70 protein-coding genes (2 of these 70 running past the window's edge) are annotated in these 53,131 nt (G+C 58.1%); 9 read left to right on the forward strand and 61 right to left on the reverse strand.

The window, feature by feature from the left end; genetic code table 11:
• Positions 1-100 carry the final stretch of a large-conductance mechanosensitive channel protein MscL gene (gene mscL, locus L1P05_RS15380; RefSeq protein ID WP_012850014.1) on the forward strand. The gene continues 308 nt to the left of window position 1, outside the view, so the window shows 100 of its 408 coding nt (coding positions 309-408); the start codon falls outside the window, past its left edge; it ends in the stop codon at positions 98-100.
• A gap of 53 nt (positions 101-153) precedes the next feature.
• On the opposite strand, the gene zntR is transcribed toward mscL, so the two are convergent.
• The 39 genes from zntR to fkpA all read right to left on the reverse strand — a co-directional run bounded on the left by zntR (position 154) and on the right by fkpA (position 22,445).
• Positions 154-615: a Zn(2+)-responsive transcriptional regulator gene (gene zntR, locus L1P05_RS15385; protein WP_012850015.1), complete on the reverse strand. Its 462-nt coding sequence runs from the start codon at positions 613-615 to the stop codon at positions 154-156.
• A 2-nt stretch (positions 616-617) separates the two neighbouring features.
• On the reverse strand, positions 618-983 hold the full coding sequence (locus tag L1P05_RS15390; protein WP_012850016.1) for a DnaJ family domain-containing protein: 366 nt from the start codon (positions 981-983) through the stop codon (positions 618-620).
• A 120-nt stretch (positions 984-1,103) separates the two neighbouring features.
• Positions 1,104-1,490: a 50S ribosomal protein L17 gene (rplQ, locus tag L1P05_RS15395; protein WP_005297556.1), complete on the reverse strand. Its 387-nt coding sequence runs from the start codon at positions 1,488-1,490 to the stop codon at positions 1,104-1,106.
• Between the two features lie 40 nt (positions 1,491-1,530).
• Positions 1,531-2,520 (reverse strand): DNA-directed RNA polymerase subunit alpha, encoded by a 990-nt coding sequence (locus L1P05_RS15400; RefSeq protein WP_005290354.1) that lies wholly within the window; start codon positions 2,518-2,520, stop codon positions 1,531-1,533.
• A 25-nt stretch (positions 2,521-2,545) separates the two neighbouring features.
• On the reverse strand, positions 2,546-3,166 hold the full coding sequence (gene rpsD / locus L1P05_RS15405; protein WP_005290355.1) for a 30S ribosomal protein S4: 621 nt from the start codon (positions 3,164-3,166) through the stop codon (positions 2,546-2,548).
• Between the two features lie 30 nt (positions 3,167-3,196).
• Positions 3,197-3,586, reverse strand: coding sequence for a 30S ribosomal protein S11 (gene rpsK / locus L1P05_RS15410; RefSeq protein WP_002919257.1), 390 nt, complete (start codon positions 3,584-3,586; stop codon positions 3,197-3,199).
• 16 nt (positions 3,587-3,602) lie between these two features.
• Complete coding sequence (gene rpsM, locus L1P05_RS15415; RefSeq protein ID WP_012850017.1) at positions 3,603-3,959, reverse strand: 30S ribosomal protein S13; 357 nt, start codon at positions 3,957-3,959, stop codon at positions 3,603-3,605.
• Between the two features lie 146 nt (positions 3,960-4,105).
• Positions 4,106-4,222: a 50S ribosomal protein L36 gene (gene rpmJ, locus L1P05_RS15420; RefSeq protein WP_008815462.1), complete on the reverse strand. Its 117-nt coding sequence runs from the start codon at positions 4,220-4,222 to the stop codon at positions 4,106-4,108.
• A gap of 33 nt (positions 4,223-4,255) precedes the next feature.
• A complete protein-coding gene (secY, locus tag L1P05_RS15425) occupies positions 4,256-5,587 on the reverse strand; it encodes a preprotein translocase subunit SecY (RefSeq protein ID WP_005290357.1) in 1,332 nt (443 codons plus the stop codon).
• Between the two features lie 7 nt (positions 5,588-5,594).
• On the reverse strand, positions 5,595-6,029 hold the full coding sequence (gene rplO, locus L1P05_RS15430; protein WP_005290360.1) for a 50S ribosomal protein L15: 435 nt from the start codon (positions 6,027-6,029) through the stop codon (positions 5,595-5,597).
• Between the two features lie 3 nt (positions 6,030-6,032).
• Positions 6,033-6,212, reverse strand: coding sequence for a 50S ribosomal protein L30 (gene rpmD / locus L1P05_RS15435; RefSeq protein WP_005290362.1), 180 nt, complete (start codon positions 6,210-6,212; stop codon positions 6,033-6,035).
• Between the two features lie 6 nt (positions 6,213-6,218).
• Positions 6,219-6,719 carry a 30S ribosomal protein S5 gene (gene rpsE / locus L1P05_RS15440; protein WP_012850346.1) on the reverse strand — a complete coding sequence of 167 codons (501 nt, stop codon included), beginning with the start codon at positions 6,717-6,719 and terminating at the stop codon, positions 6,219-6,221.
• A gap of 14 nt (positions 6,720-6,733) precedes the next feature.
• Complete coding sequence (gene rplR / locus L1P05_RS15445; protein WP_012850020.1) at positions 6,734-7,087, reverse strand: 50S ribosomal protein L18; 354 nt, start codon at positions 7,085-7,087, stop codon at positions 6,734-6,736.
• Positions 7,088-7,096: 9 nt separating this feature from the next.
• Positions 7,097-7,630, reverse strand: a complete 534-nt coding sequence (gene rplF, locus L1P05_RS15450; protein ID WP_012850021.1) for a 50S ribosomal protein L6 — start codon at positions 7,628-7,630, stop codon at positions 7,097-7,099.
• Positions 7,631-7,642: 12 nt separating this feature from the next.
• Entirely contained in the window at positions 7,643-8,035 is a 393-nt protein-coding gene (rpsH, locus tag L1P05_RS15455; protein ID WP_012850022.1) for a 30S ribosomal protein S8, read from the reverse strand.
• A 33-nt stretch (positions 8,036-8,068) separates the two neighbouring features.
• Positions 8,069-8,374, reverse strand: coding sequence for a 30S ribosomal protein S14 (gene rpsN, locus L1P05_RS15460; protein WP_012850023.1), 306 nt, complete (start codon positions 8,372-8,374; stop codon positions 8,069-8,071).
• A gap of 13 nt (positions 8,375-8,387) precedes the next feature.
• Entirely contained in the window at positions 8,388-8,927 is a 540-nt protein-coding gene (gene rplE / locus L1P05_RS15465; protein ID WP_012850024.1) for a 50S ribosomal protein L5, read from the reverse strand.
• Between the two features lie 14 nt (positions 8,928-8,941).
• Positions 8,942-9,256 carry a 50S ribosomal protein L24 gene (rplX, locus tag L1P05_RS15470; RefSeq protein WP_012850025.1) on the reverse strand — a complete coding sequence of 105 codons (315 nt, stop codon included), beginning with the start codon at positions 9,254-9,256 and terminating at the stop codon, positions 8,942-8,944.
• Between the two features lie 11 nt (positions 9,257-9,267).
• Positions 9,268-9,639 (reverse strand): 50S ribosomal protein L14, encoded by a 372-nt coding sequence (gene rplN / locus L1P05_RS15475; RefSeq protein WP_005290380.1) that lies wholly within the window; start codon positions 9,637-9,639, stop codon positions 9,268-9,270.
• 166 nt (positions 9,640-9,805) lie between these two features.
• Positions 9,806-10,060, reverse strand: coding sequence for a 30S ribosomal protein S17 (gene rpsQ / locus L1P05_RS15480; RefSeq protein WP_012850026.1), 255 nt, complete (start codon positions 10,058-10,060; stop codon positions 9,806-9,808).
• Positions 10,060-10,251 (reverse strand): 50S ribosomal protein L29, encoded by a 192-nt coding sequence (gene rpmC, locus L1P05_RS15485; RefSeq protein ID WP_005290385.1) that lies wholly within the window; start codon positions 10,249-10,251, stop codon positions 10,060-10,062. Before rpmC ends, rpsQ begins: the two co-directional genes overlap by 1 nt.
• Positions 10,251-10,661: a 50S ribosomal protein L16 gene (gene rplP, locus L1P05_RS15490; RefSeq protein WP_005290387.1), complete on the reverse strand. Its 411-nt coding sequence runs from the start codon at positions 10,659-10,661 to the stop codon at positions 10,251-10,253. Before rplP ends, rpmC begins: the two co-directional genes overlap by 1 nt.
• A 12-nt stretch (positions 10,662-10,673) precedes the next feature.
• Complete coding sequence (gene rpsC, locus L1P05_RS15495) at positions 10,674-11,375, reverse strand: 30S ribosomal protein S3 (RefSeq protein WP_012850027.1); 702 nt, start codon at positions 11,373-11,375, stop codon at positions 10,674-10,676.
• A 17-nt stretch (positions 11,376-11,392) separates the two neighbouring features.
• Complete coding sequence (gene rplV, locus L1P05_RS15500) at positions 11,393-11,725, reverse strand: 50S ribosomal protein L22 (protein WP_012850028.1); 333 nt, start codon at positions 11,723-11,725, stop codon at positions 11,393-11,395.
• 14 nt (positions 11,726-11,739) lie between these two features.
• The gene (gene rpsS, locus L1P05_RS15505) at positions 11,740-12,018 is read right to left on the reverse strand and encodes a 30S ribosomal protein S19 (RefSeq protein WP_005290393.1); all 279 of its coding nucleotides are present in this window, start codon (positions 12,016-12,018) and stop codon (positions 11,740-11,742) included.
• Between the two features lie 14 nt (positions 12,019-12,032).
• On the reverse strand, positions 12,033-12,857 hold the full coding sequence (gene rplB / locus L1P05_RS15510; RefSeq protein WP_012850029.1) for a 50S ribosomal protein L2: 825 nt from the start codon (positions 12,855-12,857) through the stop codon (positions 12,033-12,035).
• A gap of 19 nt (positions 12,858-12,876) precedes the next feature.
• Complete coding sequence (gene rplW, locus L1P05_RS15515; protein WP_005290397.1) at positions 12,877-13,179, reverse strand: 50S ribosomal protein L23; 303 nt, start codon at positions 13,177-13,179, stop codon at positions 12,877-12,879.
• Positions 13,176-13,781 (reverse strand): 50S ribosomal protein L4, encoded by a 606-nt coding sequence (gene rplD, locus L1P05_RS15520; protein ID WP_012850030.1) that lies wholly within the window; start codon positions 13,779-13,781, stop codon positions 13,176-13,178. Before rplD ends, rplW begins: the two co-directional genes overlap by 4 nt.
• Before the next feature lie 10 nt (positions 13,782-13,791).
• Positions 13,792-14,421 (reverse strand): 50S ribosomal protein L3, encoded by a 630-nt coding sequence (gene rplC / locus L1P05_RS15525; RefSeq protein WP_034168690.1) that lies wholly within the window; start codon positions 14,419-14,421, stop codon positions 13,792-13,794.
• Between the two features lie 32 nt (positions 14,422-14,453).
• Positions 14,454-14,765: a 30S ribosomal protein S10 gene (gene rpsJ / locus L1P05_RS15530; RefSeq protein ID WP_001181005.1), complete on the reverse strand. Its 312-nt coding sequence runs from the start codon at positions 14,763-14,765 to the stop codon at positions 14,454-14,456.
• Positions 14,766-15,055: 290 nt separating this feature from the next.
• Entirely contained in the window at positions 15,056-16,240 is a 1,185-nt protein-coding gene (gene tuf / locus L1P05_RS15535; RefSeq protein ID WP_012847048.1) for an elongation factor Tu, read from the reverse strand.
• Positions 16,241-16,308: 68 nt separating this feature from the next.
• The gene (gene fusA, locus L1P05_RS15540; RefSeq protein ID WP_012850032.1) at positions 16,309-18,417 is read right to left on the reverse strand and encodes an elongation factor G; all 2,109 of its coding nucleotides are present in this window, start codon (positions 18,415-18,417) and stop codon (positions 16,309-16,311) included.
• A gap of 95 nt (positions 18,418-18,512) precedes the next feature.
• Positions 18,513-18,983: a 30S ribosomal protein S7 gene (gene rpsG, locus L1P05_RS15545; RefSeq protein WP_012850033.1), complete on the reverse strand. Its 471-nt coding sequence runs from the start codon at positions 18,981-18,983 to the stop codon at positions 18,513-18,515.
• A 96-nt stretch (positions 18,984-19,079) separates the two neighbouring features.
• Positions 19,080-19,454: a 30S ribosomal protein S12 gene (rpsL, locus tag L1P05_RS15550; RefSeq protein ID WP_012850034.1), complete on the reverse strand. Its 375-nt coding sequence runs from the start codon at positions 19,452-19,454 to the stop codon at positions 19,080-19,082.
• Between the two features lie 170 nt (positions 19,455-19,624).
• A complete protein-coding gene (gene tusB, locus L1P05_RS15555; protein WP_012850035.1) occupies positions 19,625-19,915 on the reverse strand; it encodes a sulfurtransferase complex subunit TusB in 291 nt (96 codons plus the stop codon).
• A gap of 16 nt (positions 19,916-19,931) precedes the next feature.
• Entirely contained in the window at positions 19,932-20,291 is a 360-nt protein-coding gene (tusC, locus tag L1P05_RS15560) for a sulfurtransferase complex subunit TusC (protein ID WP_012850036.1), read from the reverse strand.
• An 8-nt stretch (positions 20,292-20,299) separates the two neighbouring features.
• On the reverse strand, positions 20,300-20,689 hold the full coding sequence (gene tusD / locus L1P05_RS15565) for a sulfurtransferase complex subunit TusD (RefSeq protein WP_012850037.1): 390 nt from the start codon (positions 20,687-20,689) through the stop codon (positions 20,300-20,302).
• Positions 20,690-20,692: 3 nt separating this feature from the next.
• Complete coding sequence (locus L1P05_RS15570) at positions 20,693-21,409, reverse strand: helix-turn-helix transcriptional regulator (RefSeq protein WP_012850038.1); 717 nt, start codon at positions 21,407-21,409, stop codon at positions 20,693-20,695.
• Positions 21,410-21,620: 211 nt separating this feature from the next.
• Positions 21,621-22,445: an FKBP-type peptidyl-prolyl cis-trans isomerase gene (gene fkpA, locus L1P05_RS15575; protein ID WP_012850040.1), complete on the reverse strand. Its 825-nt coding sequence runs from the start codon at positions 22,443-22,445 to the stop codon at positions 21,621-21,623.
• Between the two features lie 275 nt (positions 22,446-22,720).
• Between fkpA and L1P05_RS15580 the strand changes: the two genes are divergently transcribed.
• A complete protein-coding gene (locus tag L1P05_RS15580; RefSeq protein ID WP_012850041.1) occupies positions 22,721-22,954 on the forward strand; it encodes a protein SlyX in 234 nt (77 codons plus the stop codon).
• Positions 22,955-23,019: 65 nt separating this feature from the next.
• On the opposite strand, the gene slyD is transcribed toward L1P05_RS15580, so the two are convergent.
• The 4 genes from slyD to kefG all read right to left on the reverse strand — a co-directional run bounded on the left by slyD (position 23,020) and on the right by kefG (position 26,352).
• On the reverse strand, positions 23,020-23,682 hold the full coding sequence (gene slyD, locus L1P05_RS15585) for a peptidylprolyl isomerase (protein ID WP_012850042.1): 663 nt from the start codon (positions 23,680-23,682) through the stop codon (positions 23,020-23,022).
• Positions 23,683-23,790: 108 nt separating this feature from the next.
• Positions 23,791-23,979 carry a YheV family putative zinc ribbon protein gene (locus L1P05_RS15590; protein ID WP_012850043.1) on the reverse strand — a complete coding sequence of 63 codons (189 nt, stop codon included), beginning with the start codon at positions 23,977-23,979 and terminating at the stop codon, positions 23,791-23,793.
• Positions 23,976-25,802: a glutathione-regulated potassium-efflux system protein KefB gene (gene kefB / locus L1P05_RS15595; RefSeq protein ID WP_012850044.1), complete on the reverse strand. Its 1,827-nt coding sequence runs from the start codon at positions 25,800-25,802 to the stop codon at positions 23,976-23,978. The genes L1P05_RS15590 and kefB overlap by 4 nt, the downstream gene beginning before the upstream one ends.
• Complete coding sequence (gene kefG, locus L1P05_RS15600; protein WP_012850045.1) at positions 25,792-26,352, reverse strand: glutathione-regulated potassium-efflux system ancillary protein KefG; 561 nt, start codon at positions 26,350-26,352, stop codon at positions 25,792-25,794. The genes kefB and kefG overlap by 11 nt, the downstream gene beginning before the upstream one ends.
• 159 nt (positions 26,353-26,511) lie before the next feature.
• Here kefG and L1P05_RS15605 point away from each other — a divergent pair, with 159 nt between their 5' ends.
• A complete protein-coding gene (locus L1P05_RS15605) occupies positions 26,512-28,440 on the forward strand; it encodes an ABC transporter ATP-binding protein (RefSeq protein WP_012850046.1) in 1,929 nt (642 codons plus the stop codon).
• A 6-nt stretch (positions 28,441-28,446) separates the two neighbouring features.
• Here the strand turns inward: L1P05_RS15605 and argD are convergent, their stop codons facing one another.
• Both argD and L1P05_RS15615 read right to left on the reverse strand, forming a co-directional pair.
• On the reverse strand, positions 28,447-29,661 hold the full coding sequence (gene argD / locus L1P05_RS15610) for a bifunctional acetylornithine/succinyldiaminopimelate transaminase (protein WP_012850047.1): 1,215 nt from the start codon (positions 29,659-29,661) through the stop codon (positions 28,447-28,449).
• A gap of 25 nt (positions 29,662-29,686) precedes the next feature.
• On the reverse strand, positions 29,687-29,854 hold the full coding sequence (locus L1P05_RS15615; RefSeq protein WP_012850049.1) for a hypothetical protein: 168 nt from the start codon (positions 29,852-29,854) through the stop codon (positions 29,687-29,689).
• A gap of 3 nt (positions 29,855-29,857) precedes the next feature.
• Between L1P05_RS15615 and L1P05_RS15620 the strand changes: the two genes are divergently transcribed.
• Positions 29,858-30,433: an aminodeoxychorismate synthase component II gene (locus L1P05_RS15620; RefSeq protein ID WP_012850048.1), complete on the forward strand. Its 576-nt coding sequence runs from the start codon at positions 29,858-29,860 to the stop codon at positions 30,431-30,433.
• Between the two features lie 48 nt (positions 30,434-30,481).
• Here L1P05_RS15620 and ppiA read toward each other — a convergent pair whose 3' ends face one another.
• Positions 30,482-31,048 carry a peptidylprolyl isomerase A gene (ppiA, locus tag L1P05_RS15625; RefSeq protein WP_012850050.1) on the reverse strand — a complete coding sequence of 189 codons (567 nt, stop codon included), beginning with the start codon at positions 31,046-31,048 and terminating at the stop codon, positions 30,482-30,484.
• Positions 31,049-31,519: 471 nt separating this feature from the next.
• On the opposite strand from ppiA, the gene tsgA reads away from it, so the two are divergent.
• On the forward strand, positions 31,520-32,704 hold the full coding sequence (tsgA, locus tag L1P05_RS15630; protein WP_012850051.1) for an MFS transporter TsgA: 1,185 nt from the start codon (positions 31,520-31,522) through the stop codon (positions 32,702-32,704).
• A 65-nt stretch (positions 32,705-32,769) separates the two neighbouring features.
• Here tsgA and L1P05_RS15635 read toward each other — a convergent pair whose 3' ends face one another.
• Both L1P05_RS15635 and codB read right to left on the reverse strand, forming a co-directional pair.
• Positions 32,770-34,053 carry a cytosine deaminase gene (locus L1P05_RS15635; RefSeq protein ID WP_012850052.1) on the reverse strand — a complete coding sequence of 428 codons (1,284 nt, stop codon included), beginning with the start codon at positions 34,051-34,053 and terminating at the stop codon, positions 32,770-32,772.
• A complete protein-coding gene (codB, locus tag L1P05_RS15640) occupies positions 34,043-35,293 on the reverse strand; it encodes a cytosine permease (RefSeq protein WP_012850053.1) in 1,251 nt (416 codons plus the stop codon). Before codB ends, L1P05_RS15635 begins: the two co-directional genes overlap by 11 nt.
• Before the next feature lie 286 nt (positions 35,294-35,579).
• On the opposite strand from codB, the gene cysG reads away from it, so the two are divergent.
• Positions 35,580-36,965, forward strand: a complete 1,386-nt coding sequence (cysG, locus tag L1P05_RS15645; RefSeq protein WP_012850054.1) for a siroheme synthase CysG — start codon at positions 35,580-35,582, stop codon at positions 36,963-36,965.
• A gap of 68 nt (positions 36,966-37,033) precedes the next feature.
• Here the strand turns inward: cysG and trpS are convergent, their stop codons facing one another.
• The 12 genes from trpS to L1P05_RS15705 form a co-directional block, all read right to left on the reverse strand.
• Positions 37,034-38,038 (reverse strand): tryptophan--tRNA ligase, encoded by a 1,005-nt coding sequence (gene trpS, locus L1P05_RS15650; protein ID WP_012850055.1) that lies wholly within the window; start codon positions 38,036-38,038, stop codon positions 37,034-37,036.
• Positions 38,039-38,062: 24 nt separating this feature from the next.
• Positions 38,063-38,749 (reverse strand): phosphoglycolate phosphatase, encoded by a 687-nt coding sequence (locus L1P05_RS15655; protein ID WP_012850056.1) that lies wholly within the window; start codon positions 38,747-38,749, stop codon positions 38,063-38,065.
• Complete coding sequence (rpe, locus tag L1P05_RS15660; protein WP_012850057.1) at positions 38,742-39,419, reverse strand: ribulose-phosphate 3-epimerase; 678 nt, start codon at positions 39,417-39,419, stop codon at positions 38,742-38,744. Before rpe ends, L1P05_RS15655 begins: the two co-directional genes overlap by 8 nt.
• Before the next feature lie 36 nt (positions 39,420-39,455).
• Positions 39,456-40,274, reverse strand: coding sequence for an adenine-specific DNA-methyltransferase (gene dam / locus L1P05_RS15665; RefSeq protein ID WP_012850058.1), 819 nt, complete (start codon positions 40,272-40,274; stop codon positions 39,456-39,458).
• Positions 40,275-40,363: 89 nt separating this feature from the next.
• Positions 40,364-41,386, reverse strand: a complete 1,023-nt coding sequence (locus L1P05_RS15670; protein ID WP_012850059.1) for an SPOR domain-containing protein — start codon at positions 41,384-41,386, stop codon at positions 40,364-40,366.
• A gap of 61 nt (positions 41,387-41,447) precedes the next feature.
• A complete protein-coding gene (aroB, locus tag L1P05_RS15675; protein WP_012850060.1) occupies positions 41,448-42,533 on the reverse strand; it encodes a 3-dehydroquinate synthase in 1,086 nt (361 codons plus the stop codon).
• Positions 42,534-42,578: 45 nt separating this feature from the next.
• Positions 42,579-43,097, reverse strand: coding sequence for a shikimate kinase AroK (gene aroK / locus L1P05_RS15680; RefSeq protein ID WP_005290467.1), 519 nt, complete (start codon positions 43,095-43,097; stop codon positions 42,579-42,581).
• Between the two features lie 287 nt (positions 43,098-43,384).
• A complete protein-coding gene (locus L1P05_RS15685; RefSeq protein ID WP_045474587.1) occupies positions 43,385-44,650 on the reverse strand; it encodes a secretin N-terminal domain-containing protein in 1,266 nt (421 codons plus the stop codon).
• Positions 44,647-44,967, reverse strand: coding sequence for a hypothetical protein (locus L1P05_RS15690; protein ID WP_012850063.1), 321 nt, complete (start codon positions 44,965-44,967; stop codon positions 44,647-44,649). The genes L1P05_RS15685 and L1P05_RS15690 overlap by 4 nt, the downstream gene beginning before the upstream one ends.
• On the reverse strand, positions 44,964-45,437 hold the full coding sequence (locus L1P05_RS15695; protein WP_012850064.1) for a hypothetical protein: 474 nt from the start codon (positions 45,435-45,437) through the stop codon (positions 44,964-44,966). The genes L1P05_RS15690 and L1P05_RS15695 overlap by 4 nt, the downstream gene beginning before the upstream one ends.
• Positions 45,430-45,960: a hypothetical protein gene (locus L1P05_RS15700; RefSeq protein ID WP_226079114.1), complete on the reverse strand. Its 531-nt coding sequence runs from the start codon at positions 45,958-45,960 to the stop codon at positions 45,430-45,432. The genes L1P05_RS15695 and L1P05_RS15700 overlap by 8 nt, the downstream gene beginning before the upstream one ends.
• A complete protein-coding gene (locus L1P05_RS15705; protein ID WP_012850066.1) occupies positions 45,948-46,778 on the reverse strand; it encodes a hypothetical protein in 831 nt (276 codons plus the stop codon). Before L1P05_RS15705 ends, L1P05_RS15700 begins: the two co-directional genes overlap by 13 nt.
• A gap of 117 nt (positions 46,779-46,895) precedes the next feature.
• Between L1P05_RS15705 and mrcA the strand changes: the two genes are divergently transcribed.
• Positions 46,896-49,460, forward strand: a complete 2,565-nt coding sequence (gene mrcA, locus L1P05_RS15710; protein WP_012850067.1) for a peptidoglycan glycosyltransferase/peptidoglycan DD-transpeptidase MrcA — start codon at positions 46,896-46,898, stop codon at positions 49,458-49,460.
• A 79-nt stretch (positions 49,461-49,539) separates the two neighbouring features.
• Here the strand turns inward: mrcA and nudE are convergent, their stop codons facing one another.
• Complete coding sequence (gene nudE, locus L1P05_RS15715; RefSeq protein ID WP_012850068.1) at positions 49,540-50,097, reverse strand: ADP compounds hydrolase NudE; 558 nt, start codon at positions 50,095-50,097, stop codon at positions 49,540-49,542.
• Between the two features lie 457 nt (positions 50,098-50,554).
• Between nudE and L1P05_RS15720 the strand changes: the two genes are divergently transcribed.
• Both L1P05_RS15720 and yrfG read left to right on the forward strand, forming a co-directional pair.
• On the forward strand, positions 50,555-52,669 hold the full coding sequence (locus tag L1P05_RS15720) for an IgaA/UmoB family intracellular growth attenuator (RefSeq protein WP_041692557.1): 2,115 nt from the start codon (positions 50,555-50,557) through the stop codon (positions 52,667-52,669).
• Positions 52,670-52,750: 81 nt separating this feature from the next.
• Positions 52,751-53,131 carry the 5' portion of a GMP/IMP nucleotidase gene (yrfG, locus tag L1P05_RS15725; protein WP_012850070.1) on the forward strand. Its footprint extends 321 nt past the window's final position, so only the first 381 of its 702 coding nucleotides appear in the window; the start codon lies at positions 52,751-52,753; the stop codon falls past the right edge of the window.

The raw sequence follows: 53,131 nt of genomic DNA on the forward strand, positions 1-53,131 counted from the left end.
CCGCCAAAAGGCAGAAGCAACGCCGCCGGCGCCCAGCGCAGAAGAGGTACTGCTAACGGAAATCCGCGACTTACTTAAGGCACAGCAGCAAGACAAATAAACCGGACACCGCCTGGCGGCAGGCTCCCCTGCCGCTCTCCGTCTTCCCTGCCGCTAGCGATCCGAGCGCGGAGTAAAATGACCACGTAAATCCACCCGTGGTAAAAACGCCTCAGCACCCGCCTCCAGCGCCTCGAGAATAGAGCAGTAGGCGCTACTGTGCGCCGTGCCGCAGCAGGCATCGCTCAGGCGCCGCAGCGAGTCGCGCATATACTCCAGCTCCCGCAGCTTACTCTCCACCTCACGCAGACGCCGCTCGACGATAGACTTCGACTCCTGACACGTATGGTGGGCCGGGTCGACTCGGATCGAGAGCAGCTCCCGAATGGCTTCCAGCGATAGTCCCACGCGCTGGGCATAGCGAATGAAGCGCAGGCGCTGCAAATCGGCGTCACCGTATAGGCGATAGCCGCCCTCGGTACGCACCGCGTGAACCATCATTTGCTGCTTTTCATAGTAGCGGATCGTATCCGGCGTAACGCCGGCCAGCTTCGCCAGTTGACCAATACGGTACATGGTTACTCTCCCAACTGCCGCCGCAGCGGCTCGCCGTAGGCACCGCGTAAAAAAGCGGTATCCATGCCGGCCTGCTGCAGGCGCAGCTCCAGCAGTGCCAGACGTTTGCTCAGCGCGCGATAGTCAGGGTGATCGCCGTCGATCCCCCGCAGCATCTCCAGCAGCGTTATCGCCTCGCGGCGCTGCTCCAGCTGCGGCGGCAGACAGCCCGCATTCTTCAGCAGACGATAGCCAGAGCGCAGCTCGGCAGGAACATGGCTGTCATCATCCAGGAGCAGCGGTCTTCCCTCGCCTGGCAGCGCAGAGAGCTCGCCGCGCGCCTGAGCATCGGCGATATGGCGTTCAGCCCAATCATCGATAATCGACATAGTGATTCCGGTTAGATATCTGTATGCAGGGTAAAGCCAGACGGAGGGAAAATAAAGCGGGGCGGAATTCAGACAATAAAAAAACCGGGCCAAGGCCCGGCTTTCCTATGCATTAGCAGATTACTCTGCTGCAGCTTCTGCTTCAGATACAGAACGATCAACCAGCTCGATGTAAGCCATCGGCGCGTTGTCGCCTGCACGGAAGCCACACTTCAGAATGCGAGTGTAGCCACCGGCACGGCTCGCGAAGCGCGGGCCCAGCTCGTTAAACAGTTTTGCCACGATCTCGTTATCACGAGTACGGGCGAATGCCAGACGACGGTTAGCAACGCTGTCGGTCTTGGCAAGAGTAATCAGCGGCTCAACCACGCGACGCAGCTCTTTCGCTTTCGGCAGGGTCGTCTTGATGATCTCATGACGAACCAGAGAACCGGCCATGTTGCGGAACATAGCCTGGCGATGGCTGCTGTTGCGGTTCAGTTGACGACCACTCTTACGATGGCGCATGACCTTATCCTTCTCAGTAAAACCTTAACCTGTGATCCAGTTACTCGTCAGCGATACTTGCCGGCGGCCAATTTTCCAGGCGCATGCCCAGAGAGAGACCGCGAGAGGCCAGCACGTCTTTAATCTCAGTAAGAGATTTTTTACCCAGGTTCGGCGTTTTCAGCAACTCAACCTCGGTACGCTGTACCAGATCACCGATGTAGTGGATAGCTTCTGCCTTCAGGCAGTTCGCAGAGCGGACAGTCAATTCCAGATCGTCAACAGGGCGCAGCAGGATCGGATCGAACTCAGGCTTCTCTTCTTTCACTTCCGGCTGACGTACATCACGCAGGTCAACGAAAGCTTCAAGTTGTTCAGCCAGGATAGTTGCCGCACGGCGAATTGACTCTTCCGGGTCAATGGTACCGTTGGTTTCCATCTCGATGACCAGCTTGTCCAGGTCGGTACGCTGTTCAACGCGCGCTGCTTCAACATTGTAGGCAATACGCTCTACAGGGCTGTAGCAGGCGTCGACCAACAGACGGCCGATCGGGCGCTCATCTTCTTCCGAATGAATTCGGGCAGACGCCGGCACATAACCACGACCACGCTGAACTTTGATACGCATATTGATAGATGCGTTTTCATCGGTCAGATGGCAGATCACATGGTGCGGCTTGACGATTTCGACATCACCATCATGGGTGATATCGGCTGCAGTCACAGGGCCAATGCCAGATTTATTCAGGGTAAGAATTACTTCATCTTTGCCTTGAACTTTCACCGCCAGCCCTTTCAGGTTGAGCAGGATTTCCAGGATATCTTCCTGTACGCCTTCTTTGGTGCTGTACTCGTGCAGTACACCATCAATCTCAACCTCGGTCACCGCGCAACCCGGCATAGATGAAAGCAGAATACGGCGCAGTGCGTTACCAAGAGTATGGCCAAAGCCACGCTCTAACGGCTCAAGGGTCACCTTGGCGTGCGTCGAACTCAGTTGCTCGATATCTACCAGGCGCGGTTTTAGAAACTCTGTCACAGAACCCTGCATTGTGTCCTCTCTTTGGTACTAAGCTTTACTTGGAGTAAAGCTCGACGATCAGGTGTTCGTTAATGTCCGCAGACAGGTCGGAACGTTCAGGCTGACGCTTGAACACACCTTCCATTTTAGCAGCATCAACTTCCAGCCAAGTCGGCTTTTCACGCTGCTCAGCCAGCTCCAGAGCGGCTTTAACGCGAGACTGCTTCTTCGCTTTCTCACGGACGCTGACTACGTCGTTCGGAGATACCTGATAAGAAGCGATGTTAACAACGCGACCGTTTACTACGATAGCCTTGTGGCTAACCAGCTGACGTGCTTCTGCGCGGGTAGCGCCAAAGCCCATGCGGTAAACAACGTTGTCCAGACGACCTTCCAGCAGAGCCAACAGGTTTTCACCGGTGTTGCCTTTCAGACGTGCTGCTTCTTTGTAGTAGTTACGGAACTGACGCTCCAGAACGCCGTAGATACGACGAACTTTTTGCTTCTCACGCAACTGAACACCGTAGTCAGACAGACGCGGCTTGCGCGCACCGTGCTGGCCAGGTGCCTGTTCAATTTTACACTTGGAATCGATCGCGCGAACACCTGACTTCAGGAACAGGTCGGTGCCCTCACGACGGCTCAGCTTGAGCTTAGGACCCAAATATCTTGCCATTTTCTTTCTCCAACTATCCGAGAAACGACGTTATACGCGACGTTTCTTCGGCGGACGACAACCGTTATGAGGGATCGGAGTCACATCAGTGATGTTCGTGATGCGGAAACCGGCCGCGTTCAGAGCGCGGATGGTAGATTCGCGACCCGGACCCGGTCCTTTAACCATAACTTCCAGATTCTTGATACCGTACTCTTTTACAGCTTCAGCGCAGCGCTCTGCTGCAACCTGAGCGGCAAACGGAGTGGATTTACGAGAACCACGGAAACCGGAACCACCGGCTGTTGCCCAACCCAGTGCGTTACCCTGACGATCAGTAATGGTAACGATGGTGTTGTTGAAAGAAGCATGGATGTGAGCCACACCGTCAGATACTTGCTTTCTTACGCGCTTACGTGCACGAATTGGTGCTTTTGCCATTGTTCAATCACCCCGACTATTTCTTGATCGGTTTACGCGGACCCTTGCGGGTACGTGCGTTGGTCTTAGTACGCTGACCGCGAACCGGCAGACCACGACGATGACGCAAACCACGATAGCAACCAATGTCCATCAGACGCTTGATGCTCAGGGTAACTTCACGACGCAGATCGCCTTCTACGGTGTATTTGGCGACTTCGTCACGCAGCGTTTCGATTTGCTCTTCAGACAGCTCACTGATCTTAACATTTTCAGCAATGCCCGCAGCGGCGCAGATAGCCTGTGAACGGGTTTTGCCGATGCCGAAGATCGCGGTCAGCGCGATCACGGTATGCTTTTGATCAGGAATGTTAATGCCTGCTATACGGGCCACTATGCACTCCTAGATTAATATACGACGGCGCTACTCTGAAAAGCCCGTTTTCAGGATACTCAAATGGCGCCGTTGCAACAAACAAAAGATTGGCTGGCTAATCTAGCCAGCTCAACCCAACTTTGCAAGAAAAATATGCGAGATAATCAGCCTTGACGCTGTTTATGCTTCGGTTCTACGCTGCAAATCACACGCACAACACCGTTGCGCTTAACGATTTTGCAGTTACGGCATAATTTCTTGACGGAAGCACGAACTTTCATTTTACTCTCCGTAACTTCTCAAACTCACCTAGATTAGCGGTTATAGCCTTTCAGGTTCGCTTTCTTCAATGCAGACTCGTACTGACTGGACATCATCAGAGTTTGCACTTGAGCCATAAAGTCCATGATGACGACTACTACGATGAGTAGTGAAGTACCACCGAAATAGAACGGTACTTTCATCGCATCACGCATGAACTCCGGGATCAGGCAGATAAATGTAATGTACAGCGCACCAACCAGAGTCAGACGGGTCATTACCTTATCGATGTACTTCGCCGTTTGCTCTCCCGGACGAATTCCTGGTACAAATGCACCGGACTTCTTCAGGTTATCCGCTGTTTCACGCGGGTTGAAAACCAACGCCGTGTAGAAGAAACAGAAGAAGATGATTGCAGACGCATAGAGTAACACATAAAGCGGTTGCCCAGGCTGCAAATACAGCGAAATTGTAGTCAGCCAGTTCCAACCTGTACCGCCCCCAAACCAAGATGCGATCGTGGCCGGGAACAGAATGATGCTGGAAGCGAAGATTGCCGGGATAACCCCTGCCATATTCACTTTCAACGGCAAATGTGTGCTCTGTGCTGCGTAAACACGACGACCTTGCTGACGCTTGGCATAGTTAACGACGATACGACGCTGACCACGCTCCACGAAAACAACGAAGAAGGTTACTGCGAATACTAACACTGCAACCAACAGCAACAGAAGGAAGTGCAGGTCGCCCTGCCGCGCTTGCTCGATAGTATGGCCAATCGCCGGCGGAAGACCCGCCACAATCCCTGCGAAAATAATGATCGAGATACCGTTACCGATACCGCGCTCAGTAATCTGTTCGCCCAGCCACATCAGGAACATTGTCCCGGTCACCAGACTCACAACCGCAGTGAAGTAGAAAGCAAAGCCCGGATTAATTACCAGGCCCTGCATTCCAGGCATATTCGGCAAACCGGTAGCAATACCGATCGACTGGAATATGGCCAGCACCAGCGTACCGTAGCGGGTGTACTGGCTAATCTTGCGACGGCCAGCCTCCCCTTCTTTCTTTATTTCCGCCAGGGTGGGGTGAACCACCGTCAGCAGCTGGATAATGATCGACGCCGAAATATACGGCATGATCCCCAGAGCAAAGATAGAAGCACGGCTCAGAGCACCACCGGAGAACATGTTAAACATGTCGATGATGGTGCCCTGCTGTTGCTCGAGTAGTTTGGCAAGTACAGCGGCATCAATACCAGGGATCGGAATAAAAGAGCCAATACGGAAAACAATCAGCGCCCCAATAACAAACAACAGTCTGCGCTTGAGCTCGCCCAGTCCACCCTTGGCACTTTGAAAATCTAATCCCGGTTGTTTAGCCATCTGCTACTTATTCCTCGATTTTACCGCCAGCAGCTTCAATCGCAGCACGTGCGCCTTTGGACACACGCAGACCGCGCAGGGTTACTGCACGATTGATTTCACCAGACAGCATAACTTTGGCGAATTCGATCTGCGGGCCAATAACGTTAGCCGCTTTCAGCACGTTCAGGTCGATAACGTCGCCTTCGATCAGCGCGATCTCAGACAGACGAATTTCAGCAGTCACCATCGCTTTACGAGAGGTGAAGCCAAACTTCGGCAGACGACGGTACAGCGGCATCTGGCCACCTTCGAAACCGCGACGTACGCCACCGCCAGAACGAGACTTCTGACCTTTGTGACCACGACCGCCGGTTTTACCCAGGCCAGAACCGATACCACGACCCAGACGCTTGGAAGCGTGCTTGGAGCCTTCGGCCGGAGACAGAGTATTCAAACGCATCTGTTACTCCTCAACTTTAACCATGTAGGAAACCGCGTTGATCATACCACGAACGGCAGGAGTATCCTCACGCTCTACGGTGTGACCGATGCGACGCAGACCCAGGCCAAGCAGCGTTGCCTTATGTTTCGGCAAACGGCCGATCGCACTGCGGGTTTGAGTAATTTTGATAGTCTTTGCCATGGTCTATTACCCCAGAATTTCTTCAACGGATTTACCACGCTTGGCAGCGACCATTTCCGGAGATTTCATACATTCCAGACCGTCGATAGTTGCACGAACCACGTTAATCGGGTTGGTGGAACCATATGCTTTAGCCAGAACGTTACGAACTCCAGCGACTTCCAGGACGGCGCGCATTGCACCACCGGCGATGATACCGGTACCTTCAGAAGCCGGCTGCATGAACACACGAGAACCCGTGTGAGCACCTTTAACCGGGTGCTGCAGGGTGCCGCTGTTCAGCGCGACGTTGATCATGTTACGACGGGCTTTCTCCATCGCTTTCTGGATCGCTGCCGGAACTTCACGGGCTTTGCCGTAGCCAAAACCGACGCGACCGTTGCCATCACCCACTACAGTCAGTGCGGTGAAGCTAAAAATACGGCCACCTTTAACAGTCTTAGATACGCGATTTACCGCGATCAGCTTTTCCTGCAGTTCGCCAGCTTGTTTTTCGATGTGCGACATCTTACACCTCTACCTTAGAACTGAAGGCCAGCTTCACGGGCAGCATCTGCCAGTGCCTGGACACGACCATGATATTGGAAACCAGAGCGGTCGAAGGACACGTCCTTGACGCCTTTTTCCAGCGCGCGTTCAGCGATAGCTTTACCTACAGCTGCTGCGGCTTCTTTGTTCCCAGTGTATTTCAGTTGTTCACTGATTGCTTTTTCTACGGTAGAAGCGGCAACCAGGACTTCAGAACCATTCGGGGCAATAACCTGTGCGTAGATGTGACGCGGGGTACGATGTACCACCAGGCGAGTTGCACCCAGCTCTTTGAGCTTGCGGCGTGCGCGGGTCGCACGACGGATACGAGCAGATTTCTTATCCATAGTGTTACCTTACTTCTTCTTAGCCTCTTTGGTACGCACGACTTCGTCGGCGTAACGGACACCTTTGCCTTTGTAAGGCTCAGGACGACGGTAAGCGCGCAGATCCGCTGCAACCTGACCGATCAGCTGCTTATCAGCGCCTTTCAGCACGATTTCAGTCTGAGACGGACATTCAGCAGTGATGCCTGCCGGCAGCTCATGGTCAACAGGGTGAGAGAAGCCCAGGGCCAGATTCACCACATTGCCTTTAACTGCTGCACGATAACCAACACCTACCAGCTGCAGCTTCTTAGTGAAGCCTTCGGTAACACCGATAACCATTGAGTTCAGCAGTGCACGCGCGGTACCCGCTTGGGCCCAGCCGTCCACGAAGCCGTCGCGCGGACCAAAGGTCAGTGCGTTATCAGCATGCTTAATTTCAACAGCGTCGTTGATAGTACGAGTCAGCTCGCCGTTTTTACCCTTAATCGAAATAACCTGACCGTTGAGTTTTACCTCTACGCCGGCAGGAATGACGACGGGTGCTTTTGCAACACGAGACATTCTTTCCTCCGATTACGCTACGTAGCAGATAATCTCGCCGCCCAGGCCAGCTTGGCGGGCAGCACGATCAGTCATGACACCTTTAGAGGTAGAAATAACTGCGATACCCAGACCGGCCATAACTTTCGGCAGCTCATCTTTTTTCTTATAGATGCGCAGACCAGGGCGGCTGATACGCTGAATGCTTTCTACTACCGGCTTGCCCTGGAAGTACTTCAGTACCAGTTCCAGAACAGGCTTGGCGTCGCCTTCGATTTTGAAATCTTCAATAAAACCTTCTTCCTTCAGCACGTTGGCAATTGCCACTTTCAGCTTGGAGGAAGGCATGGTGACCGCAACTTTGTTCGCGGCCTGACCGTTACGGATACGGGTCAGCATATCCGCGATCGGATCTTGCATGCTCATCTGTCTTTACTCCCGTGATTCAATTGGTGACAATTACCAGCTAGCCTTTTTCAGACCCGGAATTTCACCGCGCATAGCGGCTTCACGGACCTTGATACGGCTCAACCCGAACTTACGCAGGAAAGCGTGCGGACGGCCAGTTTGGCGGCAGCGATTACGCTGACGGCTTGGGCTGGAATCACGCGGCAGAGTCTGCAGCTTAAGTACCGCATTCCAACGATCTTCGTCGGATACGTTGATATCAGAGATGATCGCTTTCAGTTCAACGCGTTTGGCAAAGAACTTATCAGCTAATTTCACGCGCTTGACTTCGCGTGCTTTCATGGATTGCTTAGCCATTAGTAACCCTACCTTACTTGCGGAACGGGAAGTTAAAAGCAGTCAGCAGCGCACGGCCTTCTTCGTCAGATTTCGCAGTAGTGGTAATGGTGATGTCCAAACCACGAACGCGATCGACTTTGTCATAGTCGATTTCTGGGAAGATAATCTGCTCACGTACGCCCATGCTGTAGTTACCACGGCCGTCGAAAGACTTCGCGGACAGGCCACGGAAGTCACGGATACGCGGTACAGCAATAGAGATCAGACGCTCAAAGAACTCCCACATGCGTTCGCCACGCAGAGTTACTTTACAGCCGATCGGATAGCCCTGACGGATTTTGAAGCCTGCAACTGATTTGCGTGCTTTGGTGATCAGCGGTTTTTGACCGGAGATCGCTGTCAGGTCAGCTGCTGCGTTATCCAGCAGTTTCTTGTCAGCGATCGCTTCACCAACACCCATGTTCAGGGTGATCTTCTCGACCCGAGGGACTTGCATGACAGAATTGTAGTTAAACTCAGTCATGAGCTTTTTAACTACTTCGTCTTTGTAGTAATCATGCAGTTTCGCCATCGTACTACTCCAAATTACTTGATAGTTTCGCCATTGGACTTGAAGAAACGGACTTTTTTGCCGTCTTCAAACCGAAAGCCTACACGGTCCGCTTTACCGGTAGCCGCATTGAAGATTGCAACGTTGGAAACCTGAACAGCGGCTTCTTTTTCAACGATGCCACCCGGTTGGTTCAGAGCCGGAACCGGCTTCTGATGTTTCTTAACCAGGTTGATGCCTTCAACGACAACTTTACCAGAAGACAGGACGTTTTTTACTTTACCGCGCTTACCTTTATCTTTGCCGGTCAGCACGATTACTTCGTCATCACGACGGATTTTCGCTGCCATGGATTCGCTCCTTAGAGTACTTCTGGTGCCAGAGAGATGATTTTCATGAACTTTTCAGAACGCAGTTCACGTGTCACCGGCCCAAAAATACGCGTACCGATCGGCTGCTCACTGTTGTTGTTCAACAGTACACAAGCATTGCCGTCAAAGCGAACGACAGATCCGTCAGGGCGACGTACACCCTTCTTGGTGCGCACCACTACCGCCTTCAGCACATCACCTTTTTTGACCTTACCACGCGGAATTGCTTCCTTGATGGTGATCTTGATGATGTCGCCGATGCCTGCGTAGCGACGGTGCGAGCCACCCAGAACCTTGATACACATTACGCGACGCGCGCCGGAGTTATCGGCGACGTTCAGCATAGTCTGTTCTTGGATCATTTCAGTGCTCCGCTAATGTCAACTACTACTTCGAGACCCAGTGTGGGCCGTTAAAAATCCCCATAATTGAGGGCGCAGCATTATAACACTGCTTCCAGAATATGGGTAGAAAAAATAAACGGCTCAAAATCTGAGCCGTTTATCATTGCTGAGAGAGTGTACTGTATTACAGAACAGCTTTCTCTACAACGCGAACCAGCGTCCAGGATTTGGTCTTGGACAGCGGACGGCATTCGCGGATTTCAACCACGTCACCGATACCGCATTCGTTGTTCTCGTCATGTACGTGCAGTTTGGTCGTACGTTTGATGAATTTACCGTAGATCGGGTGCTTCACCATGCGCTCGATAGCAACAACCATGGATTTCTCCATTTTGTTGCTAACAACGCGACCTTGCAGAGTACGGATTTTATCGGTCATTACGCACCCGCCTTCTCGTTCAGTAAAGTCTTAACACGTGCGATATTACGACGCACTTGCTTCAACAGGTGAGACTGTTGCAGCTGGCCGCCCGCCGCCTGCATGCGAAGATTAAACTCTTCGCGCAGCAGATTCAGCAGCTCGGTGTTCAGCTCTTCAACACTCTTCTCACGCAGCTCGTTTGCTTTCATTACATCACCGTCTTAGTTACAAAGGTGGTTTTGATAGGCAGTTTCGCTGCTGCCAGTTTGAAGGCCTCACGGGCCAGCTCTTCAGGCACACCGTCCATTTCGTACAGGACTTTACCCGGCTGAATCAGGGCTACCCAGTACTCAACGTTACCTTTACCTTTACCCATACGAACGGCCAGCGGTTTTTCCGTGATCGGCTTGTCCGGGAACACGCGGATCCAGATTTTACCCTGACGCTTAACAGCACGGGTCATAGCACGACGTGCTGCTTCGATTTGGCGGGCAGTCAAACGGCCACGGCCAACAGCTTTCAGACCGAAAGTGCCGAAGCTAACATCCGTACCCTGCGCCAGACCGCGGTTACGGCCTTTATGCACTTTACGGAATTTTGTACGCTTAGGTTGTAACATCAGCGACTCTCCTTACTTGCGGCCTTTACGCTGCTGCTTCTTAGGCTGAGCAGCCGGTTTTTCCGGTTGTTCAACAGCAGCCATACCACCCAGGATCTCACCTTTGAAGATCCATACCTTAACGCCGATTACACCATAAGTGGTGTGCGCTTCAGAGGTGTTGTAGTCGATGTCCGCACGCAGCGTGTGCAGCGGAACACGACCTTCACGGTACCATTCGGTACGCGCGATCTCAGCACCGCCCAGGCGGCCACTGACTTCAACTTTGATACCTTTAGCGCCCAGACGCATAGCGTTCTGTACAGCACGCTTCATAGCACGACGGAACATAACGCGACGTACCAGCTGTGAAGTGATGCTGTCAGCCACCAGTTTGGCGTCCAGTTCCGGTTTACGCACTTCGGCGATGTTGATCTGTGCCGGTACGCCAGCAATCTCTGCAACGCCCTTGCGCAGTTTTTCTACGTCTTCGCCTTTCTTACCGATAACGATACCCGGACGAGCGGTGTGAATGGTCACACGGATGCTCTTCGCCGGACGCTCGATAACGATGCGAGAAACGGACGCCTTTTCCAGCTCTTTGTTCAGGAACTGACGAACTTTAAAGTCGCTGTCCAGGTTGTCAGCGAATTCTTTAGTATTCGCATACCAGGTAGAGTTCCAAGGCTTCACAATACCCAGGCGAATACCATTAGGATGTACTTTCTGACCCATTGCTAGTCTCCAGAGTCTCAGCGATCGGACACAACCACAGTAATGTGGCTGGTGCGCTTCAGGATACGATCAGCGCGACCTTTTGCACGCGGCATGATGCGCTTCATGGTCGGGCCTTCGTCGACGAAGATCTTGGATACTTTCAGATCATCGATGTCAGCGCCATCGTTGTGTTCTGCGTTAGCAATGGCAGATTCCAGAACCTTTTTGACCAGTACAGCCGCTTTCTTGTTGGTGTAGGTCAGAACTTCCAGAGCCTGTGACACTTTCTTACCGCGGATCAGGTCAGCCACCAGGCGAACCTTCTGAGCAGAAGAGCGAGCATGGCAATGCTTAGCAATAGTTTCCATCTCTTCCTCCTACCTTATTTCTTTTTGGCTTTTTTATCAGCCGCATGGCCGCGATAAGTACGAGTCGGCGCGAATTCACCCAGTTTGTGGCCGACCATTTCATCGACGACAAATACCGGAACGTGCTGACGACCATTATGGACAGCGATGGTCAAACCGATCATGTTTGGAAAGACCGTTGAACGACGGGACCAAGTCTTAAGTGGCTTTTTGTCTCCGCTTTCCACCGCTTTCTCTACCTTCTTCAGCAAGTGCAGGTCAATAAAAGGACCTTTCTTGAGAGAACGTGGCATGGTTTATCCTCTAATTATTTTTTACTACGGCGACGTACGATGAATTTATCAGTACGCTTATTGCTGCGGGTCTTCTTACCTTTGGTCTGTACGCCCCACGGGGTTACCGGGTGCTTACCAAAGTTACGACCTTCACCACCACCGTGCGGGTGGTCTACCGGGTTCATCGCAGTACCGCGAACGGTCGGACGAACACCACGCCAGCGTGCAGCACCTGCTTTACCCAGAACGCGCAGCATATGCTCAGCGTTACCGACTTCGCCCAGAGTGGCGCGGCAGTCAGCCGGGATTTTACGCATTTCGCCAGAGCGCAGACGCAGGGTGACATAGGCACCATCGCGTGCAACGATCTGAACGTAAGCACCAGCGGAACGAGCCAGCTGGCCGCCTTTACCCGGCTTCATTTCTACGTTATGAACGGTAGAACCAACCGGGATGTTGCGCATCGGCAGGGTGTTACCCGCTTTGATTGCAGCATCAACGCCAGACTGAATCTGATCGCCAGCTTTCAGACCTTTCGCCGCCAGGATGTAACGGCGTTCGCCGTCTTTGTACAGAACCAGCGCGATGTTCGCGGAACGGTTCGGATCGTACTCCAGACGCTCAACAACAGCCGGGATACCGTCTTTATTGCGTTTGAAGTCAATCAGACGATACTGCTGTTTGTGACCACCACCGATGTGACGAGTGGTGATGCGGCCGTTGTTGTTACGACCACCGGTCTTGCTGTTTTTCTCCAGCAGCGGGGCGAACGGTTTGCCCTTGTGCAGCTCAGGGTTAACCACTTTAACAACGTGGCGACGACCCGGAGATGTCGGTTTACATTTAACAATTGCCATTGTTCGCTACTCCTCCGACTTACTCTGCGCCGCCGATGAAGTCCAGATTCTGGCCTTCTTTCAGGGTGACGTAAGCTTTTTTCCAGTCGCTACGACGACCGATACGCTGACCGTGACGCTTCACTTTCCCTTTAACAACCAGGGTGCGAACAGTGTCAACTTCAACTTCGAACAGTTTCTTAACTGCGGCTTTGATTTCTGCTTTGGTTGCATCTGTAGCAACTTTGAGAACGATGGTGTTGTTCTTTTCCATCGCCATAGACGCTTTTTCAGAAACGTGCGGCGCGCGCAGTACTTTCAGCAGACGTTCTTCACGGATCATGCCAGCATCTCCTCAACTTGCTTAACAGCATCAGCAGTCATAACCACTTTGTCGAAGGCGATCAGGCTAACCGGGTCGATGCCTGCTACGTCGCGTACGTCAACCTTGAACAGGTTGCGCGCGGCCAGGAACAGGTTCTCGTCGACTTCGCTGGTTACAATCAGCACATCGTCCAGCGCCATGTCTTTCAGTTTCTGTGCCAGCAGCTTGGTTTTCGGCGCTTCAACAGAGAACTTCTCAACGACGATCAGACGATCTTGACGTACCAGTTCGGACAGGATGCTTTTCAGCGCGCCGCGGTACATCTTTTTGTTAACTTTTTGACTGTGGTCCTGCGGACGAGCAGCGAAGGTCACGCCACCAGAGCGCCAGATCGGGCTCTTGATAGAACCAGAACGCGCACGGCCGGTGCCTTTCTGGCGCCACGGTTTTTTACCGGAGCCAGTAACTTCAGCACGGGTCTTCTGAGCACGAGTACCCTGACGGGCACCGGCTGCATAAGCCACAACAACCTGGTGAACCAGCGCTTCGTTGAAATCACGACCGAAGGTAGTTTCGGAAACAGTCAGCGCGCTTTGCGCGTCTTTCAATACTAATTCCATTGCTATCTCCTCACGCCTTCACAGCTGGTTTAACGATCAGGTCGCCACCGGTAGCACCCGGGACAGCACCTTTAACCAGCAGCAGGTTGCGCTCAGCGTCAACACGTACTACGTCCAGGCTCTGAACGGTTACACGCTCGTTACCCAGCTGACCTGCCATTTTCTTACCCTTGAACACTTTGCCCGGAGTCTGGTTCTGACCGATAGAACCCGGAGCGCGGTGAGACAGGGAGTTACCGTGAGTAGCGTCCTGGGTACGGAAGTTCCAGCGCTTAACGGTGCCGGCGAAACCTTTACCTTTGGAGATACCGGTAACGTCTACTTTTTTAACGTCAGCGAAGATTTCTACGGAGATGTTCTGACCGATGGTGAACTCTTCACCTTCAGACAGACGGAATTCACGCAGAACGCGGCCGGCTTCAACGCCAGCTTTCGCGAAGTGACCCGCTTCCGGTTTGGTTACACGGTTAGCTTTTTTGCTACCAGTGGTAACCTGGATGGCGCGGTAGCCGTCGTTATCCAGATCTTTGACCTGAGTAACGCGGTTTGCTTCGATTTCGATAACGGTTACAGGGATAGAAACGCCATCTTCAGTGAAGATGCGGGTCATACCCACTTTTTTCCCGACTAAACCAATCATTGTTTCAACCTCTCAATCGCTCAATGTCCTGATTAACCCAGGCTGATCTGCACGTCTACACCGGCAGCCAGATCCAGACGCATCAGAGCATCAACGGTTTTCTCGGTTGGCTCAACGATGTCAACCAGACGCTTGTGAGTGCGGATTTCGTACTGATCACGCGCGTCTTTGTTAACGTGCGGAGAGATCAGAACGGTAAAGCGCTCTTTGCGGGTCGGCAGCGGGATCGGACCACGAACCTGCGCACCAGTGCGCTTGGCAGTCTCGACGATTTCCGCGGTTGATTGATCGATCAGACGATGATCAAATGCTTTCAGGCGGATACGGATTCTTTGGTTCTGCATGAGACCAGAGCTCCAATTATTTTATAAACGTAGAAAATTACTCCTCGCACCCATTTCGATTGACGGGGGAGTGTAATCGTTCATTTCATAACCCCCATATCGGGAGTATTGTTTGGCGGAACGCGCCGCCGCTGATCGAAATCAGGCTGCCAATATTAGGCAGCCCGCGCATTATACTTAGATCTGGCCAGGAAGCAAGGCCGGATGCAAAATAACCAGCGACAGGCGACAAAACGCCGTGAAAAAGGGCGCCATAGCGCCCTCTTTCTGGTGTTATTGCTGGCTATCGATTACTCGATAACTTTAGCAACAACGCCCGCACCAACGGTACGGCCGCCTTCGCGGATTGCGAAGCGCAGACCATCGTCCATGGCGATCGGGTGGATCAGGGTAACAACCATCTTGATGTTGTCGCCCGGCATGACCATCTCTACGCCTTCCGGCAGTTCGATGGTGCCCGTTACGTCAGTAGTACGGAAGTAGAACTGCGGACGGTAGCCTTTGAAGAACGGAGTATGACGGCCGCCTTCATCCTTGCTCAGGATGTACACTTCTGATTCGAACTTGGTGTGCGGAGTGATGGAGCCCGGCTTAGCCAGTACCTGACCACGTTCGATTTCGTCACGCTTGGTACCACGCAGCAGTACGCCAACGTTCTCACCAGCACGGCCTTCGTCCAGCAGTTTGCGGAACATTTCCACGCCGGTACAGGTAGTTTTGGTCGTCGCTTTGATACCAACGATTTCAACTTCGTCACCTACCTTGATGATACCGCGCTCTACACGACCGGTAACAACGGTACCACGGCCAGAGATAGAGAATACGTCTTCGATCGGCAGCAGGAACGGCTTGTCGATGTCACGCTCAGGTTCCGGGATGTAGGAGTCCAGAGTTTCAGCCAGTTCGATGATCTTAGCTTCCCACTCGGCTTCGCCTTCCAGCGCTTTCAGCGCAGAACCGCGGATTACCGGCGTATCGTCGCCCGGGAAGTCGTACTGAGACAGCAGCTCACGAACTTCCATCTCAACCAGTTCCAGCAGCTCTTCGTCATCAACCATGTCGCACTTGTTCAGGAACACGATGATGTACGGAACGCCTACCTGGCGACCCAGCAGGATGTGCTCACGGGTCTGCGGCATCGGGCCGTCAGTCGCAGCAACAACCAGGATTGCGCCGTCCATCTGCGCAGCACCCGTGATCATGTTTTTAACATAGTCGGCGTGCCCCGGGCAGTCTACGTGAGCGTAGTGACGGGTCGGGGTATCGTATTCAACGTGAGAGGTGTTGATGGTGATACCACGTGCTTTTTCTTCCGGCGCGTTATCGATCTGATCGAATGCGCGAGCGCTACCGCCGTAGGTTTTAGCCAGAACGGTGGTGATAGCAGCGGTCAGGGTAGTTTTACCGTGGTCAACGTGGCCGATAGTACCAACGTTAACGTGCGGTTTAGAACGTTCAAATTTTTCTTTAGACACGGTTATATTCCTTATCTTGCACCCTCACCGAAGGAGAGGGTGCGGGATCAATATGTTAAAGCAGAGGCTTATTTGCCACGTGCTTCAATAACGGCCTGAGCGACGTTAGTCGGTGCTTCAGCATACTTCAGGAACTCCATGGAGTATGAAGCACGGCCCTGGGTCTGAGAACGCAGGTCAGTAGCATAACCAAACATTTCAGACAACGGAACCTGCGCGCGAACAGTCTTGCCAGTCGCAGTATCTTCCATACCTTCGATCATGCCGCGACGACGGTTCAAGTCACCGATAACGTCACCCATGTAATCTTCCGGAGTTTCTACTTCAACCTTCATGATCGGCTCAAGCAGAACCGGCTTAGCGCGTTTGAATGCTTCTTTAAACGCGAGAGAGGCAGCCAGTTTGAACGCCAGTTCAGAGGAGTCAACGTCATGGTAAGAACCGAAGTGCAGACGTACGCCCAGGTCTACTACCGGATAACCGGCCATCGGACCAGACTTCAGCTGCTCTTGGATACCCTTGTCAACTGCCGGGATGTATTCACCCGGAATCACGCCGCCCTTGATGTCGTTGGTGAAGGTGTAACCTTCGCCACCCGGCTCCAGCGGGAACATGTCGATAACGACATGACCGTACTGACCGCGACCACCGGACTGTTTGGCGTGTTTACCTTCAACATCCTTGACGGTGTCACGGATGGTTTCACGGTAAGCAACCTGCGGTTTACCGACGTTGGCTTCAACGTTGAACTCGCGCTTCATACGGTCAACGATGATTTCCAGGTGCAGTTCACCCATACCGGCGATGATGGTCTGGTTAGATTCTTCGTCGGTCCATACGCGGAAAGACGGGTCTTCTTTAGCCAGACGGCCCAGTGCCAGGCCCATTTTCTCCTGGTCAGCCTTGGTTTTCGGCTCAACGGCGATGGAGATTACCGGCTCAGGGAATTCCATACGCTCCAGGATGATCGGTGCGTTCTGGTCGCACAGGGTATCACCGGTGGTGACGTCCTTCAGACCGATTGCCGCAGCGATGTCGCCCGCGCGAACTTCTTTGATCTCTTCACGCTTGTTGGCATGCATCTGAACGATACGGCCAAAACGCTCGCGCGCAGACTTCACAGAGTTCAGTACGGTATCACCGGAGTTAACCACACCGGAGTACACGCGGAAGAAGGTCAGGTTACCCACGAACGGGTCGGTAGCGATTTTGAACGCCAGCGCCGCGAACGGCTCGTTGTCGTCAGAATGACGCTCAGCCGGGGTATCTTTACCGTCGTCCAGAATACCTTTGATCGCCGGAACGTCAGTCGGTGCCGGCAGATATTCGATGACCGCATCCAGCATTGCCTGTACGCCCTTGTTCTTGAACGCGGAGCCACAGGTAACCAGGATGATTTCGTTGTTCAGTACGCGCTGACGCAGAGCTTTCTTGATCTCTTCTTCAGACAGCGCTTCACCGCCCAGGTATTTGTCCATCAGCTCTTCAGAAGCTTCAGCGGCGGACTCAACCAGGAACTGGTGCCATTCGTTAGCCAGTTCAACCATATCAGCCGGGATGTCTTCATAGGTGAAGGTCACGCCCTGATCGGCTTCATTCCAGTTGATGGCTTTCATTTTAACCAGGTCAACGACACCGGTGAATGCGTCTTCAGCACCGATAGCCAGCTGCAGCGGAACCGGGTTCGCGCCCAGACGGGTTTTGATCTGGTTAACAACTTTCAGGAAGTTCGCACCCATGCGGTCCATTTTGTTAACGAACGCGATGCGCGGAACCTGATATTTGTTTGCCTGACGCCATACGGTTTCAGACTGCGGCTGAACACCACCAACGGCGCAGTAAACCATTACCGCACCATCCAGTACACGCATGGAACGTTCTACTTCGATGGTGAAGTCAACGTGCCCCGGGGTGTCGATGATGTTGACACGGTGCGGTTCAAACTGTTTGGCCATACCGGACCAGAAAGCGGTGGTCGCAGCGGAGGTAATGGTAATACCACGCTCCTGCTCCTGCTCCATCCAGTCCATGGTGGCAGCGCCATCATGAACTTCACCGATCTTATGGTTTACACCGGTGTAGAACAGGATACGTTCGGTAGTAGTGGTTTTACCGGCGTCGATGTGGGCGCTGATACCGATGTTACGGTAACGCGAAATGGGTGTTGTACGAGCCATTTGATTCCTCTATATCCTAGGACGTTCAAGTTAAGTTACCCAAAGCGGGCTGCTTAAGCCTAAGCGCCCGCTTGGTGACTAACATACCGATGATATTACCAGCGGTAGTGAGCGAACGCCTTGTTGGCTTCTGCCATACGGTGAACGTCTTCACGTTTCTTAACTGCAGTGCCTTTGTTTTCTGCAGCGTCAGAAAGTTCGTTCGCCAGACGCAGAGCCATGGATTTATCACCGCGTTTACGAGCAGCTTCTACGATCCAACGCATTGCCAGGGCATTACGACGAACCGGACGAACTTCAACCGGAACCTGGTAGGTGGAGCCACCAACGCGACGAGATTTAACTTCGACGGTCGGGCGCACGTTTTCGAGAGCGGTCTCGAAAGCTTCCAGTTCAGTTTTGCCAGAGCGCTGAGCCAGGGTCTCCAGCGCGCTGTATACGATTGATTCTGCAGTAGATTTTTTACCATCTACCATCAGGATGTTAACAAATTTAGCCAGCAGTTCTGATCCGAACTTCGGATCCGGCAGGATTTTACGCTGACCAATTACGCGACGACGTGGCATGGAAATACTCCGTTGTGAATTCAGGATTGTCCAAAACTCTACGAGTTTATTTTGACATTAAAGTTAAAACGTTTGGCCTTACTTAACGGAGAACCATTAAGCCTTAGGACGCTTAACGCCGTACTTAGAGCGGGATTGCTTACGGTCTTTAACACCGGAGCAGTCCAGAGCACCGCGCACGGTGTGATAACGCACACCCGGCAGGTCTTTAACACGACCACCACGGATCAGGATCACGGAGTGCTCCTGCAGGTTGTGACCTTCACCACCGATGTAGGAAGTCACTTCAAAACCGTTGGTCAGACGAACACGACATACTTTACGCAGTGCGGAGTTCGGTTTTTTCGGAGTGGTGGTATATACACGGGTACATACGCCACGTTTCTGCGGGCAGGCTTCCAGCGCTGGAACGTTGCTTTTCTCAACTTTCTTAGCGCGTGGCTTGCGAACCAGCTGGTTGATAGTTGCCATCAAAAGCTCCTGGTTTTTGCTTTTCGTAAACACGTAATAAATCGCCCCATACTGCACACTGGATAGACCAAGGGCAAAATATGGGGACGCAGAATTTTATGGCTGAGTCGGGAGGGTGTCAAGAAATATACAAGATATTCGGCGCGATACTGTCAACGCTGTCCGTATCGTTACCAGGCCATCTGGCGCGAATGCGCCTCGCTCAGCGTAACAAACTCGCCATAGCCGATCAGCTGACACGTGGGCGCGACATACGCCGTCAGCCCCCGCGCCAACACATCCTCCCGCAGCACATACAGCGCCACCGGCATCGCGCTCAGCGCCGTCAGCCCGGGGCTGCCCGTCAGCGCGCACAGGACGCCATCCTGCAGCAGCACCAGCGCATCGCCGGGGCGTACCAGCGCCGCCAGCGCGGTGAAATCGACGCCCCCCTGCGGTGAGCGGGTCAAGGTATGTAACATCGCGGAGTCCCCAGCGTTAAAAGGTCAAAATGACATCGCACTCATCCAGCCGCGCGCGCAGCGCATCGGCCGCCAGCGCCTCGACGGGAATAACCCAGCGGACGTCGCTGCTCAGCCCGCGCGCGGCCAGCGACGCGGCGCACAGGTAGACCTGCTCGATATCATACAGCGCCATCACGCCGAACGTGGCGACGTAATCGCGCGCCAGAATAGCCGCCGGCTGCTGGTCGGGCAGTAGCTGGAAGACCGCGTCGCCGATAAAGAATACGGCAATATCCTCGCAGAATGCTGAGGCCGCCAGCAGTGCGTCCAGCCCCTCTCGCCCGGCGCTGGTCGTATGGGGTGGCTGGGTAAAAACAAAGGCAAGCCGTTTCATATCTCCCCCTAAAACTGCATGGTGCGATCGCACACCAGCATCGCTTCCGCCAGCGCACCCAGGCCGCTCAGCGTAAAGCCGGGCTGCAGATTCCCCGACGTCAGCCCTCGCTGTTCGGCCGCCTCTGTCGCTACCACGCCGCGGCGCAGTCCAGCGGCAACGCAGACATTCAGCGTCACGCCGTGCTGCTGCGATAGCTGTTGCCAGGCCCGCACCAGATCAAACTCATCCGCCGCCGGCTGCGTCAGCTGATTGGCGTTGAGCACCCCTTCGCGATAAAAGAAAACGCTGTGCAACGTATGCCCCGCCGCCAGCAGCGCGAGGGCAAACTGATAGGCACTGCTGGCCGCCTGCGTGCCGTAGGCCGGTCCATTCACGACCAGAGAATAGCTCAGCATGGCTCAGTTACCCTGCACGTCGCCGTTCTTAAACTGGCGAATGTAGAGATAGACCGTGTGCTTGGAGATATTCAGGCGATCGGCCACCTGGTTGATCGCATCCTTGATGTCAAAGATCCCCTTCTCATGCAGCGTAAACACGATCTGGCGATTCTTGGCATTGTTGGATACCGTCCGGTCGGCGTTCACCTCTTCGATGGTGTACTCCAGCGTCTGGGCCACCAGCTCATCAACCGATGAGGCAAAGTTCACCGCCGAAGAGACCTCCTGGGTCGCTTTGGGGATGAACGTCTCCATGATCTGAGAGAAGGGCACATCCAGATTCATGTTAATACACAGCAGGCCGATCACCCGCTGCTCTCGGTTGCGGATGGCGATGGTCACCGACTTCATCAGATCGCCGCTTTTGGCTCGGGTAAAATAGGCGCGCGAGACGCTGCTGTCCTCTCCGGCCATATCGTGCAGCATGCGCAGGGCCAGATCGGTTATCGGAGAGCCAATTTTACGCCCGGTGTGTTCACCGTTGGCGATCCGCACCGCCGAGCACTTCAGGTCCTCCAGCGAGTGCAGAACAATCTCGCAGTGCGGGCCGATCAGCATCGCCAGGCCATCCACCACGGCCTCGTAGGATTTAAGGATCGCCTGATCGAGCGGGGTGAAAGGACGTTCATCCAACAGATCTAGCTCGCTGATATCAGCCGTAACAAGCGTATTTGACATTAACCACTCCCATCGTCGAACCAGACTCACCCATCCCTGACTGGTCCGGAAAAAATAGCGTAATTTTTAAAAAATTTTAGCAAAGACGCTCTATTTAAATCCTTGATGGCGCCAAGGTAAATGCCTTTTTTTACCCGCAGGCGGCGCAAGCGCACAGCAAAAACCCCCTGAGAGCGGCGCCCTCAGGGGGTTTTTCTAATCAACGCGCGGCTTATTTAGTCGCGGTCGCGCTAGCCGCAGCGGCTTCGTCTTTCGCGCCCGGCGCAGCATCCGCCTTCGCCGCCGGCTTCACGTCCAGCAGCTCAACCTCGAAGACCAGCGTAGAGTTAGCCGGGATCCCCGGAACGCCGGTTTTACCGTAGGCCAGATCCGGCGGGATAACCAGCTTGATCTTACCGCCTTTCTTGATGTGCTTCAGACCTTCGGTCCACCCCGGGATCACCCCGTCCAGACGGAAGGAGAGCGGCTCACCGCGGCTGTAGGAGTTATCGAACTCGGTACCGTTAATCAGCGAACCCTTATAGTTCACCACCACGGTATCGCTGTCCGTCGGCGCAGGCCCGGTCCCTTCTTTCTGAACCAGATACATCAGGCCGCTGGCGGTGGTCTTCACCCCTTTCTCTTTGGCAAACGCCGCGCGGAACTTCTGCCCCGCCTCTGCGTTCTCTTTGGCTTCCTGCTCCATCTTCGCCTGAGCCGCGCTCTTCACTCGGCTCTCGAAAGACTGCAGCGTCTGCTCGATCTGCTGATCGCTCAGTTTGCTCTTACCGGCAAACGCATCCTGTACCCCGGCGATCAGCTGATCTTTATCCAGCTTGATACCCAGCTTCTCTTGCTCTTTCAGTGAGTTGTCCATATAACGACCCAGAGAGGCACCCAGTGCGTAAGCGGCCTGCTGATCGTCATTCTTGAACTGGCTATGGGCGGCGGCCGGTGCGGCGGTATCCGCCTTGGCTGCGTCCGCTGCAAACGCCGAGGCATTCAGCGCCAGAGCCATGGTCGTGGCCAGCGCGGTAACTTTAAAAAAAGATTTCATCCATTTCTCCAAAATTAAGGCACTTGCCTTAAATCACGATGAGCAACAGTACTGGGCTACTATAGCTGGCGCCCTTACCAGAAAACAATCAATAAGCCAGCATACAGTGTAAATTCAGACCTGTATTACGTAAAAAAGTTTCTAGCGACGCTGTGATAGGGTAGACGACTACGCAAATACATACAATTCGCGCTACCATAGCTCGCTCATCGCCCCATCCCGGCGTAATCAAGAAAGAGCCAGAATGTAATAATCGGAAAATAGAGGAATTTTTTATGGAATCATCGTCCAACGGACTGAGTGGACTGGAGAGCCGTCTGGAGCAGATGGAGAGCCGGATCGCTTTTCAGGAGATCACCATTGAGGATCTTAACCAGACGGTGATCGCGCTGCAGCTGGAGCTCGGGAAATACCGCGAGCAAATGCGCCTGCTGCTCGACAAGTTCAGGGCCGTGCAGCCCTCCATGATGGCGCACCCGTCAGAAGAGACGCCGCCGCCCCACTACTGAGGCAGCGCAGACAATAAAAAAGCGGTCAAGATGACCGCTTTTTTACAGGGACAATCCAAGAACCATTAATGGCAGCCGCAGCCACCGTGGCCTTTACCTTTGCCCTGGCCGCCGCAGCAGGTATCGCCTTCTGCGTGCTCGTGATCGTGGTCATGGCCATGACCGCCGCAGCATTCGCCTTCGCCGTGGCTATGACCGTGACCGCCGCAGCACTCACCTTCGCCGTGACCGTGGCCGCCGCAGCATTCGCCGTGCTGATCCTGAGCGCCGTGAACGTGGCCGTGCTCCAGCTCTTCCGCGGTCGCTTCACGCAGGGCAACGACTTCCACGTTGAAGTTCAGGTTCTGACCCGCCAGCATGTGGTTGCCGTCAACCACGACATAGTCATCACCCACTTCGGTAATTTCGACCGGTACCGGGCCCTGATCGGTTTCCGCCAGGAAACGCATGCCAACCTGCAGCTCGTCAACCCCCATGAAGACATCCTTCGGTACGCGCTGTACCAGGTTGTCATCATACTGGCCGTAGGCATCATTAGCCGGAACATGCACGTCGAAACGATCGCCGACGACGTGACCTTCCAGCGCTTTTTCCAGGCCGGCAATCAGAGAGCCATGGCCGTGCAGGTAGTCCAGCGGTGCTGACACCGGAGACTCATCAACCAATACCCCGTCTTCCGTACGCACCTGATAGGCCAGACTGACCACCAGGTCTTTAGCTACTTTCATGATATCTCCTAGCGTTTGAAACTAAATCCGAGCGGATTGTAGCGGAATTTCGCGCCACTGTACGGTTCAGGATAAAAAAAGCTGCGCCGCCGCACCCGCTTTGTCTCTTCAGGGTTTAAAACGGCCAATGATCCGCCCAGGCGCCCCCGCCGGCACCGGTGGCGTCATCCGATGGCCGCAGCGCACGCACTGCACCTGTTCATGAACATGTTCATGTTCATTGACCTGCCACAGCGCCAGGGTATCCATGGCGTGACAGGCGGGGCAACGTGCCCCGGCAATAAATCGCTTCTTCACGCCTCATCCTCCGGCCACTCTTCATCCCAGCCATTCATTTGATGCTGCTCATGCAGCATCTCGCGCTGAAAGATCTCCTCCAGCTCACGTCGCGCCTCGCGAATGCGAGATATTTGTGCGATATCCCCCTGCCGATGCGGCATCAGCTCACGCAGCATGCGCATATCCAAACGGCGGAAATGCTGCTGGGCTCGATAGGCCTGATGCGGGTGCATTCCTGTTTCAATCAAGGTCTTACGCCCCAGCTCCAGCGCGCTGGAAAAGGTCTCCCGGCTAAACTGCGTCACGCCGGCCTGCAGCAGTTCGTGGGCCTCGACCCGCCCGCGGGCGCGCGCCAGAATGCGCAGCTGTGGAAAGTGCTGTTGACACAAACGAACCACTGCCATGGTCTCCTCCGGCTCGTTGCAGGTGATGACGATAGCCTCCGCCCGCGCCGCGCCCGCCGCGTGCAGCAGATCCAGATGGGTGGCATCGCCGTAATACACCTTATAACCGTAGCGGCGCATCATGCTGACCACGCTGACATCGCGCTCCAGTACGGTGACTCGCGTCTGATTGGCCATCAGCAGTCGACCGATAACCTGACCGAAGCGGCCAAAGCCGACCAGGATCACCTGCGGCTCATCATCGGCGACATAGGGTTTTTCCGTACTCTCCTCCGCCGGGTTCAGCCGCTGAGCCAGCAGACGATCGAGCGCCTGCATCAGCAGCGGGGTGGTCACCATCGACAGCGTTACCACCACCAGCAGCAGCGAACTCTGCTGGGCGCTCAGCAGGTGCTGGGCGGCGGCGGCGGAAAACAGCACAAAGGCAAACTCTCCCCCCTGGCTGAGCACCGCCGCAAACTGCAGCCGCACCGCGCTGCGTATTCGCGACAGCCGCGCCAGCAGATACAGCACGGCGCTTTTGACCACCACCAGCGCGACGACCGCGGCCAGGATCTGCGCCCAGTAGGCATATAGCACGCCCAGGTTGAGCGCCATACCGACCGATATAAAAAACAGCCCCAGCAGCAGTCCCTTAAAGGGCTCAATGGCGATCTCAAGCTCATGCTGGAACTCACTCTCCGCCAACAGCACTCCGGCGACAAAGGTCCCCAGCGCCATTGAAAAGCCGAGCATATCCATCAGTAGCGCGGAGCCGAGCACCACCAACAGCGCCGCGGCGGTAAAGATTTCACGTACCCCGGTAGCGGCGATATAGTGAAACAGCGGACGCAGCAGCAGCCGCCCGCCAACCCAGATACCAGCCAGCGCGCCGAGCTTCAGCGCAATGTGCCCCCAGCTGATGGCGTGATCGGCGCCCCCGGCCAAGATCGGCATCAGCGCCAGCGCTGGCACGACGGCGATATCCTGGAACAGCAGCACGGCAAACCCGAGGCGACCGCCCTGATTGCGATTCATCCCCTTCTCGCGCATCAGCTGCAGCGCCATGGCCGTCGACGACATGGCCAGACCAATCCCACCGATGACCGCCGCCTGCCAGGCAAACCCGCTGGCGACCAACAGCCCTCCGAGCAGCAGCGCGCTCAGCAGCAGCTGAGCGGCGCCGGCGCCGAAGATCAGCCGCCGCAGGCGCCACAGCTTGCCCGGGTTCAGCTCTAGCCCGATGATAAATAGCAGGAAGACCACGCCCATCTCCGAGAAGTGCAGGATCTCCTCCACATCCCGGATCAGACCGATACCCCAGGGGCCGATGGCGATCCCGGCGATCAGAAAGCCAAGCACGGCGCCGATGCCCAGGCGACGGGCGATGGGCACCGCCAGCACCGCGGCAAACAAAAACAGCACCACCGCCGGCAGCAGGGAGGGCTCAGCGTTCATCATCGCCTCCGGCGGGCAGCGGCGCCGCTAACCATTCGGCATAGTCATGCGCCTGGGCGTGCAGCATCTCCAGCCTCTGGCGCCGCGCCCAATAGATCGTCAGCGGCGGCAGCCAGCGCATATGACAGCGCAACGCCGTCAGCTCAAACGGACGCAAAACCTCGCCCATGGTGTAATGGTTATAGCCAGCCAACTGATAGGCCCCCTCAGGCTCGCCGGTCGTGACCACCGACCGCCAATATTTATCGCGCAGGGCATATCCCCCCACGCCGCTGGCGAAACCGCGCGCAAGCACGCGATCCAGCCACTCTTTAAGCAGGGCCGGACAGCTGTAATTATACAAGGGGTGTTGAAACACGATGACCTGATGATTGCGCAGCAGATGCTGCTCATGATGAATATCGATAAAAAAATCCGGATAGTGGGCGTACAGGTCATGTACCGTCACGTTACTCAGGCGCCGAGCGGCCTGCAGCAGCAGCTGATTGGCCACGGATGACGGTGACTCGGGATGGGCATAAATCAGTAACACCTTCGGCGAGTGCGCCATGCTTCCTTCTCCTCGTGCGTCCGACCGTCGTCATTGTCGGACTTTTCAGCTACCATGCGACCCTAAATGACAAAATAGCGCCGCACATCGCCATTAGCCCGCCGCGTTATTTACGTCGCCACAACGCCAATTTAACACACTCTCAATAGACGACGCTTTATGATTGTTTTCTCATCGCTCCAAATTCGTCGCGGCACCCGGGTGCTGCTGGACAATGCCTCGGCAACGATCAATCCCGGCCAAAAGGTGGGTCTGGTCGGCAAAAATGGCTGTGGGAAATCAACGCTATTAGCGTTGTTAAAAAATGAGCTGAGCGCCGACGGCGGCGGCCTGAGTCTGCCCGGCAACTGGGCCATGGCCTGGGTTAACCAAGAGACCCCGGCGCTGGATATCCCGGCGCTGGAGTATGTGCTCGACGGCGATCGCGAGTTCCGCCAGCTGGAGCAGCAGCTCGATGATGCCAACCAGCGCAACGATGGCAACGCGATCGCGCTGATCCACGGCAAGCTGGACGCCATTGCCGCGTGGACCATTCGCGCCCGCGCCTCTAGCCTGCTGCACGGCCTCGGCTTTAGCCAAGAACAGCTCATGCAGCCGGTGAAATCCTTCTCCGGCGGCTGGCGTATGCGCCTGAACCTGGCACAGGCGCTGCTGTGCCGCTCCGACCTGCTGCTGCTCGACGAACCGACCAACCACCTGGATCTGGACGCGGTGATCTGGCTGGAGCGCTGGCTGAAAAGCTATCCGGGAACGCTGATCCTGATTTCGCACGACCGTGACTTCCTCGATCCTATCGTGGATAAAATTGTGCATATCGAACAGCAGCAGCTGTTTGAATACAGCGGCAACTACTCCTCTTTCGAACTGCAGCGCGCCGGGAAACTGGCGCAGCAGCAGGCGATGTATCAGAGCCAACAGCAGCGTATCGCCCACCTGCAAAGCTATATCGACCGCTTCAAGGCCAAGGCCAGTAAGGCCAAGCAGGCGCAGAGCCGAGTAAAAATGTTGGAGCGCATGGAGCGCATCGCGCCGGCCCACGTCGATAACCCGTTCCACTTCAGCTTCCGTGCACCGGAAAGCCTGCCGACGCCGCTGCTGCGTATGGAGCACGTCAGCGCCGGCTACGGCGAGCGCACCGTGCTCGCCTCGATTAAGCTCAACCTGGTACCCGGCTCGCGTATCGGTCTGTTGGGGCGTAACGGGGCCGGTAAGTCCACCCTGATCAAGCTGCTGGCCGGTGAACTGGCGCCGCAGCAGGGGGAGGTCGGGCTGGCCAAGGGCGTTCGCCTGGGATACTTCGCCCAGCATCAGCTGGAGTATCTGCGCGCCGACGAGTCGCCGCTGCAGCACTTAGCTCGCCTGGCGCCGCAGGAGAGCGAACAGCAGCTGCGTGACTATTTAGGGGGCTTCGGTTTTAACGGCGATAAAGTCAGTGAGGCGACCGCGCGCTTTTCCGGCGGCGAGAAGGCGCGCCTGGTGCTCGCGCTGATCGTTTGGCAGCGCCCGAACCTACTGCTGCTCGATGAGCCGACCAACCATCTGGATCTGGACATGCGCCAGGCGCTGACCGAGGCGCTGATCGATTTCGAGGGGGCACTGGTGGTGGTCTCGCACGATCGCCATCTGCTGCGATCCACGACCGATGATCTCTATCTGGTGCACGACGGTCAGGTCGAGCCGTTCGCCGGTGATCTGGACGATTACCAGCGGTGGATGATCGATCTGCAGCGCCAGGAGAACCAGGCGCCGGCGGATCAGGATGGCGCGCAAACGACCAACAGCGCTCAGGCCAGAAAGGATCAGAAGCGGCGCGAAGCCGAGTTCCGCAGCCAGACTCAGCCGCTGCGCAAGCAGATCGCCGCGCAGGAAAAGCGTATGGAGACCCTGAGCGCCCAGCTCAATACGCTGGAGGAGCGCCTCGCCGACAGCGCGCTGTACGATCCGGCGCGTAAAGAGGAGCTGAACGACATTCTGCAGCGCCAAAGCCAGGCCAAGCTCGGTCTGGAGGAGGCGGAGCTGTGCTGGCTCGATGCGCAGGAGCAGCTCGAAGCGATGTCCCGCGCCTTCACGGAGAGCGATAACGCCTGAGCCCCCCTAGGCCGCCAGCGTATCCAGCGCCCGCCCCAAGCGGGCCATGCCCTCGTCGATTTCCGCCGTCTCGATCACCAGAGACGGCGTAAAGCGCAGCGTATCGGCGCCGGCGTTCAGCAGCATCACGCCCTGCTCCGCCGCCGCATGCAGAATGTCTCGAGCCCGCCCTCGGTAGGCGGGCGATAAGGCAGCCCCCAGCAGTAGCCCCTGTCCGCGGATTTCGCTAAACACACCGTGGCGCTGGTTAAGCGCCTGTAAATGGCTGACGATGGCCTGTCGGCGCGTCGCTACCCCGGCGAGGACCTGCGGCTGACTAATGATATCGAACGCCGCCTCCGCCACCGCGCAGGCCAGTGGATTGCCGCCGTAGGTCGTGCCGTGGCAGCCCACCGTCATCGCAGAGGCGATCGCGTCGGTGGTCAGCATGGCGCTGATCGGAAACCCGCCGCCCAGCGCCTTAGCGCTGGTCAGAATGTCCGGCGTCACGCCGTAGTGCATATAGCTAAACAGCCTGCCGCTGCGCCCCATTCCGCTTTGCACCTCATCAAAAATCAGCAGCGCCTGATGGCGATCGCACAGCGTTCGCAGCCCCTGCAGAAACGCGGCGCTGGCCGGCAATACCCCGCCCTCGCCCTGTACCGGCTCGACGATCACCGCGCAGGTCTGTTCACCGATGATCGCCTCAACCGCCGTCACGTCGTTAAACGGGACGTGCACAATATCCGCCGGCTTTGGCCCAAAGCCGTCCGAATACTTCGCCTGCCCCCCAACCGATACCGTAAACAGCGTGCGACCGTGAAACCCCTGCTTAAAGGCGATAATCTGGCTTTTATGGGGGCTGATACGCGTCGCGGCGTGGTAGCGGGCCAGCTTTAGCGCCGCCTCATTGGCCTCTGCGCCGGAGTTAGCAAAAAACACCCGCTCGGCAAAGGTGGCATCGATCAGCTTTTGCGCCAGACGCAGCGCGGGCTCATTGGTGAAGACATTGCTGGTATGCCATAGGCGACTCCCCTGCTCCTGTAGCGCAGCCACCAATGCCGGATGGCAATGCCCCAGCGCCGTCACCGCAATGCCGCCGGCAAAGTCGATATAGTCACGTCCCTGCTGATCCCACACTCGGCTGCCTTGACCGCGCACCGGCACAAACTCTGCAGGTGCATAAACCGGCAACATCACCTTTTCAAAATTGCCCCTCTCCACTGTGTTTTTCTGCGTCATCCCGCGTTCCCCCCGTTCTAAGCGGTCAAGCTAAAGTGATTTTATAATCATAAAATATGAATAATAAATCAATAAATGGCAACCCTATTTTCAGCGCCGACGCCGCGCAGGCTCCTTTGCATCCGGCCCTGCGGGGCTGAATTTGTCCAGCGTATGCTTTATCATCATCGCTTTCCCGTAACGCCAGTACCATGCCATGCTGCTGCTTATCGATAACTACGACTCTTTTACCTACAACCTGTACCAGTACTTCTGCCAACTCGACGCCGAGGTCATGGTCAAACGCAACGATGCGCTGACGCTGGCGGAGATCGATGCCCTGCGTCCATCGCACGTGGTGATCTCTCCCGGGCCGGGTACGCCCGATCAGGCCGGTATTTCCCTTGCGGCCATTCGTCATCTGGCGGGGCGCGTTCCGCTGCTGGGGGTCTGCCTGGGACACCAGGCGTTGGGACAGGTTTTCGGCGCGCGGGTGATCCGGGCGCGGCAGGTGATGCACGGCAAGACCAGCGCCATCCGCCACTGCGAGCGCGGCGTATTCCAGGGGCTGAACAACCCGCTGACGGTTACCCGCTACCATTCGCTGATTCTGGATAAGGAGAGCCTGCCCGACTGCCTGGAGGTGACCGCCTGGAGCGAACGCGATGGCGCGGTCGATGAGATTATGGGGATCCGTCATACCGGCATGGCCCTGGAGGGGGTTCAGTTCCATCCGGAAAGCATTCTTAGCGAACAGGGGCACGCCCTGCTGCGCAACTTTCTGCGCCAGTAACACAGCGGGCGCCGTCCGGCGCCCGCTGTACGAAACCACGCGATAGCCTTACTTCATGACACTGGCCGAGGTAATCACGATCGGCTTGGCCGGCACATTCTGGTAAGGACCGACGTTTTCGGTACGCGCCTGGGAGATCTTGTCGACGACATCCATCCCCTTAATCACTTTGCCGAAGACGGCATAGCCAAAGTCACGCTGTCCATGGTCGAGAAACGCGTTATCCGCCACGTTGATAAAGAACTGGCTGGTCGCACTGTCTTTCTCCGCGGTACGCGCCATCGCGATAGTACCGCGCAGGTTACGCAGCCCGTTATCCGCCTCGTTCTTGATCGGTGGCTGCGTCGCTTTCTGCTGCATGTCGCCGGTAAAACCGCCGCCCTGGATCATAAAGCCCGGGATCACGCGGTGAAAAATGGTGCCGTTGTAATAACCGCTGTTAACGTAGCCAAGAAAGTTATCAACGGTGACCGGCGCCTTCTGGTTATACAGCTCCAGCTCAATATTGCCTACACTGGTCGTCAGCATGACCCGCGTGTTGGCCGCCAGCGCGGCGGGGGCCATGGCGGCCAGCGAGAAGAGGGTGACCAGGGTAATGACGATTCTTTTGAACATGAAAACTTCCTTTCTCTGACGGGCTTTGTCAAAAGCGTAAAAACAACAAAATGGCGTAACGATTCTAAATAGCCCTTGGCATAATCGCCACCCATTTACTCAGATTTACCGAACCGCCACGCCGCGTTTTGCGCCCGGTCTATCCCTACATTAGCGGAATTGACGCACAGGACAAGCGCGTCAAATCCGATTTATCGCGCGCCTGCCGCGCTGACGCGGGGCGCAAACGTGCGTGTTGAGGAGACGACACCCCCCATGCGCTGCCGAAGCGGCGACCATCGGGAGACAAATCCGCAAAAGATCTCATTTTTTAAGCAACAAATTATTGCTTTGCAATAAAAAGAAGATTCATATCACAAAACGTCGGCATGGCTATGTTAGGATGCGCACGCTTGGTGAAATCGACCCTTCTTGTCGGATCTTCCCACGAACACGCTTCTTTTTACCTTATATACTGATATAGGCCTTGCTATGACCGACAGCAATCGCATCCGCCTAACATGGATCAGTTTCTTCTCCTATGCGCTTACCGGCGCATTGGTGATTGTCACCGGGATGGTGATGGGAAATATCGCAGAGTACTTTAATCTGCCGATCTCCAGCATGAGTAATACCTTTACGTTCCTCAACACCGGGATTTTGGTTTCCATTTTCCTTAATGCCTGGCTGATGGAAATTATTCCGCTCAAACGTCAGCTCGTTTTTGGCTTTATCCTGATGATCCTTGCCATCGCCGGTCTGATGGTCGGGCACAATCTGGCCATCTTCTCCGCATGCATGTTCGTGCTGGGCGTGGTCAGCGGGATCACCATGTCGATCGGAACCTTCCTGATCACCCATATCTATACCGGGCGTCAGCGCGGCTCTCGCCTGCTGTTTACCGACTCTTTCTTCAGCATGGCCGGGATGGTGTTCCCCATCATCGCCGCCACCCTGCTCGCGCAGCACGTGGCATGGTACTGGGTCTACGCCTGCATCGGCGTTCTGTATCTGGCCATCTTTATCCTGACGCTGTGCTCTGACTTCCCACAGCTGGGTAAGCAAACCGCCGGCGACAGCCAGCCGGTCAGCAAAGAGAAGTGGGGGATCGGCGTCCTGTTTCTGTCGATCGCCGCGCTCTGCTACATCCTCGGTCAGCTGGGCTTTATTCAGTGGGTACCGGAGTACGCCGCCAAGCGCTTCGGCATGAGCATTGAAGAGAGCGGCGGACTGGTCAGTAACTTCTGGACCGCCTATATGGTCGGCATGTGGTTCTTCAGCGTCGCGCTGCGCTTCTTCGATCTGCAGCGCATCGTCACGGTATTGGCCGCCCTTTCCACCTTTATGATGTACATGTTCGTCAGCAGCCAGCAGGGCGCCATGCTGAGCATGTATATTCTGGGCCTGGGCTTTGTCAGCAGCGCTATCTATACCACGCTGATTACGCTGGGGTCGCAGCAGACCAAGGTCTCCTCGCCGAAGCTGGTGAACTTTATCCTGACCTGCGGCACCATCGGTACCATGCTGACCTTCGTCGTCACCGGTCCCATCGTCGCTCACAGCGGAGCCCATGCGGCGCTGGCGACGGCCAACGGTCTCTATCTGGTCGTTTTTGTGATGTGCGTTCTGTTGGGGTTTGTCACCAAACACCGCCTGCATGGCCACGCGGCCAAGTAGTCTGCGCCATACCGATAGCAACGGGGCCTGCATGCAGGCCCCGTTTTTTTTTGCACGCGCTGGACTCAGCGGCGGAAGTCGACGATTTCGGCCTGCCGTAGATAAATCTGGCTCTGCGCCGGACGGGTCTCCGCGATCAGGCGGCCATCGCGCAGGGAGTAGCGCACCGGCACCTGTCGACGCACCGCGTCAAACCCGCTCTCCGCCGGCAGCACCAGCAGACTGGCGCGGCAGCCCGGCGCCACCCCATATCCCTGCAGACTGAGCGTTTTGGCGCTGTGCGAACCGATCAGCGCCAGCCCCTCGTCAATCTGGGCGTAGCCCATCAGTTGGCAGACATGCAGCCCCATGTGCAGCACCTGCAGCATATTGGCGGTGCCCAGCGGATACCAGGGGTCAAACACATCATCATGGCCGAAGCAGACGTTGATCCCGGCCTGCAGCATCTCTTTCACCCGAGTGACGCCGCGCCGCTTGGGATAGTCATCGAAGCGCCCCTGCAAATGGATGTTGACCAGCGGATTGGCGACAAAGTTAATCTGCGACATCTTCAGCAGCCGGAACAGCCGCGAGGTATAGGCGCCGTTGTAAGAGTGCATCGCCGTGGTATGGCTGGCGGTCACCCGTGCGCCCATGCCTTCACGGTGCGCCAGCGCCGCCACGGTCTCAACGAAGCGCGACTGCTCATCGTCTATCTCATCACAGTGAACATCGATCAGGCGGTCATAGCGCGCGGCCAGCGCGAAGGTCTTATGCAGCGACTCCACGCCATACTCGCGGGTAAACTCAAAGTGAGGAATGGCCCCCACCACATCCGCGCCCAGTCGCAGCGCCTCCTCCAGCAGAGCCTCGCCGTTTGGATAGGAGAGGATCCCCTCCTGCGGAAAGGCGACCAGCTGCAGATCGACCCAGGGTGCCACCTCCTGGCGTACCTCCAGCATCGCCTTTAGCGCCGTCAGCGACGGATCGGAGACGTCCACGTGGCTGCGTACGTACTGGATACCGTTCGCTATCTGCCACTTCAATGTCTGCCAGGCGCGCTGTTTCACGTCATCGTGAGTCAGCTGCGCCTTGCGCTCGGCCCAGCGCTCGATCCCTTCAAACAGGGTTCCCGACTGATTCCACGCCGGCTGCCCCGCCGTCTGCGTCGTATCCAGATGAATATGCGGTTCGACAAAGGGCGGCACCACCAGCCCCTGCTGCGCATCCAGCTCATCCGGCTGCGCAGCCCGTAGCGTGGGCTGCGGCGTAATGGCCGCGATCAGGCCATGCTCCAAGGTAATTTGCCACCACCCGTCGCGCGCGGGCAGACGGGCATTGATGACGGCGCGCAATACGTTATTCTGCATGGCTGATCTCCAGTCTATTTTCTCTCTGACGACACGCCCAGCGGCTGAGAACCACGTAGCTCAGGGCACCGCCCAGGACAGCGTTCAGCGGAACGATCCCCGGCAACCCGTGGCCCGCGGCAACGCCCAGGGCGACGGCGGCGATGGCGTTCCAGTTTACCGCGACCCAGTCCGCCTCAGCAAAGTTGCTGTAACGGCGCCGGTTCATCAGGTAATCCGCGATGATCACCCCGCCGACCGGCGGAATGGCGGCGGAGAGGAAGGTCAGCCAGCCAACAAAGTTGTTGTACAGCCACAGCGCGCACAGGGTTCCGATGACCCCGTTGGCGACCGACAGCGTCTTGCTCGACAGCCCGGTGATATTGGCGAACCCCAGACCGGAGGCGTACAGCGCATTATCATTAGTGGTCCAGATATTCAGACCCAGTACCGCAATCGCGGGCAGCAGCAGTCCTTGGGCTATCATGACGTCGGAGATGTCAGACATACCCAGCGCCGCGGCGCCGGTCGCGCCGAAGATAAACATCAGCGAGTTACCGAGAAAGAACGCCACCATGGTCACCAGCACCGCCACCTTGGCGCTGCGGCCAAAGCGGACAAAGTCCGCCGTCAGCGTGCCCGCGCTGATAAAAGAGCCGACCACCAGCGCCAGCGCCAAATTGAAATCCAGCGGCTGCGCGGGGACCACCTCACGCAGGGCATCCATTCCACCCATGCCATTGATCGCCAGCCACACCGAATAGCCGCCGAGCAGCGCGATTGCCGGTACCGCGATCGCCGACAGCAGCGTCAACGCCGAGATGCCAAAGAATACCGTCACGGTCATCAGCAGCCCGGAAAGCGCGATCAGCAGATCGGTATTCAAACCGGTCGCCTTACTGACCGGGATCGCGAACATAGCGACCCCGACGCCAAACCATCCCACCTGCGTGCCGCCCAGCAGCAGCGAAGGCAGCCAAGAACCTTTAACACCAAAGGAGAAGCGCGCCAGCAGGTGCGTCGTCAGACCGGTTTTTGCACCGATATAGCCAAGCGTGGAGGTATAGATGCCGAGGAGAAGATTACCGATGAATACTGCCAGAAGAAAATCGTGATAGCCAAGGCCGGTGCCGAGCGTGCCGCCGGTCCACATACTGGCGGAAAAGAAGGTGAGCCCCAGCATGACACAGCTTAATGCCAGAATACCCTTACGCGCCGATGACGGGACGGGCCCCTGACTGAAATTGTTATCCTGCGACACGCAATCCTCCTTAATCTCTGTGCAGTAGACAAAAAAATCTGGCGCATTCTAAAGAGTTCGCGCCAAAAAGCAAACGTTTTCTTTGCTGATTATTTATCCCGGCGGGCGTATTCCCCCGCGATCCCGCACCGGCCTTGACGCCGACCCGCAGTGGCCGTTTCTTTAAACAAGTCTGCTGCAGGCCGGCAACGAGTCTGGCAAGCTGGAGAGTCTGTGCCCCTTGGCGTACTATCCCCGCTCGCGGAATATGGCCGCCCCACAACAGGAACCCCCTAGAGGATCTCTGATGGATTACTTTCCGATATTTTGTCAGCTGCGTACTAAGCCCTGCCTGCTGGTCGGCGGCGGCGAAGTGGCCGAGCGTAAGGCCCGCCTGTTGATGGAGGCGGGCGCGATTTTGACGGTGAACGCCGGGCGCTTCACGCCTCAGTTCGAGCAGTGGCAGCGGGATGGTCAGCTGACGCTGATCGCCGGCGACTTCGACCCCGCGCTGCTCACGGGCAAGTGGCTGGCTATCGCCGCCACCGACGACAGCCGGGTCAATCAGCAGGTGCTGGCACAGGCCGAGGCGCGCTGCCTCTTTTGTAACGTGGTCGACGCCGCACAACAGACAGGCTTTATCATGCCATCGATCGTCGATCGCTCACCGCTGATGGTCGCCGTCTCCTCCGGCGGCAGCGCGCCGGTGCTGGCCAGGATTCTGCGCGAAAAGCTGGAGGCGCTGCTACCGCAGCATCTCGGCCAGCTGGCGCACCTGGCTGGCCACCTGCGCCAGCGCGTCAAGGCACACTTTCCCACCCTGTCGCTGCGCCGTCGCTTTTGGGAACGGCTGTTCGCCCAAGATCGTCTGGCGCAGTCGCTGGCCAACGGCGATACCGCACAGACACAACAGCAGGTGGATGCGCTGTTCAGCGCGGCACCGGCGGATCGCGGCGAGGTGACGCTGGTCGGCGCCGGGCCGGGGGATGCAGGGCTGTTGACCCTCAAAGGGCTACAGCAGATCCAGCGGGCGGATGTGATCATCTACGATCGCCTGGTATCCGATGAGGTCATGTCGCTGGTACGGCGCGATGCGACGCGTATCTTCGTCGGCAAACGCGCCGGCCATCACTGCGTTCCCCAGGAGGAGATCAATCAGACCCTGCTGGATCACGCGCGCGAAGGCAAACGGGTCGTGCGCCTAAAAGGCGGCGATCCCTTTATCTTTGGCCGGGGGGGCGAAGAGCTTGAAGCGCTGGCCGCCGCGGGGATCGCCTTTTCGGTGGTGCCCGGCATTACCGCCGCCTCCGGCTGCTCCGCCTATAGCGGTATTCCGCTGACCCACCGCGACCATGCCCAAAGCGTCCGCCTGGTCACCGGCCATACCCGCCAGGATGGCCAGCTAGACTGGTCCTGCCTGGCTGCCGCAGGACAAACGCTTGTGTTTTACATGGGGCTGAGCCAGGCGGCGACCATTCAGCAGCGCCTCTTGCAGCACGGTATGCTGCCAGATACCCCCGTCGCCCTGGTTGAAAACGGCACCACGGTTCGCCAGCGGGTCGTCAGCGGAACACTGACTCAGCTGGAAACGTTGGCAACGCGCGTGACCAGCCCCAGCCTGATCATCGTCGGCGACGTCGTCACCCTGCGGCCACGCCTCAACTGGTTTAGCAGCGAAGAGACGAGCGCGTAACCCGACGCCACGGCGCAAAAAAAAGGAGGGCCATCGCCCTCCTCTTCACGTTCAGATCGCCTCGCCGCTTACGGCCGCGCGACAAACCCGATCGCGTCGTAGACCTTGTCCAGGGTCTGTGCAGCGCGCGCGCGCGCTTTAGCCGCGCCATCGCGCATGACCTCCTGCAGGTAGGCCTCATCATTGCGGAAACGGTGATACCGCGCCTGCAGCTCAGACAGCATCCCAGAGACCGCATCGGCAACGGCGCCCTTCAGGTGGCCGTACATCTTGCCCTCAAACTCGGCCTCCAGATCCTCGATACGCTTACCGGTCACCCCGGACAGAATATCCAGCAGGTTGGAGACGCCGGCCTTATTGACCACGTCGTAACGCACAACCGGCGGCTCATCGGAGTCGGTCACCGCGCGCTTGATCTTCTTGGTCACCGCCTTAGGATCTTCCAGCAGGCCGATCACGTTGTTGCGGTTATCATCCGACTTAGACATCTTTTTGGTCGGCTCCAGCAGCGACATGACGCGCGCGCCAGACTTGGGAATAAACGGCTCCGGCACCTTAAAGATATCGCCATACAGCGCGTTAAAGCGCGCCGCGACATCACGGCTCAGCTCCAGATGCTGTTTCTGATCTTCCCCTACCGGGACCTGGTGAGTCTGGTACAGCAGGATGTCCGCCGCCATCAGCACCGGGTAATCGAACAGGCCGGCGTTAATGTTCTCTGCATAGCGGGCCGATTTATCCTTGAACTGGGTCATACGGCTCAGTTCGCCGAAATAGGTGTAGCAGTTAAGCACCCAGCCCAGCTGAGCATGCTCGGGAACATGCGACTGCACAAAAATAGTGCTCTTCTGCGGGTCGATACCACAGGCCAGATACAGGGCCAGCGTATCCAGCGTCGCGCTGCGCAGTTTCTCTGCATCCTGACGCACGGTGATGGCATGCTGATCGACGATACAGTAAATGCAGTCATACTCATCCTGCATCTGTACCCACTGGCGCAGCGCGCCCATATAGTTACCGATGGTGAGTTCACCAGACGGCTGTGCGCCGCTGAAAACAATGGGCTTACTCATGGTCACATTCCTGTCCTTATCAATTCAGTTCAGCGGCGCCAGCCCTACCAAGGGCAGCAGTCCGGCAAAATCATCCAGCACGCGGCAGGGCTCGCTGGCAGCGATAGGTTCGCCATAGTTATAACCGTAGGTTAAGCCGACGGTAGGACAGCCGGCCGACTGGCCAGCCTGGATATCATTGCGCGAGTCACCGACAAACAGCATCTCATCGGCCCGCAGCCCCAAACGGGACAGCACCAGATAGAGCGGGGCCGGATGGGGCTTACGCTTAGCGACATCGTCGCCGCCGATCACCTGACCGAAGAGCGCATCGATCCCCAGGCTCTCCAGCATCGGGCGGACAAAGGGCGAGGGCTTATTGGTGATAACCACCAGCGGGAATCCCTTGGCCGCCAGGACCCCCAGCGTCTCCCGGACGCCGGGAAACAGCTGACATCCCTGATTGGCACTCTCGGCGTAGTGCGCGTCAAATGCGCGCCGCGCACGCTGACACAGTGCGGCATCCTGCGGAGCACCGGCCCAGCTCAAGGCGCGCTGCATCAGCACATCTGCGCCGTTTCCCAGCCACAGCTTCACCCGCTCCACGCCCGGCGCCGGGTAGCCCAACGCCAGCAGCGCCGCGTCCGTAGCCGCCGCCAGACCCGGCGCGCTATCCACCAGCGTGCCGTCTAAATCAAAGGCCAGGGCCTGTACCGGAATCCCTTTATTCATGGCAGGCCTGCGCAATTTCACGCCGCATATCCGTGATCACCGCCGCATAGTCAGCGTGGCCGAAAATGGCCGAGCCGGCAACAAACATATCGGCGCCGGCCGCGGCGATAGCGCCGATGTTGTCCACCTTCACGCCGCCGTCAACCTCCAGGCGAATATCCAGACCGCTGGCATCAATGCGCTGACGCACCTGACGCAGCTTATCGAGGGTCGACGGGATAAAGGACTGACCACCAAAGCCCGGGTTTACGGACATCAGCAGGATGGTATCGAGGCGATCCATCACGTAATCCAGGCAGCTCAGCGGCGTTGCCGGGTTCAGAACCAGCCCCGCCTTACAGCCACAGGCGCGGATCAGCTGCAGAGTGCGATCGACGTGCTCCGAGGCCTCCGGATGGAAGGTAATAATGCTGGCGCCGGCGTCGGCGAAATCCGGGATGATCCGATCGACCGGTTTCACCATCAGGTGAACATCGATCGGGGCGGTGATGCCATAGTCCCGCAGCGCCTTGCAGACCATCGGACCGATGGTCAAATTCGGCACATAGTGGTTATCCATGACATCAAAGTGCACCACATCGGCACCGGCGGCCAACACCTTGGCAGTATCTTCGCCCAGCCGGGCAAAGTCTGCGGACAAAATCGACGGGGCAATTAAATACGGGTTCATCCGTTTCTCCTGGGCTTGGGGGGCCGACGACCGCGCTTAACGCTTGCCGTACAGCGCCAATAATTCGTTCACTTTGCTGCGCCCGTCAGTTTTTCTGCTGATGGTGCGCCGAACTTTCACGACGTGCAGCGCATCGGCCTGCGCATACCACTCCCGCGTCAGCGGGGTTTCATGGTTAGAGATCAGCACCGGCACCTGACGCTGGGCCAGTTCACCGGCCAACTCCGCCAGGCGCATCTGCTCGGCAAAGCCAAAGCCATTGACATGGTAGGCGGTAAAATTGGCGGTAGCGGACAGCGGGGCGTAGGGTGGATCGCAATACACCACGGCACCCGGCTGCGCGCGCAGCATCGTCTGCTGGTAATGTTCGCAGACGAACACGGCGCGCTCCGCCTTGCGGGCAAAAAACTCCAGCTCCTCCTGCGGGAAGTAGGGTTTTTTATAGCGCCCGAAGGGGACGTTGAACTCCCCCTTGGCATTATAGCGGCACAGGCCGTTATAGCAGTGCCGGTTCAGATAGAGGAAGTACAGCGCCCGCTGGTAACGATCGTCGCACAGATTAAAGGCCTCGCGGATGCGGTAATACTCCTCCGAGACGTTAAGTTCAGGGCAAAACATCTGACGGGCATCGCCGATAAAGCGATCCGTCTCATCTTTCACAATATTGTACAAACCGACCAGATCGGCGTTAATGTCCGCCAACAGGTACTCATCGTAATCCGTGTTTAAAAACACAGAGCCAGCGCCGACGAAAGGCTCTACCAGCCTTTCGCCCGCCGGCAGGTGCCGACGGATCTCTTCAATCAAAGGATATTTTCCGCCGGCCCATTTCAAAAATGCGCGCTTCTTCTTCATGCCGTCGCCAGTCAGTTATTTCTACTCTTTCAATTCGCCAGGGCGTACCTTTTCAGACAGCACATCGCGCGCGTTTTATGGGGAACCGCTTACTTTGCATCCTTTTGCACCTGGCTCAACGGGCGAGCCCAGGGCTTCATCGCCTGCACCTCTGCCGGCAGCGCCGCAATCGCCCGCCGAGCTTCCGCCGGCGTCGCATAGCTACCGCTGACCAGCACATACCAAGGTTTACCGTTGCGGGAGGTTTCATATACCCAGTAATGGCTCAGGCTCTGGCGACGGGCAAACGCATTCAGCGTCGTGGGCTGTGAGGCACCGCTCAGCTGCAGCGTATAGTGGCTGCCCGGAGCGCTCTTCAGCGCACCCGCGCTGCTGCCCGCGCTCTGCGGCAGATGCGCCGCCGGTTTACCACTGCTCCCCACCACCGGCAGGTGCGCCGTTTGCTTCGGCGTGCTGGGTGCCCGCGCTGCGCTCTTCTCGCTGTGGCGGACCGGCGCACGCTCCTCCCGACGCGGCGGCGTCTTGGGCCGCGGCGTCGATTCGACCGCCGCTTTCGGCGCGACGCGCGCTGCGCCGCTGGCCAGCGTTGCCGGCTCTGTCGGTAGCGTGCCGGCCTGCGGCATCGCATCCAACGCCCCCTGCTGCTGGGTCAGCGCGTCGGAAACGGAGTTCCCCGCCAGATCGATCCGCTGCTGCCCGCTCTCCTGCGCCGCCGGCGCAGACTGCGTTGGCGTAGGCGATACGGCAGGCATCGTGATCGGCTGCGGCTGACCCGGCTGAGCGGAGTTACTTACCCCACTGCCGTCCTGAGCGTCGGTCACGTTGCTTCCGGCGCTGCCGTTGGTCATGGAAGAGGCGCCGGACAGACTAATCTCTCTGGCGCTGCCCGCCGTCGCAGACTGAGCGGTGCTCCCCTTGGAAGGCGACTTCAGCGCCGATCCGATCGCCACGATCACCACCAGTAATACCAGGACACCGGCGCCGATCATCAGATGCTGACGCGATACCGTCAGACGCGGCGTCGCGGGACGTCGGCTGCGCGCACGCGGCGGACGACGATCGCTGGCGTCCGGTTTTAACTCATCGTCTGCTTTAAACTCTTCTTGATCCATCTCACCCTCCACTTAGAGGCAAAGCCGGCCGTACCGCGCCGGAGACTCGCAAATTAACCGCTCAGGCCAGGCAGTCCGCAATCGCGTCCCGCACGACATCATGGCTTACCCCGGCGAACACCTCTGCGCTGCCGATAGCGGTCGGCAGCACCAGCCGCAGGGTTCCCCCCAGCACCTTCTTGTCACGCAGCATATGCGGCAGATAGGCGTCAGGGGCCATACCGGCCGGTCCCCGCACCGGCAGCCCGGCGCGCGTCAGCAGCGCCGACATCCGCTCAGCCTGCTGCGGCTGCAGATAGCCCAGACGGCAGGCCACGCGAGCCGCCATCATCGTACCCGCGGCCACGGCCTCGCCGTGCAGCCAGTTGCCATAGCCCATCTCAGTCTCAATGGCATGACCAAACGTATGGCCGAGATTCAACAGCGCCCGACGGCCCTGCTCGCACTCGTCCTCTGCCACCACCTGCGCCTTCAGCTCGCAGCAGCGGCGGATACAGTAGACCAGCGCGGCCGGCTCCAGACGCAGCAGCGCATCCATCTGCGTCTCAAGCCAACGGAAAAAATCGGCATCCATGATGATGCCGTATTTAATGACCTCCGCCAGCCCGGAGGCGAGCTCGCGCGGCGGCAGGGTCTGCAGACAGTCGATATCGATCGTCACGCTGGCCGGCTGATAAAACGCACCGATCATGTTCTTACCCAGCGGATGATTGACCGCGGTCTTCCCGCCCACCGAGGAATCCACCTGCGCCAACAGCGTTGTCGGCACCTGAATGAAGCGTACCCCGCGCTGATAGCATGCGGCGGCGAAACCGGTCAGATCGCCGATCACGCCGCCCCCCAGCGCCACCAGCGTGGTATCTCGCCCGTGGTTGTTCTCCAGCAGCGCGCTGAATACCTGATCCAGTACGCTCAGTGACTTAAACTGTTCACCGTCGGGTAGGATCACCTGCCCGACGCGTACGCCGGCCCGTTCCAGCGTGCGCAGAACCGGCGCCAAGTACAGTTTGTCCAGGGTTTCGTTGGTGACCAGCATAGCCTGCTCGCCGGATCGCAGCGGCCAGAAAGCCGCCTCCTGTGTAAAAAGCCCACTGGCGATACTGATCGGGTAGCTACGCTCCCCGAGCGTTACGGTGATCCTTTCCACGGCCTGCCTGCCCCCTGTTACAACGCTAGTTCCTCAGCCAACCGTTCAGTTGTTTTCCAGCAAATGGATAATCTGGTTGGCCACCACTTTGGCGCTCTGCTCATCCGTGCGGATAGTCACATCAGCAATCTCTTCATACAGCGGATTGCGTTCCTGCGCCAGCTGCTCCAGCACCTCGCGCGGCGTATCTACCTGCAGCAACGGGCGTTTTTTGTCGCGCTGCGTGCGCGCCAGCTGTTTTTCAATGGTAGTTTCCAGATAGACGACCACGCCCCTCGCAGACAAGCGATTGCGGGTCTCGCGGGATTTGACGGAGCCGCCCCCGGTCGCCAGCACGATGCCTTGCTTTTCCGTCAGTTCATTGATGACTTTCTCTTCGCGATCGCGAAAGCCCTCTTCGCCCTCAACGTCAAAGACCCAGCTCACATCGGCGCCGGTACGACGTTCGATCTCCTGGTCGGAGTCGAAGAATTCCATGTTCAGCTGCTGCGCTAACTGACGGCCAATAGTACTTTTGCCGGCACCCATAGGCCCAACCAGAAAGATATTGCGTTTCTCTGCCATGTTTTCGGTACTACTAAGACAATACGTTAATGATAACCCGCCCCGCCAATCAAATTAGCGACGGGACCGAAACTGAAACCTCATGAAGATAGTGCGAGATCAGACGAAAAATTATCTCAACACTCAAGGCTGTTTGGCAACCGAATAAATTTCCGCGCGGCACGATACACAAATCAGACCCGGTGTACGGCGGGAAATACGGGACGGAACAAGGCGCAAACCGCTAACCTTGTATGCCAAATCCATCCCAGCGTCAAACGCGGAAACCATTCATGTGATAAAAATTTTTAGCCGCGCGCCGGCTGGCGCAGCGATTGAGGGGCGGGAGACGCGGGAGAAAGCAGGGTCGGCGTAATAAAAATCACCAGCTCGCGCCGCCCGCTGCGCTGGCTGTCGCTGCGCAGCAGATGGCCCAGCAGCGGCACGTCGGCAAGCCAGGGAAAGCCGATGCTATCCACCTGGCGCTGATACTGAAAAATACCGCCCAGCATCGCCGTGTCGCCGTCGCTCAGCGTGACCTGGGTCGTAATCTCCTGTTTATCGATCGCCAGCGCCTCGCTGTCACCCTGGCGCACTACCCGCCCGGGCATGTTCTGGCTTATCTGCAGCGCCAGCTCAATATGCGCATCGGCCAATACCCGCGGCGTGACCGACATGCCCAGCACCGCCTCTTTAAACTCCATGGTGCTCACGCCGCGCTCGCCGCCGGAGACGGCATAGGGGAGCTCACTGCCCTGTTTTATACTGGCAGTCTGCCCATGGGCAGCCATCAGATGCGGGCTGGCGATGATCGCTACCTTATCCTGTCGTTCCAGCGCCGCAAGCGCCACCGCCAGCGTCTGACCACCGATGCGAGCCACCTGGAACCCCGCGCTGAAATAGGCATCTGCCGCACCGCGTAGCCTATCCTGTCCGCCTGAGCGTTCGTCTCCGCTGTACCAGCGGATCCCCAGCTCACGCAGTCCCTCTTGGCTGATAGAAACGATATGGGCCGCCAGCTGCACCTGCGACAGCGGCACATCCAGCTGCGCAATCCAATCGCGCAGCGCCGCCAGACGGGCTGCCTCCGCCCGCAGCAGCAGGGCATTGGTTCGAATATCCGCCACCGCGCTGCCCGCCTCCCCCAGCAAATCGCGACGCTGGCGCAGGCTTTTCTCTACCGTAGCGGCGTCGGCATGGCGCAGCACCACGCGCTGGCTCCGCATCTGCGGCGGTTTGAGCAGCGCAGGTGCCGCGGCGGGCCCCGCCTGCCGCGCGGCGCGCGCGCGGCTTTGGATCAGCAGTATCCCATCACGCCGTACCACGCTGAGATCGTAGATCTCCGCCAGGGCGTCGAGCACCCGTGGCCACGGGGTATGGGCAATATGCAGCGTCGCCTCGCCGCGCACCTCCTCACTGAGGATCAGGTTTAGCCCGGCAAACTCCGCCACCGCCTGTAGCACGCTGGGCAGCGGTGCGCGATCGAACCAGAGCGTCAGGGGCATCGCCTGTCCCGCCGAACTCATGGCCAGCAGCACCGCGGTAGCCGCGGCATACGCAGAGGGGCATCTCATCTTTCTGCCCCCTCCCGACGCGCCGCCAAGGGGATACGGCGCGGACAGCGAAAGGGATACAGCATCAGCGGCGTAAAGCGCAGCGCCGATGCGTCGGACGCGGCAGGGCGCGGCGAGACGGGCGGCACCGCAGGGCGCCAATCTCCCAGCGCATCGCGCCGCCACAGCGAAAAGCAGGGCGCCCGACCGACGATCCCGACGGCGCTAACCGCCGCGGGCGCCACCGTGGCATGCGCGGGAGGCTGAAACGGATCCCGCGCGGCATCGCTGCCCCACGCCAGCAACAGCGCTCCCCATCCGACGCCTTTCGCCTTCATTCGTCCTCCTGATCCACCCAGGTGATATGCACCCCCTGCGCTAACGGCGTGATCGTCAGCGTACTCACGCGCTGACCGCAGTCGGACAGGGTATCTAGCGTCTGCAGCAGGGCGCTGAACGTCATGTCGGCCGAGACATGTCGCCGCCCATCGCGCTGGATCTGCCAAGACAGCGCGACGTTATGCTCCGGAGCACAGCGCGCCTGGCGCGCTGCCTGTGCTATCGCGTCGATGTCCGCCTGCCAGAGCCGCAGCTCGGTCGCCCAGCGCTGAACTCGCAGCATCGCCGCCTGCGCATCGCCCTCCGTCAACCGGACGCGCAGCCGCTGCCGCTCCAGCGTATGCCATAGCCACAGCCCGGCCAGCAGCGAGGTCAGAAGCAACAGCGCACCGCCCCACAGCCATAGGCGCAGCGCCCGTGGCGAGAGGGTATACAGCCTACCCTGCAGCGACAGCAGCCGCTCACTCACGGCACGCCTCCGCCGCACAGAGGTGCAGCGTAAACTGCCAGCGACCATCGTCGGCACGGTGCAGCCCCTGCCAGCGCCACGCCGCCATACGGAGGGCAAAATCGGCCACCGCCTGCCGGGATGTACCCTGCCCTTCCAAGAGCCAGTACGGCGGAAGATGGTGCAGTCGCGTCAGCCATACCGCATCAGGGATCGTGGCCTGCGCCAGGCGCAGCTGCTGTGCCAACTGCGTCACCGTCGCGCTCGACGACGGCGCCCCCGATGGTGCGAGCGCCGACTCACGCCGCGGCGGCGCGGGCAGCGCAGCCAGCCGCTGCTGAAGCTGGTGATGGGCAGCCTCTCGCTGACGGGCCTGCTCCGCGATCTGCCTGATCAGCGGCGCCCGCCGCTGGTGCAGCAGACGCTCGGCGCTCATCCCCAGCGCCGCGAACCCGGGAATTCCCAGCGCCAGCGTCAGCCATAGCATCCGAAGACGCGCCCGGCGCCGAGCCTCGCGCCAGGGCAGCAGATCTATGTCATCCACGGCGGTGACTCCGGCATCAGGGCCAGCCCCAGCGCGAGGCAAAACACCGAGGGATCGGCGGGCAGCGGGGAGACGAGATGACGTACGGCGCGCAGCCCAGACCACCCCCGACTGCCGCTATCGCTACCGCAGCGCAGCGGTGCGACGCCCTCGGTCACGCCGGGCGGCAGCGCGGCCACGGCCTGGGCACAGGCCGTCTCTGGGCCGTCGGCGAGGGAAACAAACCCATACTGTAGCGGCGATCCCCAGGGCGCTATCCAGCAGAAGCGGCGCCCATCGCCGTAGATCAGCGGCGCCGCAGAGCTCTCCCCGGCCAGGCGCGCCAAGCGTCGCAGCGCGCAGGGCGCCAGCGTTAAGCGCTGCAGCGGTAAACCGGCGCCGTCGAACAGCGCCCGCCACCGATCGCGCTGCGCGCGGTGCACGGCGCACACCTGCCAACGCCCACCCCCTTCGGGCGCGGGGGCGAAGTCACAGGCCAGCTGGTGCGCGGGAAGCATCAGCTGGCGCTCTCCCTGCGCCAGCAGCAGGCGATGCCGCTGCCAGGGTGACAAGGGAAGCGCGCTGCCCGGCAGCGTATCGCGGATCGCCCGCTCGGCGGGAAAGGCTGTCCGCACCGACAGCCGACGCGGCAAACGGGCGCGCAGCGCGGCCAGCGCCGCGGGCAGCGAGGAAGAGAGACCATCCCGATCCGGGGCGGCCGTCAGCGGCAGTCGCCACCAACCGCGCAGCTGGATACCGTCGCGGCGCGCCGAAAGCGCCACGGCGATCAGCTGAGCGGGCTGAATATCGATCCCCATGCGCCAATGACCGCCCCCCATGCCGCGCCTCCTTATCATCAACTTACTAAAAGAACGTATCCTCTGTGTCTGCTAGCCTTTATACTACTGCCCGTTTGTTTATAAACTGCCCAACTGACATGTAATGGGAAATTCCAGGTGAAGTTCGTAAAGTATTTAATCATCCTCGCAGTCTGTTGCATTCTGCTGGGAGTCACTGCGGTATTTGGACTGTACAAATACGTTGAGCCGCAGCTCCCAGACGTTGCAACGCTGAAAGACGTGCGGCTACAGACACCGATGCAGGTGTACAGCGCCGACGGCTATCTCATCGCCCAATATGGTGAAAAGCGCCGTATTCCGCTGCCGCTCACGCAGATCCCCCCGCTGATGGTCAAGGCGTTTATCGCGACCGAAGACAGCCGTTTCTTCGAACACCACGGCGTTGATCCTATCGGCATCTTTCGTGCAGCCTCCGTCGCCCTGTTTACCGGCCATGCCTCACAGGGCGCCAGTACCATCACCCAGCAGCTGGCCAGAAACTTTTTCCTCAGCCCAGAGCGAACGCTGATGCGTAAAGTAAAGGAGGCCTTCCTCGCAATTCGCATCGAGCAGCTGTTGAATAAAGACGAAATTCTCGATCTCTATCTCAATAAAATTTATCTGGGCTACCGCGCCTACGGCGTCGGCGCCGCAGCGCAGGTCTACTTTGGTAAATCCGTCGATCAGCTCACGCTGAGTGAAATGGCCATGATCGCGGGCCTGCCCAAAGCGCCGTCCACCTTTAACCCGCTCTACTCACACGATCGCGCCGTCGCTCGCCGCAACGTCGTGCTGGGCCGGATGTTGGATGAGCACTACATCACCCAGGCACAGTACGATCAGGCACGCAGCGAACCGCTGGTCTCCCGCTATCACGGGCCTGAGATCGACTTCTCCGCCCCCTATCTGGCCGAAATGGTGCGCCAGCAGATGGTGGAGAAATACGGTGAAAACGCCTATACCGACGGCTTTAAGGTCTATACCACCATCACTAAACACCTGCAGGTTGCCGCCCAAACGGCGCTGCGCGATAACGTGATCAACTACGATATGCGCCACGGCTACCGCGGCCCCTCCAACGTACTGTGGAAGGTCGGCCAGCCTGCCTGGAGCCAGCAGCGGATCACCGATACGCTGAACGGCCTACCCTCCTATGGCCCGCTGCTGCCGGCCGTCGTGATGTCGGCCAATGCCGACAGCGCCACGGTCATGCTGGCCAACGGCAACGGCGTCTCACTGCCGCTGGCGACCGTGCGCTGGGCTCGTCCCTACCGCAGCGATCGCGTGCAGGGCGCTACGCCGCGGAAAGTCAGCGACGTTCTGCAGCCGGGACAGCAGATTTGGGTGCGTCAGGATAGCGATCAGCGCTGGTGGCTAGCGCAGGTGCCGGACGTCAATTCCGCCCTGGTCTCCATCAGCCCGCAGGATGGCGCCATCAAGGCGCTGGTCGGCGGCTTTGACTTTAATCAGAGCAAATTCAACCGCGTCACCCAGTCGGTGCGCCAGGTCGGCTCCAATATCAAGCCGTTCCTGTACACCGCCGCCATGGATAAGGGGCTGACGCTGGCGACCATCCTCAACGATCTGCCCATCTCCCGTTGGGATGCTGGCGCCGGTACCGATTGGCGGCCGAAAAACTCACCGCCGACCTATGCCGGCCCCATTCGCCTGCGTCAGGGGCTCGGTGAGTCGAAAAACGTGGTGATGGTGCGCGCCATGCGCGCCATGGGCGTCGATTACGCCGCAGACTATCTGCTGCGCTTCGGCTTCCCGGCGCAGAACATCGTGAAGACCGAATCCCTGGCGCTGGGCTCAGCCAACTTTACCCCGCTGCAGCTGGTGCGTGGCTACGCCGTCTTTGCCAACGGCGGCTATCTGGTCGACCCCTACTTCATCACCAAGATCGTCGACGGCAGCGATCAGACGATCTATGAAGCCCATCCGAAGGTCGTATGCGACAGCTGTAACCTGCCGGTTATCTATGGCCCGACGCCGAAGTCGGCGGTATTGAGCGACGACAGCGTAGAAAACGTCGCCGTCTCAACGACCCCGGGGGTGAACGGCAGCGTACCGATGCCGGAGCTGGAGCAGGTCACCCCAGGTCAGGTCAGTCAGGATAGCGATCAGCGCTATGCGCCGCACGTTATCAGCACGCCGCTGGCTTTCCTGATGCACGACGCGCTGAGCAGCAACATCTGGGGCGAGCCGGGCTGGATGGGAACCGGGTGGCGCGCGATGCGCGATCTGAAGCGCCATGATATCGGCGGGAAAACCGGGACCACCAACAGCTCCAAAGACGCTTGGTTCTCCGGCTACGGTCCGGGTATTGTCACCAGCGTCTGGATAGGCTTTGACGATCATCGGCGCGATCTGGGACGCACCACCGTGTCTGGAGCCCTGAAGGATCAGATCTCCGGCGGCGAGGGCGGGGCCAAGAGCGCCCAGCCGGCATGGGACGACTTCATGAAATCGGCGCTGACCGGAATCCCCGAGCAGCCGCTTCCGCCGCCGCCGGGCATTGTCAGCGTCGTTATCGACAGGGCGACCGGCAAGCTGGCCACCGGCAGCGGTAACAGCCGCAGCGAGTACTTCATTGAGGGGACCCAGCCGACGGACTATGCCACGCCGGACGCCGGCACCGTGATCATCAACAATGAGGGGCAGAGCCAGGAGCTGTTCTGATCCCCTCTTCCCCCCGCCTTTCCACCAATAAAAAAGGAGCCGTTAGGCTCCTTTTTTATCACCGCTGACTCGCGTCGTCCTAGGCGGTACGGCGCTGTAGATACTCCCGCAGCAGAAACAGCGCGCTCACGTTGCGCGCCTCGTGAAAATCGGGCTCCTGCAGCAGCGCCATCATCTGGGTCAACGGCCAGCGGATCACCGGCATCGTCTCAGGCTCATCGCCCTGCAGGCGCTGGGCGAACAGATCCTCCGCTACCACCACGTTCATCTGACTGGAGAAATAGGAGGGTGCCATCGTGAGCTTATGCAGCAGGGTAAAACGCTGCGCCCCAAAGCCGGCCTCTTCCATCAGCTCGCGGTTGGCCGCTTGGAACACCCGCTCGCCGGGATCGATAAGCCCCTTGGGAAAACCCAGCTCATACTCCTCAATGCCGACCGCATATTCGCGGATCAGCAGCAGATCGTCCCCCAGAATGGGAACGATCATCACCGCCTCGCGGCCTGACGGGCGCATACGCTCATACACCCGGCGCACCCCGTTGCTAAACTCCAGATCGACGGACTCGACGTTAAATAAGCGTGAGTGCGCCACGGTTTCAACGCCCAGGATCCTGGGCTTCTTAGTGGAACTATCCATACTCAACCCGACATCCTAAAGATATGCGTTCGCACCGGCCGACGGCGGGCCCGGCGTGATAAACCGTTTGTGATCGCAAAGGCACCTTGCGGCATTGTGCGCAGATGCTCATATTTTCGCAACATATGTTGCCATTATTTTACCTCACCGGCGATGTCGGACCATAACGCCGCCAGGCAGGAGATTTGTTGCGATAATCCCTTCCCAGCGGTAGGAAAAATCGGACAATACCGATATGATCGCCAAGCGGGTATGTTAGGCTGAGTCATGGGAACGCGAGCGACCCAAAAATGTAAACTCATTCCATAACATATAGTTATATTCGCAATAATCACTGCCGTTATACTTTCTCTATCGTCTTCCGACGGTACGCGGCGTTCTTCGCGGTCGTTTATCCGCGTCGCCGGGCAGAGAAAGGGCAAGACAGCAGCGCGATGATCACCGTGGGAGAGTCGGCGTGAATGTATCCATCGCAGCACTCCTGTATCTTATCCCCACAGCGGTTATTATCGGGTATATCTATTGGTACACAACGAAGAGAGCGTCGCGGTTGTCTGCATCCTTTCCCTTTGTCAAAACCAAACAGCGTAAACTGAATCCGGAAGAGCGCCAGGCGATTGCGGCCTATCTGCGCGGGCTGGATACCGCGACAGAGAGCGCCGACCCGGCGCTGACGCTGCTGCACCAACGTCTGATGCCGCAGGGGGATCGGGTCTACTCCGTGACCCACGCGATCACCCGCTATGCCCTGGCAGGCGATACGCCCAGCCAGCACCGCTACTTCTTGGATAACCAAGAAATCCACCTGCCCGCGTTCTGGGAAAAGTACATCGCCGATGAAAACAGCCTGGATCTGATCAAGACCGCGACGCTGCCGCTGGTCATCGCCATTAATGGCCATACGCTGGCCGAAAGCCTGCATAGTCAACAGCTACCGACGCCGACGCTGGGCGGCACCGCCTCGATCCGCCGCAGTGAGGGCGATCAGGTCGATCTGTGCGGCGTACGCAGAGAAACCCTGGCCGAATATCAGCTGCACCAGCGCAGCGGTGCCCGCCGCGCCGTTCCGACGGCGCTGGCCTTGATTCTGCTCAGCGTGGCCCTGATCGTTCCCCCGACCCTGATGCCGTGGCTGCTGGCGTTGGCCGCGCCGCTTCTGGGCTGGGGGCTCTGGTGCCTATACCGGAAACCCAGCGCCAGGCAGCGTAAAGAGATCCACCTGCTGCGCGGGACCCCCAAGCGCTGGGGACTGTTTGGCGAGTCCTGCGGCGAACAACTGAGCAACGTGTCCGTCGGTACGTTGGACCTCCTGTATCCGCCCCACTGGCAGCCCTATATCCACCCGGATATCGGCCATCCGACCGATATCGAGATTTACCAAAACCATCAGGTGGTGCGCCAGGGGCGCTTTCTCTCTCTCCGCGACGAGGCCACCCAGTTTCCGCTGCAGCCGTGGGGGCGCAGTGCGCTGCTGGGCGCCGCTGCGCTGATCGCGCTGCTGCTCCTGCTGACCACGCAGTCGCTGAGCATCCCCCTGAAGATCAGCACCGCCTGGCTACACGGTGCCCAAACCCTCTCCGCCACCAGCGTGAAGCAGCTGACGGAGATGCCGCTGCAGGTCGGGGATATCCTGGATCTGCGCGGCAGCGGAATGTGCCACGTACCCGCCTTCTATCAAGAGGGCGAGCGCTACCCCTTCATGCCCTTCGACTGCAGCACCATTTATTGGGGCACCGCCTCGCCGATGGCGGAGCCGAGCTCGGATACCATCGATAACGCCGCCGCGCTGCAGTCCACCGTCACCCGCCAGCTAACCGCCGGCGACAGCGATAGCAAGGTAAGCCCGGCTCTGGCCAGCGCCATTCAGAAATCGGGGATGATCCTGCTGGATGACTTTGCCGGGATCGTCCTCAAGACCGAGGCCCTGTGCGCGCAGAAAAACGAATGTACCCGGCTCAAGAACTCGCTGGTGAACCTGGGCAATAGTAAATCCTGGCCCGCGCTGCTGAAAAAAGCGCACGGCGGAGGACTGGAGGGGGTCAATGTCCTCATGCGACCGGCCAGCGCCCGCCAACTGACCAATATCGTCAACAGCGCGGTATCCTCGTTTTACTATCGCGAAACCCATAAGGCAGCGCAGCTGCTGGCGGTTACGCCGCCGGGGGGCTTTTTAATCAGCAGCGATGAGGGACATCAATGGGTCGCTCACCCGCAGCCCAACGTTTCACTGTATGACTACAGCCCGGTCGATCAGTGGCGCGAACTGGAAAATCTGTCGCGCCTGCTGCTAAACACCCCGTTCCGGGCCCACGGCGTGATCACGGAGATCAGCACGGATGCCAACGGCACGCGTCATATCATGCTGCACAGCCAGCCGGATGGGCTCACCCTGTGGCGCTATCTGTTAATGACGCCGCTGCTGCTGGCGCTCTGCGTAACTCTGGCGGTCAACGCCACGCTGTTTGTGCGACGTCTGCGCGGCGCGCTGGCGCGGATTCCGGCGATCCAGCGCTACTACGAACAGTGCATCAACCATAAGATCATGCCGTTCGATCTCCCGCCGCGTCCTTAACGTGCGGCATGACAAGGCGGCGCCAGGAAAATATACTGGGCGATGCGATCCCGCCCTGCATGCGTTTTCCGGAGTACGCCCATGGTTCCCACCCTCGACTGGAATGACATCGATACCGTCCTGTTGGATATGGACGGCACGCTGATCGATCTGGCCTTTGATAACTACTTTTGGCTAACGCTGGTGCCGCAGACCTTAAGCGAGGCTCGCGGCATTTCCCGCGCCGATGCTCAGGCGCTGATCCAGCGGGAGTACCAGGCGGTAGCCCATACGCTAAACTGGTACTGTTTCGACTACTGGCGCGAGCGCCTGGGGCTGGACATTCACCGCATGACCCTGGAACAAGGGACGCGGGTACAGGTGCGTCAGGACACGTTACCCTTTCTTAATGCCCTGCGCGCCAGCGGGCGCCGTACCATTCTGCTGACCAACGCCCACCCGCATGGGCTGGCGATGAAGATG

Source organism: Edwardsiella piscicida (assembly GCF_021733145.1).
In the GTDB taxonomy this organism is placed as follows: Bacteria; Pseudomonadota; Gammaproteobacteria; order Enterobacterales; family Enterobacteriaceae; genus Edwardsiella; species Edwardsiella piscicida.

What these genes read in the sequence shown, in the direction of transcription:
- zntR (WP_012850015.1), bottom strand. Translation starts at nt 615, where the DNA reads ATGTACCGTATTGGTCAACTGGCGAAGCTGGCCGGCGTTACGCCGGAT.
- L1P05_RS15390 (WP_012850016.1), bottom strand. Translation starts at nt 983, where the DNA reads ATGTCGATTATCGATGATTGGGCTGAACGCCATATCGCCGATGCTCAG.
- rplQ (WP_005297556.1), bottom strand. Translation starts at nt 1,490, where the DNA reads ATGCGCCATCGTAAGAGTGGTCGTCAACTGAACCGCAACAGCAGCCAT.
- L1P05_RS15400 (WP_005290354.1), bottom strand. Translation starts at nt 2,520, where the DNA reads ATGCAGGGTTCTGTGACAGAGTTTCTAAAACCGCGCCTGGTAGATATC.
- rpsD (WP_005290355.1), bottom strand. Translation starts at nt 3,166, where the DNA reads ATGGCAAGATATTTGGGTCCTAAGCTCAAGCTGAGCCGTCGTGAGGGC.
- rpsK (WP_002919257.1), bottom strand. Translation starts at nt 3,586, where the DNA reads ATGGCAAAAGCACCAATTCGTGCACGTAAGCGCGTAAGAAAGCAAGTA.
- rpmJ (WP_008815462.1), bottom strand. Translation starts at nt 4,222, where the DNA reads ATGAAAGTTCGTGCTTCCGTCAAGAAATTATGCCGTAACTGCAAAATC.
- secY (WP_005290357.1), bottom strand. Translation starts at nt 5,587, where the DNA reads ATGGCTAAACAACCGGGATTAGATTTTCAAAGTGCCAAGGGTGGACTG.
- rplO (WP_005290360.1), bottom strand. Translation starts at nt 6,029, where the DNA reads ATGCGTTTGAATACTCTGTCTCCGGCCGAAGGCTCCAAGCACGCTTCC.
- rpmD (WP_005290362.1), bottom strand. Translation starts at nt 6,212, where the DNA reads ATGGCAAAGACTATCAAAATTACTCAAACCCGCAGTGCGATCGGCCGT.
- rpsE (WP_012850346.1), bottom strand. Translation starts at nt 6,719, where the DNA reads ATGTCGCACATCGAAAAACAAGCTGGCGAACTGCAGGAAAAGCTGATC.
- rplR (WP_012850020.1), bottom strand. Translation starts at nt 7,087, where the DNA reads ATGGATAAGAAATCTGCTCGTATCCGTCGTGCGACCCGCGCACGCCGC.
- rplF (WP_012850021.1), bottom strand. Translation starts at nt 7,630, where the DNA reads ATGTCTCGTGTTGCAAAAGCACCCGTCGTCATTCCTGCCGGCGTAGAG.
- rpsH (WP_012850022.1), bottom strand. Translation starts at nt 8,035, where the DNA reads ATGAGCATGCAAGATCCGATCGCGGATATGCTGACCCGTATCCGTAAC.
- rpsN (WP_012850023.1), bottom strand. Translation starts at nt 8,374, where the DNA reads ATGGCTAAGCAATCCATGAAAGCACGCGAAGTCAAGCGCGTGAAATTA.
- rplE (WP_012850024.1), bottom strand. Translation starts at nt 8,927, where the DNA reads ATGGCGAAACTGCATGATTACTACAAAGACGAAGTAGTTAAAAAGCTC.
- rplX (WP_012850025.1), bottom strand. Translation starts at nt 9,256, where the DNA reads ATGGCAGCGAAAATCCGTCGTGATGACGAAGTAATCGTGCTGACCGGC.
- rplN (WP_005290380.1), bottom strand. Translation starts at nt 9,639, where the DNA reads ATGATCCAAGAACAGACTATGCTGAACGTCGCCGATAACTCCGGCGCG.
- rpsQ (WP_012850026.1), bottom strand. Translation starts at nt 10,060, where the DNA reads ATGACCGATAAAATCCGTACTCTGCAAGGTCGCGTTGTTAGCAACAAA.
- rpmC (WP_005290385.1), bottom strand. Translation starts at nt 10,251, where the DNA reads ATGAAAGCAAACGAGCTGCGTGAGAAGAGTGTTGAAGAGCTGAACACC.
- rplP (WP_005290387.1), bottom strand. Translation starts at nt 10,661, where the DNA reads ATGTTACAACCTAAGCGTACAAAATTCCGTAAAGTGCATAAAGGCCGT.
- rpsC (WP_012850027.1), bottom strand. Translation starts at nt 11,375, where the DNA reads ATGGGTCAGAAAGTACATCCTAATGGTATTCGCCTGGGTATTGTGAAG.
- rplV (WP_012850028.1), bottom strand. Translation starts at nt 11,725, where the DNA reads ATGGAAACTATTGCTAAGCATTGCCATGCTCGCTCTTCTGCTCAGAAG.
- rpsS (WP_005290393.1), bottom strand. Translation starts at nt 12,018, where the DNA reads ATGCCACGTTCTCTCAAGAAAGGTCCTTTTATTGACCTGCACTTGCTG.
- rplB (WP_012850029.1), bottom strand. Translation starts at nt 12,857, where the DNA reads ATGGCAATTGTTAAATGTAAACCGACATCTCCGGGTCGTCGCCACGTT.
- rplW (WP_005290397.1), bottom strand. Translation starts at nt 13,179, where the DNA reads ATGATCCGTGAAGAACGTCTGCTGAAAGTACTGCGCGCGCCGCACGTT.
- rplD (WP_012850030.1), bottom strand. Translation starts at nt 13,781, where the DNA reads ATGGAATTAGTATTGAAAGACGCGCAAAGCGCGCTGACTGTTTCCGAA.
- rplC (WP_034168690.1), bottom strand. Translation starts at nt 14,421, where the DNA reads ATGATTGGTTTAGTCGGGAAAAAAGTGGGTATGACCCGCATCTTCACT.
- rpsJ (WP_001181005.1), bottom strand. Translation starts at nt 14,765, where the DNA reads ATGCAGAACCAAAGAATCCGTATCCGCCTGAAAGCATTTGATCATCGT.
- fusA (WP_012850032.1), bottom strand. Translation starts at nt 18,417, where the DNA reads ATGGCTCGTACAACACCCATTTCGCGTTACCGTAACATCGGTATCAGC.
- rpsG (WP_012850033.1), bottom strand. Translation starts at nt 18,983, where the DNA reads ATGCCACGTCGTCGCGTAATTGGTCAGCGTAAAATCCTGCCGGATCCG.
- rpsL (WP_012850034.1), bottom strand. Translation starts at nt 19,454, where the DNA reads ATGGCAACTATCAACCAGCTGGTTCGCAAGCCACGCGCTAAGAAAGTT.
- tusB (WP_012850035.1), bottom strand. Translation starts at nt 19,915, where the DNA reads ATGTTACATACCTTGACCCGCTCACCGCAGGGGGGCGTCGATTTCACC.
- tusC (WP_012850036.1), bottom strand. Translation starts at nt 20,291, where the DNA reads ATGAAACGGCTTGCCTTTGTTTTTACCCAGCCACCCCATACGACCAGC.
- tusD (WP_012850037.1), bottom strand. Translation starts at nt 20,689, where the DNA reads ATGCTGAGCTATTCTCTGGTCGTGAATGGACCGGCCTACGGCACGCAG.
- L1P05_RS15570 (WP_012850038.1), bottom strand. Translation starts at nt 21,409, where the DNA reads ATGTCAAATACGCTTGTTACGGCTGATATCAGCGAGCTAGATCTGTTG.
- fkpA (WP_012850040.1), bottom strand. Translation starts at nt 22,445, where the DNA reads ATGAAATCTTTTTTTAAAGTTACCGCGCTGGCCACGACCATGGCTCTG.
- L1P05_RS15580 (WP_012850041.1), top strand. Translation starts at nt 22,721, where the DNA reads ATGGAATCATCGTCCAACGGACTGAGTGGACTGGAGAGCCGTCTGGAG.
- slyD (WP_012850042.1), bottom strand. Translation starts at nt 23,682, where the DNA reads ATGAAAGTAGCTAAAGACCTGGTGGTCAGTCTGGCCTATCAGGTGCGT.
- kefB (WP_012850044.1), bottom strand. Translation starts at nt 25,802, where the DNA reads ATGAACGCTGAGCCCTCCCTGCTGCCGGCGGTGGTGCTGTTTTTGTTT.
- kefG (WP_012850045.1), bottom strand. Translation starts at nt 26,352, where the DNA reads ATGGCGCACTCGCCGAAGGTGTTACTGATTTATGCCCATCCCGAGTCA.
- L1P05_RS15605 (WP_012850046.1), top strand. Translation starts at nt 26,512, where the DNA reads ATGATTGTTTTCTCATCGCTCCAAATTCGTCGCGGCACCCGGGTGCTG.
- argD (WP_012850047.1), bottom strand. Translation starts at nt 29,661, where the DNA reads ATGACGCAGAAAAACACAGTGGAGAGGGGCAATTTTGAAAAGGTGATG.
- L1P05_RS15615 (WP_012850049.1), bottom strand. Translation starts at nt 29,854, where the DNA reads ATGGTACTGGCGTTACGGGAAAGCGATGATGATAAAGCATACGCTGGA.
- L1P05_RS15620 (WP_012850048.1), top strand. Translation starts at nt 29,858, where the DNA reads ATGCTGCTGCTTATCGATAACTACGACTCTTTTACCTACAACCTGTAC.
- ppiA (WP_012850050.1), bottom strand. Translation starts at nt 31,048, where the DNA reads ATGTTCAAAAGAATCGTCATTACCCTGGTCACCCTCTTCTCGCTGGCC.
- tsgA (WP_012850051.1), top strand. Translation starts at nt 31,520, where the DNA reads ATGACCGACAGCAATCGCATCCGCCTAACATGGATCAGTTTCTTCTCC.
- L1P05_RS15635 (WP_012850052.1), bottom strand. Translation starts at nt 34,053, where the DNA reads ATGCAGAATAACGTATTGCGCGCCGTCATCAATGCCCGTCTGCCCGCG.
- cysG (WP_012850054.1), top strand. Translation starts at nt 35,580, where the DNA reads ATGGATTACTTTCCGATATTTTGTCAGCTGCGTACTAAGCCCTGCCTG.
- trpS (WP_012850055.1), bottom strand. Translation starts at nt 38,038, where the DNA reads ATGAGTAAGCCCATTGTTTTCAGCGGCGCACAGCCGTCTGGTGAACTC.
- L1P05_RS15655 (WP_012850056.1), bottom strand. Translation starts at nt 38,749, where the DNA reads ATGAATAAAGGGATTCCGGTACAGGCCCTGGCCTTTGATTTAGACGGC.
- rpe (WP_012850057.1), bottom strand. Translation starts at nt 39,419, where the DNA reads ATGAACCCGTATTTAATTGCCCCGTCGATTTTGTCCGCAGACTTTGCC.
- dam (WP_012850058.1), bottom strand. Translation starts at nt 40,274, where the DNA reads ATGAAGAAGAAGCGCGCATTTTTGAAATGGGCCGGCGGAAAATATCCT.
- L1P05_RS15670 (WP_012850059.1), bottom strand. Translation starts at nt 41,386, where the DNA reads ATGGATCAAGAAGAGTTTAAAGCAGACGATGAGTTAAAACCGGACGCC.
- aroK (WP_005290467.1), bottom strand. Translation starts at nt 43,097, where the DNA reads ATGGCAGAGAAACGCAATATCTTTCTGGTTGGGCCTATGGGTGCCGGC.
- L1P05_RS15685 (WP_045474587.1), bottom strand. Translation starts at nt 44,650, where the DNA reads ATGAGATGCCCCTCTGCGTATGCCGCGGCTACCGCGGTGCTGCTGGCC.
- L1P05_RS15690 (WP_012850063.1), bottom strand. Translation starts at nt 44,967, where the DNA reads ATGAAGGCGAAAGGCGTCGGATGGGGAGCGCTGTTGCTGGCGTGGGGC.
- L1P05_RS15705 (WP_012850066.1), bottom strand. Translation starts at nt 46,778, where the DNA reads ATGGGGGGCGGTCATTGGCGCATGGGGATCGATATTCAGCCCGCTCAG.
- nudE (WP_012850068.1), bottom strand. Translation starts at nt 50,097, where the DNA reads ATGGATAGTTCCACTAAGAAGCCCAGGATCCTGGGCGTTGAAACCGTG.